A 56,145-nucleotide genomic window follows, 5' to 3' on the forward strand; every position below is an offset into this window, starting at 1 on the left:
CGGGGGCCACGTGCTCCACCGGGTCGGCGGCGATCGCCGCGCCCAGCGCGTCGAGGTGCAGCTGGGCACCGCCGACGAAGCGGGCGAGGTCCTTGACCGCGGAGGAGTACTTGAACATCGGGTACGTCACGTCCACGCCCACGCCCCCGTGGAGGTGGTGCATGAGCTGCACGGCGCGCGGGCCCTCGGTGGCCAGCCAGTAGGCACCGATCACCGGGTCGGTCTCGTAACGGTCGCCGGGGCCGGTCAGCCCCTCGGCGATGCGCCACGCCACCGACTGCGCGATCACGTGCAGGGTCTGGGAGACGATGTACACGTCCGCCAACTCCTGCTGGACCGCCTGGAACGAGCCGAGCGGCTTGCCGAACTGGACCCGCTCCTTGAGGTAGCCGGCCGTCATGTCCAGCGCGCCGGCCACGAGACCGTCCCCGTGGGCGATACAGGCGGCCAGGACGAGGCGTCGGAACACCTCGAGGACGGGCTCCGGTCCCGAGCCGCGGAGCACGTCGTCGTCGTCCACCTCCACGCCGTCCAACCGCATCGCGTACTCCGGCACCCCCAGGGAGCCGAGGGTGGGGGTCAGGGTGACGCCGGGGGCGTCGGGGGCGACGACGACGAGGGCCGCACCCTCGGGCGTGGCCGCCGGCACGAGCACGGAGCCGGCCTGGGCCGCGAACCGCACGGAGGTGGCGGTCCCCGAGAGCTTCCCGCCCTCCAGGCGCACGGTGGGCTCGAGCGGGAGCGGGTTACCGGGCTCGCCGACGGCGGCGGTGAGGATACGGCCGTCCTCGATGCCCTCCAGCAGGCGCTTCTGCTGGGCGGGGGTGCCGAGGGTGACGATCGGCAGCACGCCGAAGCCGAGCGTCTCCAGGGCGGGGATCACGACGCCGGCGCGGCCGACCTCCTCGAGCACCACGGCGATGTCGGCGGGCGTGAGGTCGTCGCCGCCGAGCTCGGCGGGCAGGCCCAGGGAGAGCAGTCCGGAGGAGGCGAACGCCGACCAGAGGCGCTCGTCGTAGCCGGCGTCGTCGACACTGCGGCTCGGCAGCGCGGTGAGCAGTTCCTCGGCCGGGGCGGCCGTCGACAGCGCGCCGGCCACCGCCTCGGCGACGGCGGCCTGGGTCTCGGTACGCGTGAAGTCCACGATCAGTCCTGTTCGGGTAACGGGGCGGGAAAGGGGTGGGGGGGTGCTGGCCGGCCCGCCCTCGTGGGGCGGGCCGGCCCGGGTGTCAGTCTCTGGGCAGTCCGAGGATGCGCTCGCCGACCACGTTGAGCAGCACCTGCTCGGTGCCGCCGGCGATCGACAGGCAGCGGACCATGAGGAACTTGCGGCCCTGCTCGGTGAACTCGACGCCGCCGGTGCCGGTGAGGGTGAGCCCGAACTCGGCGATGTCCTGCCGGTGGCGCACGCCGACGATCTTGCGGACGCTCGACTCGGCGCCCGGGCCGGAGCCGGCGAGGCTGCGCAGCGCGGTGCGCAGGTCCAGCAGGTTGCCCACGACGCCGTCGGCGACGTGCTTGCCGAACTCGTCGAGCACCAGCGCGTCGTCGGCCACCCCGGCGTCGTTGATGAGGCCGATGATCTCCTCGGCCGCGTCACCGAGCGAGGAGCCGCCGCCCATCGCCACGCGCTCGTTGGCCAGCGTGGTGCGCGCGATCTTCCAGCCGTCGTTCACCGTGCCGATCTGGAACTCGTCCGGGACGAACAGGTCCTCGAGGTAGACCTCGTTGAACAGCGCCTCGCCGGTGATCTCGCGCAGCGGACGGGTGCGGATGCCCTCCGAGCGCATGTCCACGAGGAAGTAGGTGATGCCCTTGTGCTTGGGGGCATCCTTGTCGGTGCGCGCCAGGCACATCGCCCAGTCCGCCTCGACCGCGAGGGAGGTCCACACCTTCTGGCCGTTGAGCTTCCAGCCGCCCTCGACCTTCTCGGCGGTCGTGCGCAGGGCCGCGAGGTCGGAGCCGGCACCGGGCTCGGAGAACAGCTGGCACCACTTGATCGCCCCGGCCATGGTGTCCCGCACCAGCTTCTCGGCGTGCTCGGGCGCGGCCTGGAGGATGGTCGGCACCGCCCAGCCGCCGATGGTGATGTCGTGGCGGGTGACGCCGGCGGCCTCGAGCTCCTCGTCGATGAGCAGCTGTTCGGCCGGGCCCGCGCCCAGGCCCCACGGCTCGGGCAGGTGCGGCATGAAGAGTCCGGTGTCGGCGAGGGCACGCTTGCGCTCGTCGCCCTCGGCCGCGGCGACCTTCGCGACCAGCGCGCGGATCTCCTCGCGGCGGGCGTCCAGGCCGTCGATCTCGGACAGGTCGATGTCCAGGTGGCGGCGCTTCCCGGCGAGGGTGAGCTCGGCCAGGCTGCGGCGCCAGCGGGCGGAGCCGCCGATGATCTGACGCAGGGCGCTCGCGCGGCGCATGTAGAAGTGCGCGTCGTGCTCGAAGGTGAAGCCGATGCCGCCGAGGATCTGGATGCAGTCCTGGGAGTTGCGCACGGCGTTGTCGAAGGCCAGCGCGCCCGCGACCGCGGCGGCGACGGCCAGCTCGGAGTCCGGTGCGCCGAGGTCCTCCGCCGCCACGGCGGCGTCCCACGCGAGCGCGCGGACCTGCTCGGTGCGGCAGAGCATGTCCGCCGCCAGGTGCTTGATGGACTGGAACGAGCCGATGGTGCGGCCGAACTGCTCGCGGATCTTGGCGTAGTCGACGGCCGTGGCGAGCGTGTAGTCCGCGACACCCGCGGCCTCGGCGGCGGCCAGCGCCACGAACAGCTGGTGGACGTGCTCGGTGGTGATGCCCTCGAGGATCCGGTCGGCGGGGATCGTCACGCCCTCGAGGCGGACGCGACCGATCGACGCCGAGATGTCGTACGGCGTCGACGGGGTGACCGTGACGCCCGCCGTGCCGGCCTCGAGCAGGGCCCACCGGGTGGTGCCGTCGACCTCGACGGGCAGCAGGAGCCCTCCGTCGGGGGTGCCGCCGTAGGCGATCCCGGGATCGCCGGTGACCGCGCCGGACCCGTCCAGGGCCGCGGTGCCGATGCCCAGGCAGACGCCCACCGGCAGCCCACCCTCGGCGAGGGTCTCCCCCAGCGCCTCGGCGACAGCCCCGCCCGCGCGGGAGACCAACACCCCGGCCAGAGCGGTGGAGAGTACCGGCCCGGGGGCCATGTGAGCCGCGGCGGTCTCGAGCATGCACGCCAGGTCGACGATCTCGGCGCCGGCGCCCCCGTGCTCCTCGGCGACGGCCACGCCGAACAGTCCGAGCTCGGCGAGCTGCGGCCACACCGTCTTCCAGGCTTCCGGATCCTCCTCCTGGACGCGTACCGTGGCCACGGGATCGGCGGACTTCGCCCAGGCCTTGATCGAGCTCTGGATCTCGGTCTGGTCCGGTGTGGTGGCGATGCTCACTGCAGGGCTCCTCGACTCGGGCGGGCGGTGCGTACCCCGCGCGGGGCTCCGGGACCCGCGCACTTCACGCCATAATAGAACGTGTTCTAGGTAACGTGTTCTAGAATGCACCAGTAGGGTCCGATCGGTACACCCGGGTCCCCGCCCGGTACACCAGCCCGAGACCGCCAGCCCGATCAGCAGTCCCGATCCGACCAGCGCAGAAGGTTCGTTGCCATGACCAAGAGCTCGACAGAGACCGGCTCCGCCGCCGCGTCCGACGCCGCCGCGAAGACTGACGAGCCCAGCACGTCGTCACAGCGCGAACGCCGTCGCCGCATCCTCGACGCCACCCTCGCCCTGGCCGCGAAGGGCGGGTACGAGGCCGTGCAGATGCGGGCCGTGGCCGAGAAGGCCGAGGTCGCGGTGGGCACCCTGTACCGCTACTTCCCGTCCAAGGTGCACCTGCTCGTCTCGGCGCTCGCCCGCGAGTTCCGGCGGATCGACCAGCGCACCGAGCGCTCGGCCCCGCCCGGCGACAGCGCGCAGGAGCGAATGATGGTCGTGGTGGACATGATCACGCGGGCCATGCAGCGCGACCCCAACCTCACCGAGGCCATGACGCGGGCGTTCATGTTCGCCGACGCCTCCGTGGCGAACGAGGTCGAGGAAGTCGGCTTCCTCATGGACCGCATCATCGCCCGGGCCCTGGCGCAGGGCGAACCGGACGAGGTCCAGCTGTCCATCGCGCGGGTGATCTCGGACGTGTGGATGTCGAACCTGGTCTCGTGGCTCACCCGGCGGTCCTCCGCGGCGGACGTGGCCACCCGGCTCGCGCTGACGATCGACCTGCTCCTGGGCACCGACGACTCCCCTCGGCGGATGCGTCTGCACACGGCGATCGGCAACGGGAACGGCACCGGCGAGGACGAGGCCGACGGGGGCGCCGACGCTGCCGCGGCCGATCGGACCGCCGACGCCTGACGCCCCGCGCCCGCGCACCCGCCACAGCCGCCCCCCGCGATGGCGCCTCGCCCCCGCTCATGGCGCCCCGCCCCTGCGCACCCGCCACAGCCGCTCCCGGCGATGGCGTCTCGCCCCGCACATGGCGCCNCCCCCGCGATGGCGCCTCGCCCCCGCTCATGGCGCCCCGCCCCTGCGCACCCGCCACAGCCGCTCCCGGCGATGGCGTCTCGCCCCGCACATGGCGCCCCGCCCCCGCGCACCCGCCACAGCCGCTCCCCGCGATGGCGCCTCGCCCCCGCGCATGGCGCCCCGCTCCCCGCGCCCCCGCCGCAGCCGCTCCCCCCGATGGCGGCTCGCCCCCCACAAGGCGCCCCGACCACGCGCACCCGCCACAGCCGCTCCCGGCGTTGGCGTCTCGCCCCGCCCCTGGCGCCCCGCCCCCGCGCTCCCGCCACAGCCGCTCCCCGCGATGGCGCCTCGCCCCCGCTCATGGCGCCCCGCTCCCCGCGCACCCGCCGCAGCCGCTCCCCACGATGGCGCCTCGCCCCCGCACATGGCGTCCCGCCCCTGCGCACCCGCCGCAGCCGCTCCCCGCGATGGCGCCTCGCCCCGCTCATGGCGCCCCGGTCCCCGCGCACGCGCCGCAGCCGCTCCCCGCGTTGGCGCCTCGCCCCCGCTCCTGGCGCCCCGCTCCCCGCCCCCCCGCCGCAGCCGCTCCCCGCGATGGCGCCTCGCCCCCGCTGATGCCCGCACACAACGCAGCCGCCCCTGGCGATGGCGTCTCGCGCGCACTTCGGGGCGGGCGGGACGCCATGCCGAGGGGCGGCTGTGTGGGCGTCGGACGGCAGACCGGGCTGGCGGGCCGGGGCCGCGGCGGGTTGCGGGCCGGGCCGGGCCGCGGCTGGCTGGCCTGCGGCGAGCTGCCGGGCCGCGGCGGGCGGCGGCGAGCTCGCCGGCTGCGTGAGCGGCGGGCCGCAGCCGGCCGCGGCGGGGTCAGGGCACGACCACCGGCGGCGCCGTCCGGATGGTCCCCGAGACGTCGGCCGCCCACCGCAGCGGCCCGTCGGACGGGTCCCAGTCGGTGAGCAGGTCCGCGACCTTGGTCGTCATCTCGCGTCCGAGCCGCAGGAACGACGTCTCGGCCCGCTCGTCGACCTCGCCCAGGATCAGCCACCACGCCCACGCGACGGCGCCGGCGTTGGCGACGAAGTCCGGCAGCACGGCGATGCCGCGGGCCGTGAGATCGAGTTCGGCGTCAGCGGTCGTCGCGGCGTTCGCGGCCTCCACGACGATCGGGGCGGTGACCTGCGCGCAGTTCTCGGCGGTGATCGCGTACGACACGGCCGCGGGCACCAGCACGTCGACGTCCATCCCGAGGATGCTGTCGCGGTCCAGCCGCTGCACTCGGGCGGGTACCGCCGCGCGGTCGATCTCGCCGAACCGGTCGCGGGTCGCCAGCAGCGCGGGGACGTCGAGACCGGCGGGGTCGTAGAGGGTGCCGGCGGCGTCGGCGAGCGCGACCACCCGCATCCCGGCCTCGTGCAGGTACCACGCGGCGCCGCCGCCCATCGTGCCGACGCCCTGGACGGCGACCGACGTGCGTTCGATGTCCCGACCTCGCACGTATGCGGCGGCGAGGCACGCCTGGGCGACGCCGTAACCGCCGATGACGTCGCCGAGCAGTCCGCCGGGCACGGCCGCGGTCAGGCCACGGAAGATCCGGTCCGCGGTGGCGGCGGGGTCGGCCGAGCGCTCGATCGCCGCGTGGTAGGACTGCCGCATCCCGAGGCGGTCGAAGACCTCGTCGATGAGGTGCTGGGGCACGCCCAGGTCCTCGGCGGTCACCCAGTGCCGGTCGAGGAACGGGCGCATGGCCTCGCAGAACCGGGCGAGCACGTCGACGGCGCGCGGGTCCTTGGGGTCGAAGTCGATACCGCCCTTGGCCCCGCCCACGGGCAGGTCGAACGCCGCGGTCTTGCGGGTCATGCCGCGGGCGAGGTCCTCGACCTCGCGCAGGGTGCAGCCGGCGCGCATGCGGGTGCCGCCGGTCGCCAGGCCGCCGACGAGGGTGTCCACCACGAGGTAACCGCGCGCGCCGGTCTGGTCATCCTCCCAGTGCAGGCGGAGGTAGGGCTCGCGACGGGCGCCCCCGGCGGTGCCGGGCGCGGCGGCGCCGGTCGCCGCGGGGGCGGGCGCCGCGGGAGCGGGGACGGTCCGTGCGGCGGGCACGGCGCGGGGGTCGACTCCGGCGTGGCCGGTCGTGCCCGGGATCTCGATGGATGTCATGGTGCTCGCCTCCTCGGCGACCTCGTCCACCGGCGGGTCCGGTGGCGTGTCCCCAGCATGGGATCGCGCACCCCGGGGGGTCCAGCGAGACTTCGTGGAGCGGACCGTTCACTTTTCCTGCACGGTGGACCCGGGGGCTCCTACGCTCGGGGCATGGAGCCGTCCCTGCACCGCCTGCGGTTGCTCCACGAGCTGGAGCGCCGGGGCACCGTCACCGCGGTCGCGGGCGCCCTGGGGTACACCGTCTCGGCCGTGTCGCAGCAGCTCTCGCTGCTCGAGCGGGAGGCGGGGACGCCGCTGTTCGAGCGGCGGGGGCGCGGGCTGGCGCTGACGGAGGCGGGGCTGGTGCTGGCGGAGCACGCGCGGACGATCCTGGCCGCGGTGGAGGACGCCGGCCACGCGATGGAGTCCGCGCGGGCTGGGGTCGGGACGACCCTCACCGTGGGGGTGTGGGCGTCGGTGGCCTCGACGCTGCTGCCGGCGGGCATCGCGATCCTGGGCCGCGAGCACCCGGGGATCGTGGTGCGCAGTCGCGAGCTGGCTCCGGAGGACACGACGGGCGCGGTCCGCGACGGCTCGCTGGACCTGTCGTTCGTGCTGGACTACTCGAGCTACGCGATGGCGGACGTGCCGGATCTGGTGCGCGTGCCCCTCGCGCGGGAGACGCTGCACGCGGTGGTGCCGCGCGGGACCGTGGCGACCGACCGGGTGTCGCTGTCCGACCTGGCGGGGGCGCCGTGGGTGATCGCGCACCCGCGGTCGCATTTCGGGCGGGCGGTGCGCATCGCCTGCCGGGAGGCGGGGTTCGAGCCGGACGTGCGGCACGAGGCCGGTGAGCAGTCCACCGCGCTGGCGCTGGTGGCGGCCGGGCTGGGCGTGACCCTCGCGTCGGACCTCGGCCTGAGCACGTACCCGGCCGACGTCGACGTGTTGCCGCTGACCGACGGCCTGACCAGGACGGTGTCGCTGACCCATCGCCGTCGCGATGCCCGCCGGCGCCCGCTGCGGGCGTTCCTCCGGTCCTTCACGGCCGCCGCCCGGGAGGTCGGACTCGACCCCCCGGGCGGCGGTGCGGACGGGCGGGACGCCCGGGATGACGCGGGCCTGCCCGACGTCAGCGCGTGAGCGGGCTCAGGGCCGCCGCGCGAGGAAATCCGGCCGCGGCGGGGTGCCCGCGAACGGCTCGGTCAACTCGTTCTCGACACTGTTGAACACGATGAACACGTTGGCCCGCGGCAGCGGGGTGATGTTGCCGCCCGAGGCGTGCAGGGCGTTGCAGTCGAACATCGTCATGGAGCCCGCGCCGCCGGTGAGGACGTCGAGTCCGTGCCTGCGGTACATCTCGGTGATGTGCTCCTCGGACGGCACGCCGACCTTCGGCGCGGTCGTGACGAGCGACTCCTTGTAGTAGTCCTCGGGGGTCTCACCGGCGCACTGGACGTAGTACTTGTGCGTGCCCGGCATGATCATCAGAGGACCGTTGTAGGTCTCGTTGGGCGTGAGTGCGATCGAGGCGCTGCACGCGCGCGGCTTGGGCATCCCGTCCTCGGCGTGCCACGTCTCGAAGTCCGAGTGCCAGTAGAACGCGCCGCCGGCGAAGCCGGGCTTGTAGTTGAGCCGGCTCTGGTGGACGTAGACGTCCGACCCGAGGATCTGGCGCGCCAGGTCGATCGCGCCGGACTGCTCGACGGCCTCCCACACGACCTCGCTGAGGGCGTGGACGTCGAAGATGGAGCGGACGGCCCGGCTGCCCTCCTCGCGGATGATGCGGGGGTCGTCCTCCATCGCGGGGTCGTCCCCGAACCGTCGGAGCTCCTCCCAGCAGGCGTCGATCCGGCCCTGGTCCAGGGCGCCCTCCCGCTGGATGTACCCGCGCTCGGCGAACTGGAGCACCTCGGGGTCCTGGCTACGCCCCCACACGACGGGGTCCGGGCGTTCGACGATCTCGGGCCGTCCGGTCACCCGGGTCCTGTAGTCATCAACGGCAACTGTCACGTGCGACTCCTTTCTCTCCTCAGCCTGAAAAACCCCGGCTGACTCGGGAAATCGAGGGTGCCGCCCTCGTGGGCCGACCGTATCCGCGCCGACGACCTCGGACAACTCTCAGCTGCTGACGTATCCTCGACTCTTGTCCACGGCGGGCCCGGGCTCGCCGCCGGCGAGCCAGGTCCGCACGTGGTCGCGGAACTGTAGCGAGAGCGTGTCGCGCCAGCCCACGACGTCGCCGGACATGTGGGGACTGAGGTGCGCGCCCTCCAGCGTCCAGAGCGGGTCGCCCTGCGGTAGGGGTTCGACGACGAGGACGTCCAGGTGCGCCGAGAGCCTGCCCGCCGCGATCTCCTGCGTGAGGGCGTCCTGATCGACGAGCTCACCGCGGCCCACGTTCACCACGTGGGCGCCGTCGGGAAGGGCCGCCAGCTCGGCCCGCCCGAGCATCCCCCGGGTCGCCTCCGTCAGCGGCGCCACCATGACGAGGTGGTCCACCTCGCCGAGATGCTCGGCCAGGCGGGCGGAGTCCAGGACGCGGCCGAAGTCCTCGTCGTCGTCGGCCGGGCGTCGTCCCGCCCCGGCGACGTCGAGCCCGACCGCCCGCAGGAGCCGCGCGGTGGCCCGCCCGATCCCGCCGGTGCCCACGACCAGGGCGCGCCGGCCGGCCACCCGGGTGGTCTCGCGGTGACGCCACACCCCCGCGCGCTGCAGGGCCTCGGTCTCGTGGAGGCGCTTGTCGTGGGCCATCACGCACGCCAGCACGTACTCGGCGATGGGTCCGTCGAAGACGCCGCGCGCGTTGGTGACCAGGACGTCGGAGTCGCGCAGTTCGTCGAAGAGGAGCGTGTCGACGCCGGCGGCGGCCACGTGGACCCAGCGCAGCGCGTCCGCGGCGTGCCAGGCCGAGGCGAGGGCGGCGGAGAAGATGTCCCACACCAGCAGGATCTCGGCCCCGGGCAGCGCGTCGGCGAGGGTGTCGGCCGTGCACTGCCGCACGTCGGCGAGGGCGTGGAGCTCGTCGAGCGTGGTGGGCGGGGCGAGGCCGTCGGCGGTGAGGACGACGACGGTCGGCCGGGTGGTGGCGTCGGGGCGCGGGTCGGTGCGGCGGTCCATGCGGCCACGGTAGCGCGGATGGGTGGGCCGCCCGGACGAATGATCGTCTGATTGTTGACAATCTACCGAGCCGGCCACACACTGGCCGCATGACCGCGCACCTGTCGCCCCTTCTCAAGCAGGCCACGCCCGTCGTCGTGGACCACGCCCTCGGTTCCTGGATCCACGGCACCGACGGCCGCGACTACCTGGACTTCACCACCGGCATCGGCGTGACCAGCACCGGCCACTGCCACCCCGACGTCGTGGCGGCCGCCCGCGAACAGTGCGGGAAGATCATCCACGCGCAGTACACGACCGTCATGCACCAGCCGCTGCTCGAGCTCACCACCGCGCTCGGCGCGCACCTGCCGGACGGGATCGACTCGGTCTTCTACGCCAACTCCGGCTCCGAGGCGGTCGAGGCCGCCGTGCGCCTGGCGCGCATGGCCACCGGCCGGCCGAACATCGTCACCGTCCAGGGCGGCTTCCACGGCCGCACCGTCGCCGCGGCCAGCCTCACCACCGCCGGCACCCGCTTCTCCGCCGGGTTCTCCCCGCTCATGGGCGGTGTGGTGATGACCCCGTTCCCCCACGCCCTGCGCCACGGCTGGACCACCGACGACGCGGTGGACTTCGCGCTGGCCGAGCTCGACTACCTCATGGCCACCCGCGTCGACGCCCGCGAGATCGCGGCCTTCCTCATCGAGCCCGTCCTGGGCGACGGCGGGTACCTGGCCACTCCCCCGCGCTACCTGCAGGGACTGCGCGAACGCGCCGATCGGATCGGGGCCCTGCTGGTGCTCGACGAGGTCCAGGCCGGCATCGGGCGCACGGGCCGGTTCTGGGGACACCAGCACACCGACGGTCTGGTCCCGGACGTCATCATCACCGCCAAGGGCATCGCTTCGGGCTTCCCCATCTCCGCCATCGCGGCACCCACCGAGCTCATGGCCAGGGCCTGGCCCGGGTCGCAGGGCGGGACGTACGGCGGCAACGCGGTCGCGGCGGCCGCCGGGGTCGCCACCCTCGGGGTGGTCGAGCGCGAGAACCTCGTGCAGTGCGCGGCCGAGCGCGGCGCCCAGCTGCTCGAGGGTCTGCGGCGTAGCCTGGCGGACGTGGGCGAGATCTGCGACATCCGCGGGACCGGACTCATGCTGGGCGTGGAGTTCGGCGATCCGACCGCGCCCGCCGGCAGCGCCGGGGCCGCCGAGGCGGCGCGCCTGGCCGCCGCCGTGCAGCAGGCGTGCGTGGACGAGGACCTGCTCACCCTGACCTGCGGGCCCACCGGGTCCGTGGTGCGCCTCATCCCGGCGCTGGTGGTGACGGCCGAGGAGGTCGACGCCGGCGTCGAGCGCTTCACCCGCGCCGTGCACCGGGTGTGCGACGGGGCGGCGTGACCGCGCGCGTCGACGCGGCCGCGCCCGGCCGGGCCCAGGGCACCGACGGGTCGGCCGAGTCGCTGGTCGACGCGCTCCGCGCGGCGGGACTGGCGCCCGAGGCGGATCGCCGCCGGATCGCCGAGTACTCCTACGACGCCTCCAACTACCGGGTCACCCCGGCCGCGGTGCTCTTCCCCCGCTCGGAGGCCGAGGTCGCCGCCGCGCTCGCCGTGTGCCACCGACTGGGCGTGCCCGCGACGGCCCGCGGCGGCGGCACCTCGATGGCCGGCAACTCCGTCGGCACCGGGCTGGTGCTGGACCTGTCGCGTCACATGCACCGCGTGCTGGGCGTCGACGAGGACGCGCGGACCGTCACCGCCGAGGCCGGCACCGTGCTCACCGACCTGCGCGCGGCCGTCCACGCGGCCACCGGCGAGCGCCTGACCTTCGCGCCCGACCCGTCGAGCCAGTCGCGGGCGTGCCTGGGCGGGGCGATCGGCAACGACGCGTGCGGGAACCACTCCGTGCGCCACGGCCGGACCGCCGACCACGTCCAAGCGCTGCGCCTGGTCACCGCCGACGGCCTTCGACTCACCGCCACCCGGCACGGCGTCGAGGCCACCGACCCCGGGGACGCGGCCGCCACCGCGCGCGCCGAGCACCTCACCGCCGAGCTGCGCGACCTCGCCGCCGGGCACCTCGCCGCGATCCGTACCGAGCTCGGCCGCCTCCCGCGCCAGGTCTCCGGCTACCACCTGCGGCACCTGCTGCCCGAGGAGGGCTTCGACGTGGCGCGCGCACTGGTCGGCTCGGAGGGCACGTGCGCGATCGTCACCGCCGCGACCATGCGCGTCGTCCCCCGCGCCGCGCGCACCGGCCTGCTGGTAGTGGGGTACGCCGACGTCGTCGACGCCGCGCGGGACGTCCCGGCGCTGCTGCGTCACCGCCCCACGGCCGTCGAGGGGATCGACGAGGTGATCGTGGAGACCATGCGCGAGCGCCGCGGCGCCGACGCCGTGGCCGACCTGCCCACCGGGCGCGCGTGGCTGTTCGTGGAGCTCGACGACGACGGCGACGGCGACGACGACGACGAGGTCGGCGGCGCGCGGGACGGGCTCGCCACCCGGATGGCGGAACTGGCCGACGAGCTGACCCGGGACGGCCACGCCCTCGACGCGATCGTCGTGACGGACCCGGTGGCCCGCGCCGACCTGTGGCGCGTGCGCGAGGACGGCGCCGGGCTGAGCTCCCGGCTCACCGACCCCGCCACCGGCGTGACCGTCGAGTCGTGGCCCGGGTGGGAGGACTCCGCGGTGCCGCCCGAGCGCCTGGCCGACTACCTCGCCGAGTTCCGCGACCTGCTCACCCGGCACGGGCTCACCGGCGTGATGTACGGCCACTTCGGCGCCGGCTGCATGCACATCCGGATCACCTTCGACCTGCGCTCCGACGCCGGCCGGGCGGTGTTCCGCGCGTTCTGCACCGACGCCGCCCGCCTGGCCGTGCGTCACGGCGGGTCCCTGTCCGGCGAGCACGGGGACGGCCGCGCCCGCTCGGAACTGCTGCCGCTGATGTACTCGCCGGAGATGCTGGGCGCGTTCGAGCGGTTCGCGCGCCTCTGGGACCCCGCGGGGCTGCTCGCCCCCGGCGGGCTCACCGCCACCCGACCGCTCGACGCCGACCTCGCCCTGGCCGGTGTCGGCCCCGGTGTGGGCGCGCGCGACCTGGGACTGCTCACCTCCTCCAACGGCGCCCACCCCGTGCAGGCGTGCATCGGTGTGGGCCGGTGCCGCACCTCCACCGGCGGCGTGATGTGCCCGTCGTTCCGCGCGACCGGCGACGAGAAGGACTCCACCCGCGGGCGGGCCCGGGTCCTGCAGGAGGTCGTGCGCGGCACGATCGCCGTGGACGACCCGGCCGTCGAGGAGTCGCTCGAACTGTGCCTGGCCTGCAAGGCGTGCTCCTCGGACTGCCCCACCGGGGTGGACATGGCCACCTTCAAGGCCGAGGCGCTGCACCGCCGCTACCGGCGCCGCGTGCGGCCGCGGGCCCACTACTCGCTGGGGCTGCTGCCGCTGTGGCTGCGCGCGACCGTGCACGTCGCGGGGCCGCTCAACGCCGTGCTCGCCACCCCGGCCGGCCGGGCCGCCGCCCGACTGGGCGGGATCACCGGCGAGCGCGCGTTGCCGCGGTTCGCCTCGGCCCGCCGACTGCGCGAGGAACTGGCCCACGTCCCGGACAGCGTGTGGCACGTCCGCGACCGCCGCCCCGGGCCGCGCACCGGCGCCGGGCCCGGGCCGACCGACGCGCCGCGCACCTCCGCCGAGATCGTGCTGTTCCTCGACTCGTTCACCCGGGGACTGCGTCCCCGCGTCGCCGGCGCGGCCGCCCGCGTCCTGGGCGGCTCGCACACCTCCGTCGCCTGCTCCGCCGGTCACTGCTGTGGACTGACGTACGTCACCACCGGCCGACTGGACGCCGCCCGGACCGTGATGGCCCGGACCGCGCGGCACCTCGACGGGATCCGCGGTCCGGACGGGGCGGAGGTCCCCGTCGTCGTCGTCGAACCCTCCTGCGCCGCCACCCTGCGCGGCGACCTCCCCCACCTCCTCGCCGACACCCCCGACGCCGACCTCGCGCGACGCGTCGCGGCGCGGATCCGCTCGGCCGCCGACCACCTCGGCCGCCTCGCCGCCGAGGGTCGCGCCCCCGCCTGGCCCGGCGGCACCGCCCCCGACCGCGTCACCGTGCAGACCCACTGCCACGAGTACGCGACGTTCGGCAACCGCGTGCAGAGGGCGACGCTCACCGCCCTGGGCGTGGGCTCGGTGCGGGAGGCCACCGGCTGCTGCGGCGTGGCCGGCGACTTCGGGTTCACCGCCGGCCACGAGGCGGTCACCGCCGCCGTCGCCGAACAGGCCCTCGCCCCCGCCCTGCGCGCCGACCCCGACGCACCCGTCCTCACCGACGGGTTCTCCTGCGCCACCCAGACCGACCACCTCGGCCGCGCCGGCCACCACCTGTTCGAACTGCTCGACCCCGACCCCGTCCCACCCACCAGGAGGCCCACATGACCCGCTCCGTCACCGACATCATCGCCGGGCTCGGCACCGGCGTGCACGTGGACGGCCGGTGGCGCGACGCCGCCTCCGGGGCCACGTTCGACGTGGTCAACCCCGCCACCGGCGAGACCATCGCGACCGTCGCCGACGGCGGCGCCGACGACGCCGCCGCTGCGATCGCCGCCGCCGGGCGCACCCAGGCCGACTGGGCCGCCGTCCCCGCCCGCGACCGCGCCGAGATCCTGCGCCGTGCCCACGACCTGCTCCTCGAGCGCGCCGACGAGCTCGCCCTGCTCATGACCACCGAGATGGGCAAGCCGCTGGCCGAGGCTCGCGGCGAGGTCGCCTACGGGGCGGAGTTCTTCCGCTGGTTCTCCGAGGAGGCCTGCCGGATCCGCGGCGACGCCCGCCGCTCACCCGACGGCAGGACCCGGCTCATGGTGACGCAGGAACCCGTCGGGCCGTGCATCCTCATCACCCCGTGGAACTTCCCCCTGGCCATGGCCACCCGCAAGATCGGCCCCGCCGTGGCCGCCGGCTGCACCATGGTGTTCAAGCCCGCCAACCTCACCCCGCTGACCTCGCTCTACGTGGTGGACGTCCTGCGTGAGGCCGGCCTGCCCGACGGCGTGCTCAACGTGGTGTGCACGACCGACGCCGGCGGCGTGGTGGAGCCGTGGATCGACTCCGGGATCGCCCGCAAGCTCTCCTTCACCGGCTCCACGCCCGTCGGCCGGAAGCTGCTCGAGCAGTGCTCGCGCGGGGTGCTGCGCACGTCCATGGAGCTCGGTGGCAACGCCCCGTTCGTCGTCTGCTCCGACGCGGACCTGGACACCGCCGTCTCCGCCGCCATGGCCGCCAAGATGCGCAACATGGGCGAGGCGTGCACCTCGGCCAACCGGATCCTCGTCCACCGCTCGGTCATCGGCGAGTTCGGCCGACGGCTCACCGAGAAGATGGCCGCGCTCACCGTGGGCGACGGCACCGCCGACGGCACCGACGTCGGGCCGCTCGTCGAGGAGAAGGCGGTGGCCAAGGTCGTCGACCTGGTCGACGACGCCGTCTCCCGCGGCGCCGAGGTCCTCACGGGCGGCGCGCGCCCCGACGGGCCCGGTTACTTCTACCCGCCCACCGTCCTCACCGGCGTCACCCCCGACGCGGAGCTCATGTCCACCGAGATCTTCGGCCCCGTCGCCGCCCTCGTGCCGTTCGACACCGACGACGAGGCGATCCGCATGGCCAACGACACCGAGTACGGCCTGGTCTCGTTCGTCATGACCGAGAACCTCGACCGCGCGCTGACCATGTCCGAGCGGCTCGAGGCCGGCATGGTCGGCATCAACGTGGGCGTGGTCTCCAACCCGGCCGCCCCGTTCGGCGGTATCAAGCAGTCCGGCCTCGGTCGCGAGGGCGGGCTCAGCGGGATCGACGAGTTCCTGGAGACCAAGCTCGTCGCGATCCCGGTCCGCTAACCCGTGCGCAGGCGCCCGGCCTGGCGGTGACGCTCCGCCTCGGTCATCCCACCCCACACCCCGTACAGCTCACGGTTGACCGTCGCGTGGCGCAGGCACTCGTCGATGACCGGGCACCTGCCGCAGAGCTTCTTGGCGGCGGCCTCCTTGCGACGCCGGGTCGCCTTGGCCTCGTCCTCCCCGTTGTAGAACAGGTCCGGGATATCTCGGCACCTGCCGAGATCGGCCCACGCCCAGTGCTGTTCGGCCTCGGTCAATACGCTGTGCTGCATCGTGCCTCCCACCGTCCGTTCCAGCTTCCGTCGGATCAGGGGTGATTCGGCACACCCTGAGGGGTGGGATGGGTGGGTGGTGCTAAATTTCCCTCATGTCCGTGTCCGTGGCGGTGGTGAACGACTTCCCGCTGGTCATCGCGGGCGTCGAGGCTCTGTTGGGGCCCTACGCCGACCGGGTGTCCCTCCTGCCCTCCCGCGACGGGACCTCCCCCGGCGACCCCGTCGACGTGGTGCTGTTCGACACGTTCGCCTCCGGCCCCACCTGGCGGGACCAGTGCCGGGACCTCTCGCGGGACCCGTCGGTCGGCGCGGTGGCCATCTACTCGTTCATCACCGACCCGCGGGCGGTGGAGGAGGCCCTCGCCGCCGGCGCGCGCGGGTTCCTCGCCAAGTCCCTCGTCGGCGCCGACCTGGTCGCCGGGATAGAGCGGATCGCGGCCGGGGAGCAGCTGACCGCCCTGGCCCCCGACGGCGACTCCGGCCCGTCCTCGGTGTGGCCGACCGGGGACGCCGGGCTCTCACCGCGGGAGGCGGAGATGCTCGCCCTCATCGCACGGGGCCTGTCCAACGAGGACATCGCCGCCGCCTGCTACCTGTCCATCAACACCGTCAAGTCCTACATCCGGGACGCCTACCGCAAGATCGGCGTGACGACCCGCCCGCAGGCCGTGGCCTGGACGATGCGCAACGGGCTCGAGCCGACCCACTGAGGGACGGGGGCGCCGCGGCCCGGCGGGCCCGGGCCCCGCGGCCGCCGCGGCCCTGCGGCCCTGCGGCGGGGTCAGGTCGCCGCGCCCGACCCCAGCACCCGGGCCAGCCCGTCCCTCATGTGTTCGACCAGCAGCGTGCGGGCGGGCGCCGGGTCCGCCGCGCGCACGGCGTCGGCGATCGCGCGGTGCTCGGTGAGACGCGCCTGCGCGTCCGTGTAGGTGCTGCGCATGGCGTGCAGGCACATGCTCGTCTCGACCAGCACCGTCTCGTGCACCCGCGACAACCGCGGGCTCCGGGCCGCCTCGACCAGCGCGTGGTGGAAGTCCAGGTCGGCGGCGACCATGGCCGCGGAGCGCGGCTCGTCGGCGAGGCCGGCCATGACGTCCACCGCGGCGTCGAGGGCGTCCGCGGTCTGCGCACCCAACCCCAGATCGAGGACCCGGTCGAGCGCGGCGGTCTCCACCGTCGTGCGCAGCAGGTACATGTCCTGCACCGCCTCCGGGCTCAGGTCGGCGACGAACAGCCCGCGGTTGCGGTGCGACACGAGCAGACCCTCCTGCGTCAGTCGCTGCATAGCCTCGCGCAGCGGGCCGCGGCTCACGCCCAGGGACCGCGCGAGCCCGGCCTCGCCGAGCTGTGTGCCCGGTGGGAACGTGCCGTCGGAGATGGCCCGGCGCAGGGTGCGCGCGATGAGCGAGGGCGTCGACTCCCGCACCACCGGTTCGAGCCCGGTCGACGCACCGGGATCACCGCCGGCATCGGCAACCGGGAGCGTCATCGGTCGTCGCCCCCCGCCTCGCCGGCGTGGACCCGCGGCGTCGGCACCACCCTGCCGAGCGCGGCCTCCAGCGCGGCGCCGACCCGCACGACGAGGCGGTCCTCGAACCGGGCCCCCACGACCTGCAGCCCCACCGGCAGGCCGGCGTCGGTCGTGCCGCACGGCAGGCTCAGCGCGGGCTGCTGGGTCATGTTGAACGGGTAGGTGTACGGCGTCCACGACGTCCAGTCGGGGCTGTGCCATCCCGGCGGCACGTCCGACCCGACGGGGAACGCCGGGATCGGCGTGGTGGGCGTGACGAGGATGTCGTAGCTCTGGTGGAAGTCGGCCATCCGCGCGCCCAGCGCCATGCGGACCGCCACCGCGTCGAGGTAGTCGGCCGCGGAGAAGTCGCGGTAGCGTCCCAACGCCTCCCGCATCGACGGGTCCACGCGCTCGATCGCGTCGGGCCCGTGGGGCGCGAGGACCGCCGCGAGCCCGGAGAACCACAGCACGTGGAACGCGTCCACGGGATCGGTCACCTCGGGGTCGACGGTGTCGACGTGCGCGCCCAGTGACTCGAGGACCCCGACCGCGCGGGTGACCTCACGCTCGACCTCGGCGTCGTTGCGACCGAACCCCAGCGTGGGACTGTAGGCGACCCGCAGTCCGTCGAGCGGGCGGTCGCCCCGCGCCCCCTCGGTCGCGGACGCGAGGTAGCCGCCGGGCCCGGGTGTCGTGGCGCGGGCGGGAACGGCCGACCAGTCGCGCGGGTCGGGGCGCAGCAGGGCGTCCATGAACGCGGCGGTGTCGGCCACGGTCCGGGTCATGGGGCCCGCGTGGGCGAGGGTGCCGAACGGGCTCGAGGGGAACATGGGGATGACACCGTAGGTGGGCTTGAGCGCCACGATGCCGCAGAACGCGGCGGGGATCCTGACCGAGCCGCCGCCGTCGGTCCCGAGGGCGAGCTGACCGAGGCCCGCGGCGACCGCGGCCGACGCCCCGCCGCTCGACCCGCCCGGGGTGAGGGCGGGATCGTGCGGGTTGCGGGTGATCCCCGTCAGGGTGTTGTCGGTGACGCCCTTCCACGCGAACTCCGGCGTGGTGGTCTTGCCGATCACCACGCAGCCGGCCTCGTGCGCGGCGGAGGTGACCGGGGCGTCGTCGGGCCAGGACGCGGGGGCGTCGGCCCCCGGCTTGTCGACGAGGATCCGCGAACCCCGTAGGGTCGGGACGCCACGGGTGTAGAAGATGTCCTTGATCGACGTGGGCACCCCGTCCAGCGGGCTCAGCGGCTCACCGCGGCGGTACCGCTCCTCCGAGCGCCGGGCGGCGGCGAGGGTCGCCTCGCGGTCGACGTGGCAGAAGGCGTTGATCGCGCCGTCGACCCGCTCGATCGCGTCGAGCGCCTCCGTCGCCGCGTCCACCGGCGAGTAGGCACCGTCCCGGAAGCACTCGGCCAGCTCCAACGCCGTCAAAGAGAATGTCATCCGGGCACCTTCCGCCGAACCGTCTGATTGTCGACAATCGTACAGCGCGGCCGCGCCCGGTCAAGGCCCCCGCGCGCGCCGGCTCAGCGGTCGAGGACGGCCTTGAGGAAGGTGCGGGTCCGCTCCTGTCGGGGCTTGGTGAAGATGTCCTCGGGCGTCCCCTCCTCGACGATCTTGCCCTTGTCGAACACCAGCACCCGGTCGGCGACGTCGCGGGCGAAGCCCATCTCGTGGGTGACGATGAGCATGGTGATGTCGGTGGACTCGGCGATCATCCGCAACACCCCGAGCACGTCCGCGACCAGCTCCGGATCGAGCGCCGACGTGACCTCGTCGAGCAGCAGGATGTCCGGGTCCATGGCCAGCGCGCGGGCGATCGCGACGCGCTGCTGCTGCCCGCCCGAGAGGGTCGTGGGGTGCGCGCGCTCCTTGTCGGCGAGCCCCACGGTCGTCAGGAGCTCGCGTGCCCGCGCCTCCGCCTCCTCCCTGGACCGGCCCAGGACGTGGATCTGCGCCTCGGTGATGTTCCTCAGCACCGTCATGTTGGGGAACAGGTTGAACTGCTGGAACACCATGCCGATCTTCGACCGGACGGCGCGCAGGTGCTTCTGCGAGGGCTTGACCAGCTTGTCGCCCTTGCGCTGGTGGGTCAGCGGCTCGCCGTCCACCCAGATCACGCCGTCGTCCACCGACTCGATCGTCATGAGCAACCGCAGGATCGTCGTCTTGCCCGAACCGCTCGGGCCGATGAGCGCGACCCGCTCGCCACGCCGGACGGTGAAGTCCAGGCTGTCCAGGACGGTGTGGTCGCCGAACTTCTTGACCACCCCGTCGAAGCACACCATCGGCGTGTCGTCGGGTCCCGGCGTCCCCGGCCGGGCCGGGGCGGTGGCGTCAGTAGGCAAGGGACTTCTCCAGTCTCCGGATGAGGATCGAGGTCGGATAGCTCGCGAGGAGGAAGATCACGCCGGCCAGCGTGATGGGCTCGAGGTACTGGAAGTTGCGGGCCCCGTACTGCTGCGCCGCCGTCACCATCTCCACGACGGTGATGGCGAACAGGAACGGCGTGTCCTTGAACAGCGAGATCGCGTAGTTCCCCAGGGCGGGGACGGTGTTGCGGATCGCCTGCGGGAGCACGACCGCGCGCCAGGTCCGCCCCGCGGGCAGGGACAGGGCCCGGGCCGCCTCCCACTGACCCCTCGGCACCGCCTCGATCCCCGCCCGGTACACCTCCGCCATGTAGGTCGCGTAGTGGATGCCGATCACCGCGATACCGATCTGCAGCGCGGTGAACTGCGGCAACAGGAAGTAGGCGAACAGCAGCTGCACCACGAGCGGGGTGAGGCGGATGAACTCGCTCACCATGCGCAGGGGCACCGTGATCACGGCCGGGGCCGCCCGCCGCAGGATGGCCACCACCAACCCCAGGGCGGCGGCGATGAGGAACCCGACCACCGTAGCCAGCAGGGTGATGCGGAACCCCTCGAGCAGGACGGGGACGGCCTCGGCGGCGCGTTCCCAGCTCCAGTCCACTCTCATCGACCCACCCCCACTGCCTCGTCGACCCGTTCGGGGCGAAGACTCAGGACCTCACGCATCGACGGCCCCGCCCCGAGCCGGGCCTTCGCGCCGACCTCGAGCAGATTCATGAACAGGGTGAGGGCGTAGGCGATGAGGAAGTACAGGACCAGGCCGACGCCGAACGCGAAGACGGTGTCGCCGGTGACCCGGCGCAGCTCTCCGATGTGATAGGTCAGGTCCTGGAGCAGGATGAAGCTCGCCAACGCGCTGCCCTTGAGCAACTGGATGAGCAGGTTGTTCAGCGGCGGGATCATCTGCACCCAGGCCTGCGGGAACACGATCCGGTACAGCCGCTGCCAGGGCGTGAAGTTCAGCGCGAGCGCCGCCTCCCACTGCGGGTCCGGGACTGCGGCGAGCGAGCCGCGGACCACCTCGGCCGCGTACGCCCCGTAGTTGAGCCCCAGCGCGAGGATCCCGCAGAACATGGGATCGAGTTCGTACCCGAGCAGGGGCAGCACGAAGAACAGCCAGAACAACTGCACCAGCAGGGACGTCCCGCGGAAGAACTCGACGATCGTCCTCGACACCCCGCGGATCAGCAGGTGACGGGACCCGGCGGCGACACCCAGCACCAGGGCGAGGATGAACGCCAGAGCCGCCCCGCCGAGGGTGAGGTAGATGGTGGTGAGGATGCCCTCCTGGAAGCGCGGCCACGCCTCCAGGAAGGCATCGATGTTGCCGCCCACCGCCTGCTACTCGACCCCGGCGCACAGGTCGGCGGTCGTGAGGTCGGGGTCGGGCAGCTCCTCCTCGGTGAACCCGAACTCGCCCACGATCGACAGGTACTTCTCGGGATCAGAGGTGATCTTGGCCAGCTCCTCGTTGTAGGCCTCCAGCAGCTCCCGGTCGTCGGTGCGGAACACGGTGCCGCCGGCGCCGACCTGCGGTACGCCGTTGATCTCGGCGACGAAGGACTGGGTGACCTCGACCGGGGCGTCGGGGTTGTTGTTCTTCATCCAGTTGAGCGAGATCCCGGTCAGCGCGAACACGTCGGCGCGGCCGGAGGTCACGGCGTCCATCCCGTCCTGCGGGGTGGCCACCTGGGTGGAGTCGATCCCGAGCTGGGCCGCGTAGTCGGTCTCGATGGCGCCGGTCATGGTGGCGAGCCGCGCCCCGCTGTCGGCCACCGACTGCATGTCGGTCAGGTTCAGCGGGTTGCCCTCCGCCACCATCAGGGCCGTGGTGTAGTTGAACTCCGGCTCGCTGAACGCGGCCTGTTCGCAGCGCTCGGGCAGGATCGACATGCCGGCGCTGACGACGTCGAACCGGTTGGCCTGCAGTCCGGGGATGAGCGCGCCGAAGTCGGCGTTGACCCCCTCGACCGTCTCGATACCGAGGTTGCCGAAGATCTCGCGGTGCAGTGCCACGGTGGCGCCGGTGAGCTCCCCGTTCTCCATGAAGGAGTACGGGGCCTCGCCCGCGAACCCGACCGTCACGCTGCCCCGCTCCTGCAGCGTCTCCAAGAGGCTCGACTCGTCATCGGTGTTCGTCGACGTGCAGCCCGTCAGCCCCAACCCGACCGCCAGGGCGGCGGCGATCACGGTCCTGGTACGACGGCGTACGGATGTCCTCGGCCCTGCTGGTGCCATGGTCTTCAACCTTCCGGTCGCGGTCGGGTGCCGGGCGCGGTGCTGCGTTCCCGATTCCCCTCGCGTTCTCCGGTCTGTGTCGCCACGCCCGACTCATCCGACATTTGGGTTTCACCGAAAGTAGCACGCGTCACATCCAGTGTGAGCGGCATTCATTTATCTGCCGGGCCTATCCTGAGCGTCATGACGGCATCCGAGACGCTCGCCGAGGCACTGCGCCGCGCCGCCGCGGCCCCCACGCTGGTGGTCGCGTGCGACTACGACGGCACGCTGGCCCCGTTCGTCGACGACCCCACGCAGGCCGTGCCCGCCCCCGGCGCCGCCGAGGCCCTCGCGCGGCTGGCGGGACTGCCGCGCACGACCGTCGCGCTGCTGTCGGGACGCAACCGGGCCGCGCTGTCCGAGGTGAGCGGGGCGGGCGCCCCGGTGGTGCTGGTGGGCAGCCACGGGTCCGAGTGGGAGGGTGGGTTCGACTCCCCCCTCGACGACGACGAGGTGGCGCTGCTCGAGCGGGTCCGGTCCGATCTCGAGGAGATCGTCTCCCGCACCCCCGGCGCGCACGTCGAGACCAAGCCCACCGCCGCGGTGCTGCACGTCCGGCCGGTGGCGGACGCCGCGGCCCGGGAACGCGCGCAGTCCGAGGCGATGGCCGGTCCCGCGGCGCTCGACGGGGTGTTCGTCACCGAGGGCAAGAACGTCGTGGAGATCGCGGTGCGCGAGGCGAGCAAGGGTGCCGCCATCGAGAAGATGGTCGAGCAGACCGGCGCGGAGGTCGCACTGTTCATCGGCGACGACGTCACCGACGAACGCGGCTTCGCCCGGTTGCGCCCGCAGGACATCGGCGTGAAGGTCGGCAGCGGCGAGACCGCCGCCACCCACCGGGTGGACGACATCACCGCGGTCGTGGGCCTGCTCGGCACGCTCGCCGACCTGCGCGGCTGATCCGCGGCCACGGCGTCGCGGACCCCCCGGTTCCACACGCCGGGGCGCCCACCGTTCTACACTTAACGACAACGGTTCCCATTACTACGAGAGTGGTGCTCGTGTCGTCGACCTCCCGCCAGAAGCGCACCCGTCCGAACCGAGCGCTGGCCGCGCTCGCGGTGACCCTCCTCGGCGCGAGCACGCTCGCCGCCTGCGGCGCCGACGGGCAGGCCGCCACCGGTGACGGCGACGGCCCGGAGGTGGTCGCCTCGACAACCGTCTACGCCGACATCGCCCGACAGGTGGCCGGCGACAACGCGACGGTCGAGTCCGTCATCTCCGACCCCACCGCCGACCCGCACTCCTTCGAGGCCAGCCCGGCGGACGCCGCCGCCGTCGCCGCCGCCGACCTGGTGGTCTACAACGGCGCCGGTTACGACGGCTTCGTGGACCAGGCCCTCGGGAACGCGGGCGACGTCCCGGTCGTGCGGGCCGTCGACGAGTACTCACGGGTCACCGGCGGCGCCGTCGGGGCACACGAGCACGGCGAGGACGGCGAGGACGGCGATCACGCTGCGCACGACGGGCACGACCACGGTGCCGTCGACGGGCCCGACGGGCACGACGGGCACGACCACGGTGCCGGCGAGAACGAGCACGTCTGGTTCAGCTTTCCCACCGTCGCCGCGGTCGCCGAGCGCGTCGCCGAGGAACTGGCCGCCCTCGACGCCGACAACGCCGACGAGTACCGCGCCAACGCCCGCGAGTTCGCCGACGCCCTCGCCCCGCTCGACGACGAGCTCGACGCCATCCACGACCGCGGCCACTTCCCCTACGCCCAGACCGAGCAGGTCGGCGCCCACCTGTTCGAGGCCGCGCACCTGACCGACCTGACGCCGCGCGGATTCCTCTCCTCCGTCGAGGACGACACCGACCCGTCCGCCGCCGACCTCGCCGCACTGCTGGACCTGCTCGCCGAGCGACGGGTCGCCTTCCTCGCCTTCAACTCCCAGACCGAGACCTCCGTCACCGCCCGCGTCCGCGACGCGGCCGAGGAGGCGGACGTCGTCGTCGTCGACCTCACCGAGACCCTCCCCGAGGGCGCCGACTACCTGGGATGGATGACCGGCATCGTCGAGCAGCTGTCCGGCGCACTGGCCGACGCCACGCCCGCCGACGACGGTGGGCACTGATCGGATGGGCGCCGACCGGGCCGGGACCGACCCCGCCGACGCCCACGAACGCGGCACCCCCGGACCCGGGCCCGTCGTCTCGCTGCGCAACGTGACCGTCTCCCGCGGCGGCCGCACCCTCATCCGCGACCTCGACCTCGAGGTGCAGCCCGGCGAGTTCGTCGCCGTCCTCGGCCCCAACGGCGCCGGCAAGACCACCCTGCTCAAGGTCCTGCTCGGCGAACACCGGCCCGACTCCGGCACGGTCCTCGTCGACGGCCGCCCGCCCGGCGACCGGGCCACCCATCTCGGCTACGTCCCCCAGCAGCGCGCGTTCGACCCCGGCATCACCCTGCGCGGTCGCGACCTCGTCGCCCTCGGGATCGACGGCACCCGCTGGGGTCCCGGATGGCCCTCGCGCCGCGCCGGTAAACGCCGCATCGTCGCCGACTCCCTCGCCCGACTCCGGGCCGGGTCCCTCGCGAACACGCCGCTCGGCCGGATGTCCGGCGGCGAACAACAACGCGTCCGCGTCGCCCAGGCCATCGCCTGCGACCCGTGCGTCATGCTCTGCGACGAGCCGCTGCTCAGCCTCGACCTCACCGGCCAACGCACCGTCGCCTCCGTGCTGGACCACCGACGCCGCGAGCACGACACCGCCGTCGTGTTCGTCACCCACGAGATCAACCCCGTCCTGCCGATGGTCGACCGGATCGTCTACCTCGTCGACGGGCGCCACCGCATCGGCACCCCCGACGAGGTCTTCACCAGCGAGGTCATGTCCGAGTTGTACTCCTCCCCCGTCGAGGTCCTGCGCGTTCGCGGCCAGATCATCGTGGTGGGCGACACCCAGCACCTGTGCACCGAACCCTGGAGCACCGGGCACCACCATCACGACGACGACCACGGAGCGCACTGATGGACCGTCTGCTCGAGATCGCCGGGTCCCTCGCCGACACCGAGACCACCGCCTACCTGCTCCGACAGGACTTCGTGGTGCTCGGCCTCGCAGCGATCGCCCTGCTCGGCCTGCTCTCCGGCGCCATCGGACCGTTCATCGTCATGCGGCAGATGTCGTTCTCCGTGCACGGCGCCAGCGAACTGGCCCTCACCGGCGCCGCCGCCGCGCTGCTGTTCGGACTCAACCTGGGGTTCGGCGCGATCGTGGGGTCGGTGATCGCCGCGCTGATGTTCGGGATCATGGGGTCCCGGGCCTCCCAACGCGACTCCTCGATCGGCGTCGTGCTGGCCTTCGGCCTCGGGCTGGCCGTGCTGTTCATCCACCTCTACCCCGGCCGCTCCGGAACCAGCTTCTCCCTGCTCACCGGGCAGATCGTCGGCGTCTCCGAACACGGGCTCGTGCAGATGGCGGTGGTCGCGGCGATCATCTGCGGCGCCCTGGTCCTGCTGTACCGGCCGCTCGTGTTCTCCTCCGCCGACCCCGAGGTCGCCGCCGCGCGGGGCGTGCCCGTCCGCGCGATCAACATGATCTTCGCCGTCCTCGTGGGGCTGGCCGCCGCGCAGGCCGTCCAGGTCGTCGGCGCGCTGCTCGTGCTCTCGCTGCTCATCACGCCCGCCGCCGCGGCCGCGGCCGTCACGTCCAGCCCGGGGCGCGCGATCGGCCTGACGATCCTGTTCGCCGAGATCGCCGCCGTGGGCGGGATGCTGCTCTCGCTGGCCCCCGGCGTGCCCGTCTCGGTGTTCGTCACCACCATCTCGTTCGTCATCTACCTCGCCTGCCGCGCCGTGGCGGCCGTGCGGCGATGACCGCGCGGGGACTAGCGTCACGGACGTGAACAGCGATCCCAGCGCCCCCGCGGCGGGTCCCGGGCCGGGCGCACAACCGGACACCGACGAGCTCGCGGCGATCCGGGCCGCCTACCCCACGCTGGGCTGGGACAGCGCCGAGCGGATCGTCGAGGGCTGGGACCACACGGTGGTCATCTGTCGGGGCTGCAGCGGCGACGACGCCCTCGGCCACCGCGACCTGGTCTTCCGGTTCCCCTCCGACGAGCAGGCGCACGCGCAGCTGCCGACCGAGATCGCGGTGCTCGAGCACCTGGCCGGGCACGTCGAGGCGGCGCTGCCCCACTACTCCCACGTCCCGCCGCACGGGGGCTTCGCCGGCTACCCCCTCGTCCGCGGGCAACGCCTCACCCCGGAACTCCTCGACTCCCTGCCCTACCGCGAGCGGACACTCATCGCGGGACAGCTGGGCGCCCTGTTGGCGGCGCTCCACGTGCAGGACGTGTCGGCCCCGCCGCTCGACCGGGTCCCCCACTCGTATCAGCCGGAGAACCTGGACTTCGTCCGCGGGATCCTCGCCCACGACATGCCCGCGGTGCTCACCGACGACGAACTGCGCACGGCACACGAGATCTGCGACGAGGTCGGCGTCCTGCAGTCGACGCTGCTGCCGCGCGTGCTCCTGCACAACGACGTCTACTCACGGCACCTGTACTGGGACCGCGACGCCACCCCCGGTCGGCTGGGCCTGATCGACTTCACCGACATGTGCCTGGGCGACCCGGCCGTCGACTTCGCCGAGCTCTATGAATACGGGCCGCGCTTCGTCGAGGACGTCCTCGCCCGCTACGTGGGCCCGGTCGACGACGCGTTCCTCGACCGGGCGTGGACGTACCAGCGGCTCGCGGCGCTCTACATGATCGCCGGCCACCTCTACTACGGGGTGGAGACCTGGGAGCACGCGCGGGCGGCGTTCGACCGCTGCCGGTCCCCGCATCGTCCGCGGGCCTGAGCGCAGAGCGGGGCCGCTGTCACCCGCGGCCGCACGCACAGCAGCCGCGCAGCAGCCGCTCCCCGACATGGCGTCTCGCTCTCGCTCCTGCCCAGCCCTGCCGGCAGCCGCTCCCCGGGATGGCGTCTCGCTCTTGCTCCTGCCCAGCCCTGCCGACAGCCGCTCCCCGGCATGGCGTCTCGCGCTTGCTCCTGCCCAGCCGCATCGGCAGCCGCGCCCCGGGATGGCGTCTCGCTCTCGCTCCTGCCCAGCCCTGCCGACAGCCGCTCCCCGGCATGGCGTCTCGCTCTCGCCCCTGCCCAGCCCTGCCGACAGCCGCTCCCCGGCATGGCGTCTCGCGCGTGCTCCTGCCCCGCCTCATCGGCAGCCGCTCCCCGGGATGGCGTCTCGCTCGCGCTCCTGCCCAGCCCTGCCGGCAGCCGCTCCCCGGCATGGCGTCTCGCTCTCGCCCCTGCCCAGCCCTGCCGACAGCCGCTCCCCGGCATGGCGTCTCGCTCTTGCTCCTGCCCAGCCTCATCGGCAGCCGCTCCCCGGGATGGCGTCTCGCTCCCGAAGTTGCCCGGCCTGAACACAGCCGCGCGCCAACATGGCGTCCCGCCGGTCCCCCTGCGCGCGCGAGACGCCATGCCCGCTGGCCGGGTGACATCTGCAAACGCGAGACGCCATGCCGACGGGCGGCGTGACATGAACGGGCGCGGCAGGACCAGCGCGGTGATGGCAGTGCGGCCGCGGGACTGGGACCGGGCCCGGGATCGGGACCCGCTCGCCGCGGGCCCGCTCACCAGCTCAGCCCTTGACGCGACGCTGCCGCGCGAACTCCGACAGCACCACGCCCGCGGCGACGGAGGCGTTGAGGCTCTCGACCTCCGAGGCGATGGGGATCGACAGGATCGAGTCGCAGTTCTCGCGGACCAGGCGGGACAGGCCCTTGCCCTCGGAGCCCACGACGATCACGGTGGGACCGGTGCCGTCGTAGTCGTCGAGAGAGACGTCGCCCCCGGCGTCGAGGCCGACGAGCTGCACTCCGGCCTTGGCCCAGTCCAGAAGGGTGCGGTTGAGGTTGGTCGCCTTGGCCACGGGGAGCCGGGCGGCCGCGCCGGCGGAGGCCCGCCACGCGACGGCCGTGATGGACGCACTGCGTCGCTCGGGGATGAGGACACCGTGACCGCCGAACGCGGCGACCGACCGGATGACGGCGCCGAGGTTGCGGGTGTCGGTGATGTTGTCGAGAGCCACCAGCAGCGCGGGCTCGGAGGACCCCATCGCCATGGCGAGCAGGTCGTCGGGGTCGGCGTACTGGTACGGCGGGACCTGGAGGCCGACGCCCTGGTGCATGCCGTTGGAGACCATGCGGTCGAGGTCGGTGCGGGGCACCTCGAGGATGGAGATGCCCTTGGCGGCGGCGAGGTGCACGGCCTCGGTCAGCCGCTCGTCGGCGTCCGAACCGATCGCGACGTACAGGGCCGTGGCGGGGACGCCCGCGCGGAGGCATTCCACCACGGGGTTGCGGCCCACCACGTACTCGGGTCCGTCGGCCTGCTTCTGCGCCTGCCGGCGGCGCTGCTGCGCGCCCTCGGCCTTGCGGCTGGCGGCCTTGGCCCGGCGGTGTGCCGGGTGGTAGGTCCGGTCCTCGGCCTTGGGGGTGGCGCCGCGGGCCTCGAGCCCCCGCCGTCGCTGGCCGCCCGACCCGACGACCTGGCCCTTCTTGGTGCCGGACTTGCGGATGGCTCCGCGCCGACTCGAGTTACCTGCCATGTCAGTCCTTCCGGTGGGCGAGCGACCACTTCTGGCCGTCCGCGGTGTCGGCCACCTCGATGCCGGCCGCGACCAGGCGGTCACGGATGGCGTCGGCGGTGGCGAAATCCTTGTCCGCCCGCGCCTGGGCACGGGCCTCGAGCTCCGCGCGGACGAGGAGGTCGAGCGCGGTGAGGGCGGCGTCGTCACCACCCGCGGCGGAGGTCCACTGCGGGTCGAGCGGATCGACCCCCAGGACCGCGGTCATCGCCCGGACGGACGAGGCCGCGGTGAGCGCCGCCTCGAGGTTCCCCTCCGACAGCGCGGTGTTGCCGGCCCGGACCCGTCCGTGGATCTCCGCCAGTGCGGCGGGCACCCCCAGGTCGTCGTCCATGGCGGCGGCGAACGCCTCGGTCCAGTCGCCGACCGGGACCTCGGCCTCGGACGCCGCATCCGCCCGCGCGGCCTCCTCCACCCGCTGCACGAACGCCTCGATCCGCCGGTACGCGGCGGCGGCCTCCTGCAGTGCTTCGGGAGAGTATTCCAGCATCGACCGGTAATGCGCACTTCCGAGGTAGTAGCGCAGTTCGACGGGCCGCACGGCGGTGAGGATGTTGGGCACGCTCAGGACGTTGCCGAGGGACTTGCTCATCTTCTCGCCGGCCATGGTCACCCAGCCGTTGTGCAGCCAGTAGCGGGCGAACCCGTCGCCGGCGGCGTGGGACTGGGCGGCCTCGTTCTCGTGGTGCGGGAACTGCAGGTCGAGCCCGCCGCCGTGGATGTCGAAGGTGGGGCCCAGGTACCAGGTGGCCATGGCCGAGCACTCGAGGTGCCAGCCGGGTCGGCCGTCGCCCCAGGGGGTGGGCCAGCTGGGTTCGACGGGCTTGGCGGCCTTCCACAGCGCGAAGTCGCGGGGGTCGCGCTTGCCGCGCAGGTCGGCGCCCTCGCCCTGGTCGACCTCGTCGAGGCGGTGACCGGACAGGTGGCCGTAGTCGCCCTCGGGGGCGGCGGACCAGGCGGCGACGTCGAAGTAGACGCTGCCCTCGGCCGGGTACGCGTAGCCGCGCTCGATGAGCCGCTCCATGTACTCGATCATCTGGGTGATGTGCCCGGTGGCGCGGGGTTCGGTGGACGGCGGCAGCACGCCGAGCGCATCGTAGGCGCGGGTGAACTCGCGCTCGTGGGTGGCGGCCCATTCCCACCAGGGGCGGTCGTTCTCGGCGGCCTTGGTGAGGATCTTGTCGTCGATGTCGGTGACGTTGCGGACGAACGCGACGTCGTAGCCGGTCGCCAGGAGCCAGCGGCGGAGGATGTCGAACGCGACGCCGGAGCGGACGTGCCCGATGTGCGGGACGGCCTGGGGGGTGGCTCCACAGAGGTAGACCGACGCGTGCCCTTCCCGGACGGGGGTGAACTCCCGGAGGGAGCGGGTGGCGGTGTCGTACAGATGGAGCGTCACGGGCGCCGAGTCTACCGGTGCGCCCGCGTCAGGCCCGGTAGACCAGCGCCGTGGCGACGGCGGAGACCCCCTCGCCGCGTCCGGTGAAGCCCATCCCGTCGGTGGTGGTGGCGGAGACGGAGACGGGCGCGCCGATGATCTCGCCTAGCCGCTGTTCGGCCTCGGCGCGTCGGGGGCCCATCTTGGGGCGGTTTCCGACCATCTGGACGGCGGCGTTGCCGATACTCCAGCCGTGGCGGGCCAGTTCGTCGCACGCCTCGCGCAGCAGCCGCTCGCCGGAGACGTCGTCGTACTCGGGCCGGCCGGTGCCGACGAGGCCGCCCAGGTCGCCCAGCCCGGCGGCGGACAACAGGGCGTCGACGAGGGAGTGCGCCACGACGTCACCGTCGGAGTGGCCCTCGCAGCCGTGGTCGTCGGGGAAGTGCAGGCAGGCCATCATGCACGGCTTGCCGGGTTCGACACGGTGGGCGTCGGTGCCGATCCCGACCCGGGGGATGACGGGTCCGGGGGCGTCTGCTGCGGTCACTGGGTCTCCTGGGGGCGGCCGGCGGCGGCGGGGTCGAGTTCGGCCAGCGCGCGGGCGTGGTCGTCGGGGGTGGTGATCTTGAACGCGAGCGGGTCTCCGGCGACGGTGGCGACGCGCCCGCCGACGCGTTCGACGAGGCCGGCGTCGTCGGTGGCGACGTCCCCGGCGGCGTCGTAGGCCGCGAGCAGGACGTCGGGCGCGAAGCCCTGCGGGGTCTGGACGGCCCGGAGGGTCGCGCGGTCGGGGGTGCCCACGACGTAGCCGGCGGCGTCGACCTGTTTGACGGTGTCGACGACCGGGAGGACGGGCACCACGGCGACCTCGCCGCCGCGGACGGCCTCGACGACGCGCCGGACGGGCGCGGCGGGGGTGAGGCACCGGGCGGCGTCGTGGACCAGGAGGACGTCGTAGGCGACCGGGTGGGCGGCGGTGAGCGCCGCGAGTCCGTTGCGCACCGAGTCGGTGCGCTCCGCGCCCCCGGTGGCGACGACGACGAGGTGGTCGTCGTCCCGCAGGTGGGCGAGCTCGGACTCGGCCGGACCGACGCGGTCGGCGGGCACCACCACCACGACGTCGTCGACGACACCCGAGGCCAGCAGGCCGGCGACGGCCCGCTCGAGCATGGTGCGGCCGTGGAGGTCGACGAACGCCTTCGGCAGGCCCGCGCCGAGCCGGACGCCGGATCCGGCCGCGGGGACGACGGCGGCCACCCTGCCCGTGTGGGCGGGGTGGCCGTCGATGCCGGAGCCGGTCACGGCCCCGGGGGCGTCATGCGGCGCCATACCGTCGCGTGGTCGACAGTCCGATGCCGGACGTCACGCCGGGGCGGCGGAGCCCAGCACCTCGTCGAGGAGGGCGCCCGCGCGGTCCTCGTCGGCACGCTCGGCGAGCGCGAGCTCACCGACGAGCACCTGACGGGCCTTGGCGAGCATCCGCTTCTCGCCGGCGGACAGGCCGCGGTCGAGGTCGCGGCGCCAGAGGTCGCGGACGACCTCGGCCACCTTGTTGACGTCGCCGGAGGCGAGCTTCTCGGCGTTGGCCTTGTAGCGGCGGGACCAGTTGGTGGGCTCCTCCGCGTGCTCCGTGCGCAGGACCTCGAAGACCTTGTCGAGACCCTCCTGGTCCACGACGTCGCGCACTCCCACGTACTCGGCGTTCTCGGCCGGTACCTTCACCGTGAGGTCGCCCTGTGAGACCTTGAGGACGAGGTATTCCTTCTCGGTGCCCTTGACCGTCCGCATCTCGATCGCCTGGATGGTGGCGGCGCCGTGATGCGGGTAGACGACGGTGTCGCCGACCTTGAACTCCATGAGTGGCTTTCCCCTTTCGACTGACCTATCTTAGCACGCCCTCAGTGCAGGCGTTTTCCGTTTGCGCAGGTCAGCAACCTAAGCGGGCTTTCGGGGCGATCCCAGGGGTGTGGCGCGGCCACTCTGGCGCAGGTCCGGAGCGGCCGTGGACTACGATGAGACCGGCCTGAGAGACGACCATCCCCGAGGAGCCTGACGTGACTTCACCGAACACCGGCCTGCGCCGCACCGCGCTCGTAGTCCTGGCCGTGGGCGCCGCCCTCGGGGCGTCGGCCTGCAGCGCCGGTCAGGTCTCCCAGACCGCGAACCAGGTCGCCGCGGTCGACGGTGGACGCGGTGCCGTCGGCGATCTCGCGGTCAACGACCTGCAGGTGGTCGTCCCCGAGAACGGCGGCCAGGCCCGCGTTGGGTTCGTCGCCTCGTTCAGCGGGTACGGCCTCGGGGAGCCCGTCTCCCTCGACTCGGTCGAGATCGACGGCACGCCCGTCCAGCTCGGCCAGACGCAGCCGCTGGAGCGTGGCTGCTCGATCGTCGTCGACGCGCGGGAGAACGCGGAGCCGGCGCCGGTCGAGGGCGTGTGCGTCGAGCAGACCACCGCCACCCTGCCCTCCTCGGACAACCTCGACCTCGGCACCTCCGTGCCCGCCACCGTGACGTTCTCCACGGGCGACCGGATCGAGACCCAGGCCGCCGTCGTCGGCGAGCTCGTCGAGGCCGGCGAGTACGTCCGCCCGACGGAGTTCGTCGGCGAGTCCGAGGGGCACTGACACGTCCGCCCTCTCCGCCCGCTCGGCCGACGGGTCGCCGCTGGACCCCGAGATGCGCGCCGTCCTGCGCCGTCTCGCCCCGGGCACCGAGCTCCGTGACGCACTGGACCGGATCCGCCGTAGCGGGACCGGTGGCCTCGTCGTGCTGGGCGACGATCCCGGCGTCCAGGCCGTCTGCGACGGCGGCGTGGACCTCGACGTGGAGTTCACCCCCGCCCGCCTGCGGGAACTGAGCAAGATGGACGGCGCGGTGGTGCTGTCGACCGACGGGTCGCGGATCACCCGCGCCAACGTCCACCTCGTCCCGGACCCCTCCCTGCCCGCCGTCGAGACCGGCACCCGTCACCGCGCGGCCGAACGCACCGCCGCGCACACCGGCGTGCCCACCGTGGCCGTCTCCGCGTCCATGACCACCGTCACCGTCTACGCCGGCGGCCTGGCCCGCGTGCTCGCCGACCCGGTGGTCCTGCTCGCACGCGCCGACCAGACCGTCGCGACCATGGAGCGCCACGGCGCCCGCGCCGCCCGTGCCCGCACCCGGCTCGACCGGGCCGAACTGGGCGACTACGCGTCGGTCCGTGACGTGGTGACCATGGCCCAGCGGCTCCTGCGCCTCGAGCGGCTGGGCGCCGAGCTCGCCGAACTCACCGTGGAGATGGGCGAGTACGGGCGACAGACCGCCCTCCAGCTGGAGGAGCTGCTGTCCGACACCCCGGACGAGCTCCGGGGCCTGGTCGCGGACCACCTGCGGGTGGAGACCGTCGACGGGGACCCCCGCACGGCCCCCACGCCTGAACAGATCGACGCCGGGCTGGAGCGCCTCGCCGCGCTGTCCGACGCCGATCTGCTGCTGCCGGCGCCCGTGGCCCGATGTCTGGGGCTGCCGGCCGAGCCCGAGGACCTCGACGAACACGTCACGGCGCGCGGGTACCGCATGCTCACGCATATCCCGCGGCTGCGGCCGGTGCAGATCACGGCGCTGGTGGAGCGGTTCGGTTCGGTCCCGGCGCTGCTCGCGGCCGAGCAGTCGGACTTCGCGGACGTCGAGGGCGTGGGCGCACTGTGGGCGCGGCACGTCCGCCAGCGCCTCACCGGCCTCGACATCATCTGACCCGGGGGCGTCGGCCGACCCGGCCCGGCGGGAGCCCCGGCCCACGCGCTGATCGCGCTACTTGCGCCGGTCGCTCGGGGATCAGGACTCGGGCGCCTCGACCACGTTGAACGTGGAGGCCGGGCTGAAGACGTTCCCGACCAGCGCGTACACCTGGTACGCACCCACCTCGACCGGCGTGCGGTCCGCCTCGGAGCAGGCGCCCTCCGCCGAGCGGCGACCGGTCCAGTCGATCTGGCGCGGCTCCGGCTCGTCGGGGCGCAGCTCGACCTCGTCCTCGTCCCGCGGGGTCGTGCAGTCGATGCTGGACCACACCTTGGAGTTGTCGTCCAGGCGGTACACCTCGAACGACAGCGGCGCCTCCGACAGGTCCCGGTCACACGTGGTGTCCGAGACGTTGACGATGTTGACGAAGAAGCGGACGTCCTCCCCCACCGGCACGTTCGGCTCCGCGGGCCACACGTCCAGCCGCAGGTCCTCGTCCGCACACCGGCCCCGCGAGGCGCCGCCGTCGTCCTCACGCGAGGACGTCTCGGTGGACGAGGTCTCCGAGGTGGTCAGCGCCGCCGTCGAGCCCGCATCGCCACCGTCGGCGGTCTCCTGGGTGTCCGTCCCCGAGTCCCTCGACGCCAGGACGAGCGCCAGCACCACGACGAGGGCGGCGACGACCGCGACGACCACCGCGGCGACGCGGCGACGCACATAGACTTCACGCGGAAGGGGGCCCTGGGGTTCGTGCACGGGCCCAACTCTAGAGCCGAGCCCGCGCCCGCCGGACCTGCGGCGCGGCGTGTCCCCCAGACCGCGCCGCGGGTGCGCGAGACGCTAGACCGCGACCATCTCCTCGCCCGGGCCGTGCGGGGTGTCCTGGACGTCCCCGATGGCGCTGCGGAGGTACGCGTGACCGTCGGAGAGCTTGTAGGTGACCCCCACGATCGCCAGCCGGCCCTCGTCGACCCTGTCGCTGATGATCTTCGACCGCTGCTTGAGCAGTTCACCCGTCTCCAGCACGTGGCGCGCCTCGAAGTCGTCGGTCGTGCTCAGACCCTCGCGACGGCCGTTGAGGATGGACGGCGAGACCTTCTCGACCACGTCACGCAGGAAGCCGGGCGGGATCTCCCCTGTCTCCAGCGCATCGGTGGTGGCCTTGACCGCACCGCAGCTGTCGTGGCCCAGGACGACGATCAGCGGCGTGTCGAGCACGTGCACCGCGTACTCGATCGAGCCCAGGACCGCGGTGTCGATGATGTGACCCGCGGTGCGGATGACGAACAGGTCGCCCAGGCCCTGGTCGAAGATGATCTCGGCCGCCACCCGCGAATCGGAACACCCGAACAGCACCGCCTTGGGATGCTGCGCGGCGACGAGCTTCTCCCGCCGCTCGGTATTCTGGCTCGGATGACGCATCTGGCCCTCGACGAACCGGTGGTTGCCGTCGCGCAGCGAGGCCCAGGCACTGATCGGGTTGGTATGAGGCATGGCTCATATTGTGCACCGCGACCCGCGGGGGCCGGACGTTGACCTCCGTCGACACCCCGTCCCTGCTCGCCTGGTTCGCACGCGCCGGCCGCCCCCTGCCCTGGCGCTCCCCCGACACCGGCGCGTGGGAGATCCTGCTGTGCGAGGTCATGAGCCAGCAGACCCCCGTCGCCCGGGTCGAACCCGTGTGGCGCGCCTGGCTCGACCGCTGGCCCGGCCCCGCGGAACTCGCCGCCGCGGCCCCCGCCGACGTCATCCGCATGTGGGGCAAGCTCGGCTATCCCCGCCGCGCGCTCCGGCTCCGGGAATGCGCACTCGTCGTCGTCGACACCCATGGCGGCCGGGTACCCCACGACGTCGACGAGCTCCTCGCCCTGCCCGGCGTCGGTGACTACACCGCGCGCGCCGTCGCCTGCTTCGCCCACGGACAGCGCGTGCCCGTCGTCGACACCAACGTGCGACGCGTCGTCGCCCGGGCCGTGCGCGGCGACGCCGAGGCCGGCCCCCCGTCCACCCGACGCGACCTCGCCGCCGTGGAGGCCCTCCTGCCCGCCGACCGCGAGCAGGCGGTGGCGTTCTCCATCGCGGTCATGGAGCTCGGCGCGCTCGTCTGCACCGCCCGCTCGCCGCGCTGCGACGACTGCCCGCTGGCCACGTCCTGCGCCTGGCTCGCCGCCGGCCGGCCCGAGTGGGACGGACCCCGCCGCAGGGTTCAGACCTTCGCCGGCACCGACCGGCAGGTGCGCGGTCTCCTCCTCGACGTCCTGCGCGACGGCGACGGCACCGCACCCCGCGCGGCCCTGGACGCCGTCTGGCCCGACCCCGTCCAACGCGACCGCGCACTGGACTCCCTGCTCATCGACGGGTTGGTCGTCCGCGCCGGCGGGCACTACTCCCTCCCCTGACGCCCGGGTGAGGGTAGGCTCACCTGCATGGCAGTCGTGAAGATCAACGCCCTCAACGTCCCGCCGCAGGCCGGCGCCGAGCTCGAGCGCCGCTTCTCCGAGCGCGCGCACACCGTGGAGAACTCCCCCGGTTTCCTCGGCTTCCAGCTGCTGCGCCCCACCGGCGGGGAGACCCGCTACTTCGTGGTGACCACCTGGGAGGACGAGGAGTCGTTCGCCGCCTGGCGCGACGGTGACGCCCGGGCCGCCCACGCCGGCCAGCACGGCAAGCCCGTCGCCGCGGGCGCCGACCTGCTGGAGTTCGACGTCGTCATGGACGTCAAGCCCGCCTCCTGAGCCGACCCGACCCCGCCGCGCAGCCCCGCGAATGGACCGGATCGCCGAGCAACCGTTCGCCATCGCGTTCAGCACCCTGTTCGTGATCGTCATGCTCCGGGCCAACGCCACCTACTGGCTCGGCCGGGGCGCGCTCCGCGGCGGGCGGCTCAGCGAACGCTTCGCGCACCGGCTCGAGGGCCCGACCATGCAGCGCGCCCAGCGCCTGTCCGCCCGCTACGGGGTCGTCGCGGTGCCGCTGTCCTTCCTCACGGTCGGCGTCCAGACCGCCATCAACTTCAGCGCCGGGTTCACGACGATGCCGCTGCGCCGGTACCTGCCCGCCGTCACCGTGGGGTGCGTGCTCTGGGCCCTGTTGTACTCCACCGTCGGCATGGTCGGGTGGGCGGCGATCGCCGCCCTGTGGGACCGCGTCACCGGGTGAGACCGGCGCCGGTAGCGGGTGAGACCGGCGCCGCCCGCGGGTCAGGGCAGCGGCCCGACCACCGGCGCCAGGTCCTCCGCGAACCGGTCGTCGGCGAGCTCCGCGACATCGACCGACTCGATCTGACCGTCCTCGGTGAACACGTCGGCGAGTTCCTGCTCCCGCGCGATCGTGTCGGCCAGCGCCACCGGCTGGCGGGTGCTGCGGCTCTGCGACAGCTGCGCCGCCTCCGGCGTCAGATCCACGGCCTCGCCGTAGAACCGCGCCCACTCCTCCGGGTTCTCCGCGGTCCACGTCCCCGCCTCCGCGAGGCGCACGAGGAAGTCCGCGATCGCCGTCTGCCGACGCGGATCGGCGAGCGCGTCATGCGAGGCGAGGCCGAACCAGAACCCGTTCGAGGCCTCGGCCGCGGTGGTGAGGGTCCGCGTCTCGGAGGTCGTCTGCGCGATCGCCGTGTACGGGTCCCAGATCGCCCACGCGTCGGCGTCGCCGCGCGCGAAGGCCGACCCCGCCTCGGCGGGCTGGAGGAAGACCAGCTCCACCGACTCCGGGTCCACCCCCGCCTTCCGCAGCTGCAGCAGCAGGTGACCGTGGGCGGAGGTGCCCTTGGCGACCAGCACCTTGCGGCCCGCGAGATCGGCGACCGACCCGACGTCGGAGTCCGGGCGGACCAAAATCTGGTCCCCCTCCCCGCCGTTGGCGTACGCGGAGACGATCGACACCCGGGCACCGGCGGCCGCCCCGAACACCGGCGGGGTGTTACCGGTCACCGCCAGGTCGATCTGGCCCGCGTTGAGGGCCTCGACCTGCGGCGGCCCCGAGGTGAACGTGGAGAACTCGATCTCGTACGGCAGGTCCTCGAGCTGCCCGGCGGCGGTGAGGATCGCCTCGGTGCCGCCCTTCTGGTCCCCCACCTTGAGCACGAGGTCCGACAGGCCGGCGAGGTCCACGCGCTCCGGCTCGGGCGCCGCGGCCTCGGAGTCCCGGGTCGCGCACCCCGACACCAGCAGCAGGGCGGCCATGATCAGGGCGAACACCCCGACGAGGAGGCCGGAACGGCCCCGGGTCCCGGAGATGACGGTCATATCGAGTAGTCCTCTTCTGTGTGCTCGACGCCCAGTGCGTCGAGGAGTGAACGGCGGTGGTGAGCAGTGGCTCCCCGTCCGCGCGGGTCGTCGATCGTCTCGGTGTGCGCGACCGACCCGCCGTCCAGGACGTGGACCCTGTCGGCCAGGGCGACGGCCTCGTCGACGTCGTGCGTCACCAGCAGCACGCCGAACCCGTGGTGCTCCCACAGCCGCAGCAACAACGTGTGCATGGTGCGGCGGGTCAACGCGTCGAGCGCGCCGAAGGGCTCGTCGAGGAGCAGGAGTTCCGGTTCGGCGACGAGGGCGCGGGCCAGCGACGTCCGCTGCGCCTGCCCGCCGGACAGCTGCCCGGGGTAGGCGTCCCCGCGGCCGCCGAGCCCGACCTCGTCGAGGATGCGCGACACCCTGGAGGCCTTCTCGCCCCGGTCCACCGTCACGCGGTTGAGTCCGTGCAGGACGTTCGCCGCGACGGTCCGCCAGGGCAGCAGCCGTGCGTCCTGGAAGACCACCGACGGGGCGCCGTCGATGAGCACCTGCCCGTCGTAGTCGCGGTCCAGGCCGGCGAGGATGCGCAGCGCGGTGGACTTGCCGCTCCCGCTGCGCCCGAGCAGGGCGACGATGTCCCCGCGGGGGATCTCCAGGTCAAGCCCGTCGAGGACGGTGGTGTCCCCGAAGCTCTTGGTGAGGCCCCGCAGGGCCCCCGCGGGCGCGAGTGTCGTGGTCATGTTCGTGCTCCTGGGACTGGCGGGTCAGCGGTAGTGGCGCAGCGCGCGGGCCTCGGCCACGCGGACGAGTGCGTCCGTGAGGATCCCGAGCAGTGCGTAGACGACGAGGCCGACGATGATCACGTCGATCCGGAAGTAGTCGCGGGCGTTCATGATGAGGTAGCCCAGGCCCGTGGTGGCGTTGAGCTGCTCGGCCACGATGAGGGTGAGCCAGGCGATGGCCAGCGACTGCCGGACCCCCACCAGGACCTGCGGGGCGATCGACGGCAGGATCACCTCGGTGAGCCGCTGCCGCCGCGAGAACCCGAACACCGTGGCCATGTCCCGCAGCTTCGGGTCGATCTGACGCAGGCCCGAGGCGGTGTTGAGGTAGATCGGGAAGACCACGCCGAGGGCGATGAGCAGGACCTTGGGCGCCTCCCCGATGCCGAACCAGAGGATGAACAGCGGGATCAGCCCGAGGTGGGGCAGGGCGCGCAGCATCTGCAGCGGCGGGTCGAGGATCGCGTCCGCGTAGCGGGACGTCCCCACGATCACGCCCAGGACGAGGCCCGCGACCGCACCCAGGGCGAGCCCCTGCGCGACCCGGACGCTCGAGACCGCCAGCGCGTCCACCAGCTCGCCCGACCGCAGGAGTTCGATCGCCGATTCCGCGATGAGCTGCGGCGCCGGCAGGATCCGCTCGGGCAGGATCCCGGTGGCGCCGGCGATCTGCCAGACCACGATCAGCAGGATCGGGCTCAGCCACCGCAGCCACCAGAGCCCGCCCCGGGCTCGTCGTCGCCGTCCCCTTCCCCTCCCCGGCGCCGCAGGCGCGTCGGCGACAGCTGCCGGGACGCCCGGCGCGCCGGGGTCATGGCGGGTCGGCGCCCCCGCGGTCGGGGTGGGTGGGGTCACGATCGTGCTCATCGCGCTGTTCTCCTGGTGTGGGTCACCCGCCGATGGAGGCGGGTACCCGGGTCGGGGTGGTGGACGGTGACGACGACGAGGTGGGGCCCGCGAACGGCACGGAGGCCGTGGACTCAGTGGGCGTATCAGGCGTCCACAGGCCACGTCGGGCGAGCTCGGGCAGGACCCCCTCGCCGAACGAGTACGTCTCCTCGAGGTGCGGGTACCCGGACAGGACGAAGTGGCTCAGCCCCAGCTGCGCGTACTCGGCGATCCGGTCGGCCACCTCCTCGTGGGAGCCGACGAGCGCCGTACCGGCGCCGCCTCGTACCAGCCCGACCCCGGCCCAGAGGTTGGGGTAGATCTCCAGCGAATCCGTCCGGCCGCCGTGGAGGTCGAGCATGCGCCGCTGCCCCTCGGACTCGGACGAGGCAAGCGAGGCCTGGACCCGGGCGACGTCGGCGGGATCGATCCCCGCGAGCAGGCGCTCGGCCTCCGCCCAGGCCTGCTCGGAGGTGTCGCGCGAGATGACGTGCAGCCGGATGCCGTAGTCGAGCTCCCGCCCCTGCCCGGCCGCGGCCGCTCGCACGCGGTCGAGCTTCTCCGCCACCGCCGCAGGGGGCTCCCCCCACGTCAGGTAGGTGTCGGCGTGGCGGGCGGCGACACGGATCCCCGCCGCGGAGGAGCCGCCGAAGAAGATGGGCGGGGACACCTCGGGGCGGCGTCCGAGCACGGCGTTCTCCACGGCGAGATGCTCGCCCGAGAACGTGACCGGGTCCGGTGACCCCCAGAGCCGGCGGGTCACCTCGAGGAACTCGTCGGCCCGGGCGTAGCGGGCCTCCTTGTCGAGGAAGTCCCCGTAGGCGCGCTGTTCGGCGGACTCGCCACCCGTGACCACGTTGAGAAGCAGGCGACCGTGGGTCTGCCACTGGAAGGTCGTCGCCATCTGCGCGGCGAGGGTCGGGCTCATCAGCCCCGGCCGCAGGGCCACGAGGAACTTGATGCGCTCACTCGACTCCGCCAACAGGGCGGAGGTCAACAGGGCGTCCTCGCACCAGGCGCCGGTCGGGGTGAGCAGCGACTCGAAGCCGTTGTGCTCCGCGGCCGCGACGATCTGCCGCAGGTACGGCAGCGTCGCCGGGCGGTCCCCCGACATGAACGTGCCGTGGCCGCCCGCGACGAGGTTGCGCGAGTCCCCGTAGGTGGGAAGGAACCAGTGGAAGTGGAGATCCCCGCTCGCGGTGGTCGGCTGGGACTGCTGGGTGGTCACGGGTGACTCCTCGGCATCGGGTGGGTCGGACCGGCCCATCCTCAGGGCGCGGATCGCCGGCTCGCCAGAATTCCGTCCACCGTGATCGAAACCCATAAACCAAGTAGACAGATCGGTCTATGGTTTGTGCTACCGTGTGCGCATGAGACCCGAGGCAACTGCACCTGACCTGCGCATCTCCGACGTGAGCTCCGCCCGGGTCATGCGTGCGATCCGGTTCCGCGGGCCCGTGTCGAGGCCCGAGATCGCATCCACGACAGGCCTGTCGGTCGCCACCGTCGGGCGGGCGACCTCGGCCCTGCTCTCCGCGGGGGTCATCCGCGAGCGTCCCGAACTGATGCACGACGGCTCGGTGGGACGCCCCAGCGTCCCCCTCGAGATCGATCCGTCCGGGCCGGTGACCGTGGCCGTCCACATCGGCCTGCTCCGCAGCGTCGTCGCCGTCTGCGACCTCGGGTGCCGGATCCTGTCCGAGCACTCCGTCCCCACCCCCGGCCGGGACCCCGAGGAGATCGTCGACGTCCTCACGGCCGCCGCCTTCCGCCTCCTGGACGGCCATCGCGACCGCACGCTGGTGTGGGGCGGGGTGGCCACCGCGGCCCGGCTCACCGGCCCCGGCCGCATCGACCACGATCTGCTGGGCTGGACGGACGTGCCCGTCACGGACCTGTTCGCCGACCGCCTGGGCGTGCCGTTCTCGGTGGCGCCGCACGTCGAGGCCATGGCGGCCGCCGAGCTGCTCGTCGGCCACGAGACCCACCGCGGCACGACGCTCGTCGTCTACGGCCGTGAGCACCTGGGGTCCGCGCTGGTGATCGACGGGGCCGTCCACCAGCCCCGCGCGGGCTCGCCGGATCTCGCACACCTGCCCGTCGGCCCCACCACGTACCTCGACGACCGGGGTGCCGGCCTGCTCGACGTGGTGAGCGACTCCGCCCTGGTGCGGGCGGCCGCGCTCCACGGGATCTCCGTGTCGACCGTCGCGGAGCTCGCCGCGAGGGCACGACACGACGCCGCGGCGGAGGCCATCCTGGTCGAACGCGCCACCGTCCTCGGCGGGCTCGTCGGCATCGTCTCGGCGATCACCCGCCCCGACTCGGTCGTCCTGTGCGGCCAGGCGTTCACCGATCACCCGAGGTACCTGGCCCCTCTCATGAGGGCGACCCGCGAGACGCGGCTCTCCGGCGGACTGCCGGATCTGCGGGTGTCGACCGCCGGCAACCGCATCCAGCAGTTCGCCGCGATGGCCGTGGCCCTGGACGCCATCTGCGCGGACCCGACCTCCTTGTTGACGGAGCGCCTCTGCACGGCCTCCTGACCGGCCCCACCCGTCGACGCGCCGCCGCCGCGTACGGCATTCCCCTCACCACGAGCGGAACAGTCGACACCCGGACCACCCGAAAGCAGACTGCTCGCATGTCAGAACACCACTCGCTGTCCGTGTCCCAGGCCTCCGCCTCCAGGGAGGTCCACCGCCGTGCGATGCGGATGCATCCCGCCGGCGTCACCGTCATCACCCTCGACGGTCCGGAGGGCCCGGTCGGCTTCACCGCGTCCTCGCCGTCGAGCCTGTCGGCCGAGCCGGCGCTGCTGAGCTTCAACGTGGGGATCTCCTCGTCGAGCCTGGGCGCCGTGCTCGAGGCCCGGACCGCCGTCATCCACCTCCTCGGCGAGGACGACCAGCCGCTCGCGCTGAGGTTCGCGGGCCCGTCGCACCGGCGCTTCGCCGACTCGGCCCTGTGGACCCGCGCGGAGACGGGCGAGCCGCTTCTCCACGGTGGTCGGGCGCGACTGCGCGTGGCGCTGGACCGCCTCATCCCGGCCGGGGACCACGTCCTCGTGATCGCCCGGCTGCTCGACGCCTGGTTCGACGACGCCCCCTCGGACCCGCTCGTCATCGTCGACGGAGCCCTGCGACCGATCCCCGGGCACGACGACTGACCCGCGGCTCGCGGGGACCGGTTCCCACCCCGCACACCGGAACGACGAGAGGGCCCCCGCCGTGTGGCGGGGGCCCTCTCGTCGGTCAGCCGCGGGGGTCGGCTCAGGAGGTGGCCGGAGCGGCGCCGCCGCCGCTGCCGGCGGGGCCGCCGGTGGACCCGCCGCCGAAGCCGCCCGTCGCGGGCGGGAGCGAGTCGCCCGGACCGGCCTCACCGGTGGGCGCGACGCTCGCGGTGATCTCCTCGCCCTCGCGGTCCTGCGGGGCGTCCGGGCGCGGCGCACCGGAGAAGGTGAACTTGGCGTCCTCGGTGCGCTCGGACTCGCCGTCCCAGCCCTCGACGTCGACCGTCACCAGCTCGCCGGCCGCGACCTCGCCGAAGAGGATCTTCTCCGACAGCGTGTCCTCGATCTCGCGCTGGATCGTGCGACGCAGCGGCCGCGCACCCAGGACCGGGTCGAAGCCACGCTTGGCCAGGAGCTCCTTGGCACGTTCCGTGACCTCGATGTCCATGTCCTTGGCCTTGAGGGCGGAGCGGACGCGACCCACCATGAGGTCGACCATCTGGACGATCTGCTCCTTGGTGAGCTGGTGGAACACCACGATCTCGTCGATGCGGTTGAGGAACTCCGGGCGGAAGTGCTTCTTCAGCTCGTCGTTGACCTTCTGCTTCATCCGCTCGTAGGCGTCCTCGGTGTTGTCGGAGGACTGGAAGCCCATACCCACGGCCTTGGAGATGTCCCTGGTCCCGAGGTTCGAGGTGAAGATCAGCACGGTGTTCTTGAAGTCCACCATGCGGCCCTGACCGTCGGTGAGACGGCCGTCCTCGAGCACCTGGAGCAGGGTGTTGTAGATCTCGGAGTGGGCCTTCTCGATCTCGTCGAACAGGACCACCGAGAACGGCTTACGCCGCACCTTCTCCGTGAGCTGGCCACCCTCCTCGTAGCCGACGTACCCGGGGGGCGCGCCGAAGAGCCGCGAGGCGGTGAAGCGGTCGTGGAACTCGCCCATGTCGATCTGGATGAGCGCGTCGTCCTCGCCGAAGAGGAAGTTCGCGAGCGCCTTGGACAGCTCCGTCTTACCGACACCCGAGGGGCCGGCGAAGATGAACGAGCCCGAGGGACGCTTGGGGTCCTTGAGGCCCGCGCGCGTCCGGCGGATGGCCCGCGAGACCGCCTTGATGGCGTCCTCCTGGCCGATGATCCGCTTGTGCAGCTCGTCCTCCATGCGGAGCAGACGGGTGGTCTCCTCCTCGGTGAGCTTGAAGACGGGGATGCCGGTCCAGTTGCCCAGGACCTCGGCGATCTGCTCCTCGTCGACCACGGCGGCGACGTCCATGTCGCCCGCACGCCACTGCTTCTCGCGCTCCGCGCGCTCGGCGATGAGCTTCTTCTCCGTGTCCCGCAGGCCGGCGGCCTTCTCGAAGTCCTGCGCGTCGATCGCGGACTCCTTCTCGCGGCGGGTCTCCGCGATCTTCTCGTCGAACTCGCGCAGGTCCGGCGGAGCGGTCATCCGCTTGATGCGCATGCGGGCGCCCGCCTCGTCGATGAGGTCGATCGCCTTGTCCGGCAGGAACCGGTCGTTGATGTACCGGTCCGCGAGCTGGGCGGCGGCGGCCAGGGCCGCGTCGGTGATCGTGACGCGGTGGTGGGCCTCGTAGCGGTCGCGCAGACCCTTGAGGATCTCGATGGACAGCTCGACGCCCGGCTCGGGCACCTGCACGGGCTGGAAACGACGCTCGAGGGCGGCGTCCTTCTCGATGTGCTTGCGGTACTCCTCCAGCGTGGTGGCGCCGATGGTCTGCAGCTCGCCGCGGGCCAGCTTGGGCTTGAGGATCGACGCGGCGTCGATCGCGCCCTCGGCGGCACCCGCGCCGACGAGAGTGTGGATCTCGTCGATGAACAGGATGATGTCGCCGCGCTGGTTGATCTCCTTGAGCACCTTCTTCAGGCGCTCCTCGAAGTCACCGCGGTAGCGGGAGCCGGCCACGAGCGAACCCAGGTCCAGCGAGTAGAGCTGCTTGTCCTTGAGCGTCTCGGGGACCTCGTTGTTGACGATGGCCTGGGCGAGACCCTCGACGACCGCGGTCTTGCCCACGCCGGGCTCACCGATGAGGACCGGGTTGTTCTTGGTGCGCCGGGAGAGCACCTGCATGATGCGCTCCACCTCCTTGGCGCGACCGACGACCGGGTCGAGCTTGCCCTCCATGGCGGCCTGGGTGAGGTTGCGGCCGAACTGGTCCAGGACCGTCGACGACGACGGCGTGCCGGCCTCGCGTCCACCGGTGCCCGCGGGCGTGCCCGAGGCCTCGGCCTCCTTGCCCTGGTAGCCGGAGAGCAGCTGGATGACCTGCTGGCGGACGCGCGTCAGGTCGGCGCCGAGCTTGACCAGCACCTGGGCCGCGACGCCCTCGCCCTCACGGATGAGGCCGAGCAGGATGTGCTCGGTCCCGATGTAGTTGTGGCCGAGCTGCAGCGCCTCGCGGAGGCTGAGTTCGAGCACCTTCTTCGCACGCGGCGTGAACGGGATGTGCCCGCTGGGCGCCTGCTGGCCCTGGCCGATGATCTCCTCGACCTGGCTCCGCACCGCCTCGAGCGAGATCCCGAGGGACTCGAGGGCCTTTGCTGCTACTCCCTCACCCTCGTGGATGAGGCCGAGCAGGATGTGCTCGGTGCCGATGTAATTGTGGTTGAGCATCCTGGCCTCTTCCTGGGCCAGGACGACGACGCGACGCGCGCGGTCGGTAAACCGTTCGAACATCGTGCTACCTCACATTCCTCGGGTTTTCACCACTGTAGTGGCCCGGTCTGACGACCGGAGCCACAGGAGTGGCAGTCGGCCCGTCATGACTGTGCAACGCGGCAGGTCGGGGAATCATTGCCGATCCGTGTACGCCGTCAGCGAACGCCCCCGCGGAGGCCGGTTCCACGGGCATCTAGGGTCGTCGCCATGGTGCACACGAGCGGCGACGGGGGCGCGGCGGCCGCCTTCGACCTCGCCCGGATCGGCCGCGGACTGCCGTTCGCGCAGGCCCTGCCCGCGCTGCGCGAGGCCCTCGCCGCGGCCGGGGCCGCGGTGGTGCAGGCCCCGCCCGGCACCGGCAAGACGACGCTGGTGCCGCCCGCCGTCGCCGTGGCCGACGGCGTGTCGGGACGCGTGGTCGTCACCCAGCCGCGTCGCGTCGCCGCCCGCTCCGCCGCGCGGCGACTGGCCACCCTGACGGGCACGCCCGTCGGGGAGGTGGTCGGATACTCGGTGCGGGGCGATTCCCGGGTCGGTCGGGACACACGCGTCGAGTTCGTGACGCCGGGTGTGCTCGTGCGGCGGCTGATCGCCGACCCGGACCTGCCGGGGGTCGGGGCGGTGGTGCTCGACGAGGTCCACGAACGTGACGTGGAGTCCGATCTGGCGTTCGCGCTGCTGTGCGAGCTCCGCGAGCTGCGCGACGACCTTCCGGTGGTGGCGATGTCGGCGACCGTCGAGGCCGGGCGGTTCGCGCGGCTGCTGGGCGGGGCCGGAGCGGGCGCGGGCACGGGCGGCGACCCGGCCGCCCCGGTCGTCGACGTCCCGGCGGTGCTGCATCCTCTGGAGATCCGGTACGCGCCGCCGCCCGTGGCCCGCCTGGACGCACGGGGGGTCACCGACGGCCTCCTCGAGCACGTGGCCGACGTGACGGCGGAGGAGGTGCGGGCCTCGGGGGTCGACGCGCTGGTGTTCCTGCCGGGCGTGCGCGAGATCGAGAAGGTCGTGCGCGCGCTGTCCGCCCGACTCGGCGGGGCCGCCGAGGTGCTGCCGCTGCACGGCGGCCTGGAGCCGGCCGCTCAGGACCGCGCGGTCTCGGGCCGTGCGGGCGGCTCGGGCGGGGCGCCGGGATCGGGCGGCGGGACGCGGCCGAGGATCGTCGTGTCGACGGACCTGGCGGAGTCCTCGCTCACCGTGCCGGGGGTCCGGCTGGTCGTGGACGCGTGCCTGAGCAGGGAGCCCCGGCGGGACACCGCGCGGGACATGACGGGCCTGGTGACGGTGTCGGCGTCGCGGGACTCGTGCGTCCAGCGCGCGGGCCGCGCCGCCCGCCTGGGGCCGGGGCGCGCGGTGCGCTGCCTGACCGAGCAGGAGTACGCCGATCTGCCCGCGCACCGCACGGCCGCGATCGCGACGTCGGACCTGACGACGTTCACCCTCGACGTGGCGTGTTGGGGCGCGCCGCGCGGTGAGGGCCTGGCACTGCCGGACCCGCCGCCGGCCGGGGAGCTCGCCCGCGCGGAGGCGGCGTTGCGCGGACTCGGGGCGCTCGACGCCGACGGTCGCGCCACGCGGCGGGGGCGCGACCTCGCGCGCGTGCCCGCCGACCCGCGGCACGCGCGGGCGTTGCTCGACGGCGCCGACCTGCTGAGAGACGCCGGCCCGCCGGGCGAGGCCGGCGCGCCGGGCGCCACCGGGGCGCGGGTGGCGGCCGAGGTGGTCGCGCTGCTCGCGTCGGGCCGGCGCTCCCCCGGCGGCGATCTGGTGGCGGACCTGCGTGCGCTGCGGGCGGGCCGGGCGCCGGAGGCCGCGGCGTGGGCGCGGGAGGCGGCGCGCCTGGAGCGGCTCGCCCGGGGCGGGTCCCGGCGCCAGGGCCCCGGCTCGGGTGGTCCCGGTGACGGGGCTCCCGGCCGCCGGGTGGCGGGGTCGGCCGGGGTGCCGTGGGACGAGGCGGTGGGGATGATCGTCGCCCTCGCGCACCCGGATCGCGTCGCACGCCGCCGCGGCGAGCAGTACACGTTGGCCTCCGGCACGGGCGCGGTGCTCCCGCCCGGCTCCGCGCTCGCCGGGCACGAGTGGCTCGCGGTGGCGGAGGTCGGGCGCGTGTCCGGGCGGGCGGCCGGGCAGGCCGGCGCGGTCATCCGCGCCGCCGCCGCGCTGGACCGACCGGGCGCGGAACGGGCGGCGTCCCACCTGGTCGACGACGACGAGACCGCCGTCTTCGACGGGGGTGCGGTGAGCGGGCGGCGCGTCCGACGGCTCGGGGCGATCCCGCTGTCCTCGACGGCGGTGCGCCCCTCCCCCGCGGCCGCCCGGGAGGCGGTGGCGGCCGCGCTCCGGGCCGGCGGGTTCGCCGCGCTGGGCCCCGGTGACGACGCCGTCCGCCTGTGGTGCCGCCTCGGCCTGGTCCACCGGGAACTCGGTGAGCCGTGGCCGGAGGTGACCGCCGACGGGCTCGTCGCGCGGCTGGACGACTGGCTCGCCCCCGAGATCGACGCCCTCGCCCACGGCTCCCGCCTGGCGGGACGGGACCTCGGCCCGGCCCTACGGCGTCTGCTCCCGTGGCCCGAGGCCGGTCGGTTCGACGAGCTCGCGCCCGACCGCCTGGAGGTGCCCTCGTCGTCGTCGTACCGCGTCGACTACCCCGCGGTGGGGTCCGACGACCCGCCGGTGCTGGCGGTCAAGCTGCAGGAGTGCTTCGGCTGGACCACCTCGCCCCGGATCTGCGACGGTCGCGTGCCCGTGACGGTGCACCTGCTCTCCCCCGCCGGGCGGCCGCTCGCGGTGACGCGGGACCTCGGGTTCTTCTGGCGCGAGGCCTATCCCGGCGTGCGGGCCGAGATGCGTGGCCGCTATCCCCGGCACCCGTGGCCCGAGGACCCCATGACGGCCGAGCCGACCCGGCGCACCAACCGGCGCCGCTGACCCGGGCCGCGGCCCCCGGACCGGGGACGCCGCGGCGCGACGGTGGCCATACTGCGGCTTCTCGCCTACGCTGTGATGGGCATCACATGCGCGTTCCTCGCCGAAAGGGTGATCCCAGTGACCGCGTACACGCCCCCCTCCCCGCACCGCTCCCCCCTGCCGACCCGGACCCCGTCGCGGACGAAGGTCATCCCGCACGTCCGGAACCGGATCGGGGCCCTCATCGCCGTCGCCGGTCTCGGCCTCGCCCTGATCAGCCTCTATCTGCCCTGGTTGAGCACGGCCGGCGGTGACCAGATCACGGCGCTGGGCATCACGGAGATCATCGACGTGCGCAGCGTCGCCCCCGTGCTCTTCCTGGGCCTGGTCGTCCTGCTGTTCCTCGTGGGGGTCTCGGCCGTGACCCGCCTCGGCGCGTTCGCCGCCGCGGGCGCCATCGTCGCGCTGGTCGTGCTGGCCGGCCACCTCGCCTTCGTGTGGACGCTCCTGTCCTCCACCGGTAGCGACGAACCGACCCTGTCCGGCCTGCCCACCGGCGCGTCCGTGACGTTCGGCCCGTGGGTCGCGGCGCTCGGGTTCATCCTCGTCACGGCCGGATCGGCCTGGGCCGCGCGGGCGGCGGACTACGTCTTCCCCGACGTCCACTCCCCGCTCGCCCACGGGGACGGATGAGCCACCGCCGCCCCGGCCGGGCACCGCTGGCGGTTCTCGCCGCCGCGGGCCTCCTCGGCGCGGGGGCGGCGGGGGTCGTCACCGGTGCGACGTCCGACCCGGCACCGTCGGCCGGGGTCCGCCCGGCCGGCGTCACCGTGTCGGAGGCCCCGCCCCGACCCGTGACGGTCGACGAGCAACTGGTGCGCTCCGTGGCCCGGCAGGTCCTGCTGGAACAGGACCGGGACCCCGCCCTGACCGACGTCGACCTCATCGCCCGCGACGTCCTCGCGGCCGCGCCCCCCGATCCCGCCGCGGCGGACCTCCTCACGCGACAGAGCCTCCTGGGCGTCGGCCCCGGACCCCCGGCGGCGCCCGACACCCCCGCGCCGCCGCAGTGCCCGCCCACAGCGCGGGCGTGCGTCGACGTGGACGGCAAGCGCGCCTGGATGCTCGACGGCGGCCGCGTCACCTACGGGCCCGTCCCCGTCACCACAGGCAAGCCCGGGTACGAGACCACCCGTGGCGCGCACCGCATCCTGCGGCACGTCCGGCACGACCACAGCCGCCTCTTCGACTCCCCCATGCCGTATTCGACGTACTTCACCGTCGGGGGCATGGCCTTCCACCAGGGCCGCCTCGACGAACCCTCGCACGGCTGCGTCCACCTCGGCCGTGAGGCGGCCGCGCACTTCTTCGCACACCTCGAGGTGGGCGACGAGATCGTCGCGTTCTGACCCCGGCGCCGGCCGGCCCGGCGGGCGTGACGAACCCGTGTCTGGTCCCGGCGGCCCGGCCGGTCTAGCGTCGTGGACATGACCGGCCCGGCGGCCACCGGCCGCAACGACAACACGGCGCTCCGCCCCGGCGACGCCTCCCCCCGCGAGTGGCTCACGGGGCTCCCCACCGCGCGCCGCACCGAGGACGGCCTGCGACTACTGGAGATGTTCGACGAGGTCACCGGCGCGCAGGCCGTGATGTGGGCCGGGTCGATCGTCGGCTACGGCCACCACCACTACGTCTACGCCAGCGGTCGCGAGGGCGACACGTTCGTGGTGGGCTTCAGTCCCCGCGCCTCGAGCGTGTCGCTGTACGGACTCCTCGGGCCATCCGGCGAGGACGACCTCCTCGCCCGCCTCGGTCCACACAAGACGGGCAAGGGGTGCCTCTACATCACGAGAGTGGACCGCGTCGACGACCGAGTCCTGCGCGAGATGATCGGGGCCGCCTGGGCCCGCCACCGCGACGGGCCCGTCACCTCCTAGTCACGCGGGAGCGGCTTGACCATCGGGAACAGGATCGTCTCGCGGATCCCGAGCCCGGTCAGCGCCATGAGCAGACGGTCGATCCCCATGCCCAGGCCCGTGGTCGGGGGCATGCCCTGCTCCATCGCGGCGAGGAAGTCCTCGTCCAGGACCATCGCCTCGTCGTCACCGGCCGCAGCCAGGCGCGCCTGGTCCTCGAACCGCTGACGCTGGACGACCGGGTCCACCAGCTCCGAGTAGCCCGTGGCCAGCTCGAACCCGCGCACGTACAGGTCCCACTTCTCCGTGACCCCGCGCTCGGTCCGGTGATCGCGGGTCAGCGGGGAGGTCTCCACGGGGAAGTCACGGACGAACACGGGCCCGTCGAGCTGGTCGGCGCACAGGTGCTCCCACAGTTCCTCGACGAGCTTGCCGTGCAGCCACCCCTTGCCACCGGGGACCTCCAGCCCGACCCTGCCCGCCAGTTCGGTGAGCTCGTCCACGGTCGAGTCGACGGTGACGAGGTCCTCGTCGTCGTCACCCACCAGCTCCGGATGCGTCGCCCGCAGCGCCTCGTTCAGCGAGGGGTACATCCGCATCTCGCGCCACGTTCCGCCGAGCTCGTACTCCGTACCGTCGGCGAGCGTCACCGTGGTCGAGCCGAACACGGCGGTGGCGACCTCCTGGATGACCTCGCGGATCATCGTGGCGGACGTGTCGTAGTCGCCGTACGCCTGGTAGGTCTCGAGCATCGCGAACTCCGGGCTGTGCGAGGAGTCCACGCCCTCGTTGCGGAAGTTGCGGTTGATCTCGAAGACCCGCTCGATGCCACCCACCACGCACCGCTTGAGGTACAGCTCCGGCGCGATGCGCAGGTACAGGTCCAGGTCCAACGCGTTGGAGTGCGTGATGAACGGCCGGGCCGCCGCGCCGCCGTGCAGCGTCTGCAGCATCGGCGTCTCCACCTCGAGGAAGCCGCGCCGCTCCAGCGCGTCACGCAGCGCCCGCACCACCTTGATGCGGGTCAGCGCGTTGCGGCGGGCGGTGTCCCGCATGATGAGGTCGGTGTACCGCTGGCGGACCCGCGTGTCCTCGCTGAGCTCCTTGTGCGCCACCGGCAGCGGGCGCAGCGCCTTGGACGCCAGCACCCACTCGTCGGCCATCACCGACAGCTCGCCGCGCTTGGAGCGCACCACGCGGCCCGTCACCGAGACGTGGTCGCCGAGGTCGACGTCCTGCTTCCACGCGTCGAGCCGCTCCTGGCCCACGTTGGCCAGCGACAACATGACCTGCAGCTGCGGGTTCAGCGGCCCCGGCTCCCCCTCCGGCACCGGGACCGACAGGTCCGTCGACGGGTCGATCCCGTCCTGGAGGCGGACGAAGCACAGCTTGCCGGTGTTGCGGACGAACAGCACCCTGCCGGCCACCGACACCACGACGTCGGTCTCCTCCCCCGGCTCCAACGCGGCGAATCGCGGGTCCGAGGTGATCTCCGCGAGCCCGTGGGTGCGGGGGACCTCGACGGGGTACGCCTGCTCCCCGGCGTCGAGGAGGCGCTGCCGCTTGTCGCGGCGGATACGCAGCTGCTCGGGGGTGTCGTCGGAGGGCTCGCCGGTGGCGGCCCCGGGCGCGGCGGGAGTCGAGTCGGTCACGACTGTCGAGGATAGTCGTCCCTAGGCGGCGGGATCGAACCCGTAGCCACCCACCTCGTCCAGTACGTGGAGGTGGAGTCGGTCCGACAGCGCCTCGATCGCGGCGGCCGCCCGCACGCTGTTGCCGTGCTCGTCCAGCCGGGGCGAGTACGCCGCCACGCCGAGCCGCCCGGGGACCACGGCGAACAGGCAGCCCGACACCCCGCTCTTGGCGGGCAGGCCCACCTGGTAGACCCAGTCCCCGGCGGCGTCGTACATGCCGCACGTGAACATCACGCTGTTGGCGTAGCGCACCGCCCGGTGGCCCAGGATCTGGTCGTCGCCGCCTGGTTCCCGCCCCCGGTTCGCGAGCACCGCGGCCATCCGGGCCAGCTCGCGCGTGTCCACGCGGATGCCGCACTGGCGGCCGTACCCGGCCACGACCTCGTGCGGGTCGCGCGCCAGGCTGCCCTCCTCGGCGAGCAGATGGGCCAGGGCCTGGTTGCGGTTCTGGCGGCGGGACTCGATCTCGATGATCTCCTCGTCCACGTCGACGTCCCGGCCCACCAGCCGCGAGAACAGTGCCCGGATCTGTTCGAACCGGGAGTCCTCGTCGTCATCGTCGTCACCGACCAGCGCGTGCGCGGCCAGCGCACCGGCGTTGACGAGGGCGTTGGGCGCGCGGCCCGTGCCGGCTTCGAGGGAGATCTCGTTGAACGCCTCGCCCGACGGTTCCACACCGATGCGGGCGGCGACCTCGTCCACGCCCTTCTGGTCCAACGCGAGCGCGTAGACGAACGGCTTGGAGGCGGACTGCAGGTCGAAGAGCACGTCGGCGTCCCCGGCGGAGACGACCTGACCGTCCATGTCGCAGACCGCCAGCGCGAGGGCGTCGGGATCGGGGTGGTCGTAGTCGCCCAGGTGGGGCACCAGGTCACCGGAGGTGTCCTCGCGGACCTCGTCCAGGATCTCGGCGAGCAGGTCGGCGGAGATGTCCGTCATGGTGCGACCGTACCGGCGCCCGCCCCGCCGCGCTCCCGGTGTGACCGGCGCCCGGTGGGCGACGCGACGGCGCGCGGCGCGTCGGGGTCGGCGCGAGGAGTCAGTGGGCGGAGATGGCGGAGCGCTCGCGCAGGAGGTGCTCGGCCTCGGAGAGCAGGGCGAGGGCCCGGGCCGCGCGGAGCGCCTCGTGGCCACCGTCCACCGCGCGGACCCCGCGCACCCCGCGCGAGTGGAGCTCGAGGGCGAACAGTTCGGCGTCCAGGCCGTCGTCGCTGACCAGGACCACCGGGCGCCGCTCGCGCACCGCGGCGAGGGGCGCGTCCGAGCGGGGGTCGAGCAGGTCCACCACGGGCCGTGCCTCGACGGCGATCGCGCCGGCGAGGACGCCCTGGCGCTCGCGCTGCGCGCGCGAGCGGATGTCCACGACGAGGGCGCCCGCGCGCACGGCTGCGGGATAGTCGGCCGCGGACAGGACGGTGTCGACGCCCGCGGCGGCGCGGTCGGTGGTGTGGAGTGCGGTGCGGATGCTGGAGGTCATGGTGTGCTCCCGGGAGGGGTATCGGTGTGGGACGGGCCGAGGGGCTGCCGAGCCGGGACACCGGTGCTGCACTCGCGCGGATGTCGCCGGGCCGGCCGGGGGCATTCGTCGCGAGGTCATGGCGGCAATAATAGACAGACCGGTCTATCTACCGCAAGGGGGCGGCGCGGAGGACTGGCGCCGGCCGGATAGTTGATGCATCATGTAGAGAGATCGAAGGAGAGACGATGACCCCCTCACCCGCCCGCCAGCCCGCCGCCTTCATCGGCCACGGCGTCCCCCTCAACGCCCTCGAGGTCAACGAGTGGACCCGCCACTGGGCCGCGTTCGGCGACTCGCTGCCCGAACGTCCGCGGGCGGTCCTGGCGGTCTCGGCGCACTGGTACATCAACGCCACGGCCGTCACCGCGATGCGCTCGCCGCGCACCATCCACGACTTCTTCGGCTTCCCGCGCGAGCTCAACGAGTTCGAGTACCCCGCCGCCGGCGCGCCCGAGCTCGCCGCCGAGGTGGCCGAGGTCGTCAAACCGACCTGGGTGGGCGCCGACCATGACTCGTGGGGCCTCGACCACGGCACGTGGTCCGTGCTCGCGCACGTGTTCCCCCACGCGGACGTGCCCGTCGCGCAGTTGTCGGTCGACGCCACCAAGCCCGCGAGCTACCACTTCGAGCTGGGCACCAAGCTGGCCGCGCTCCGCGAGTCCGGCGTGCTGGTCCTGTCCAGTGGCAACGTCGTCCACAACCTCGGCGCGGTGGACCCGTCCCGCGGCAACACCGGCGCCGACTGGGCCCACCGGTTCGACGATCACGCCGAGGACCTGCTCACCTCCCGGCCCGAGGACGCCCTCGCGCTGCTCGAGCACCCCGACGCGCGCGCGTCCGTGCCCACCGCCGACCACTTCCTGCCGCTGCTCTACACCGCCGGGATGGCGGCCGCGTCCGGCGAGCGGCTCGAGGCGTTCAGCAAGGGTTACGCGTGGGGCTCGGTGTCCATGACCAGCTACCGTTCCGCGGCCTGACCCTGCCGGTCCGCGCGGGGTCGCGGGACCGGGCGGTCAGCAGTTGCGGTCGAACACCAGCCGCAGGCCCTCGAGCGCGAGCTCGGGCTCGACGTCGGTGATGGTGCGGGACTCGTCCGCGACGACGTCCGCGCGCAGCCCGGTGAGTACGACCGAGGCGTCGGCGAGCTCGTCGACGTCGGTGCGCATCCGGTCGACGAGGGCGTCGATCTGGCCGGCGAACCCGATCACGATGCCCGCCTGCAGCGCGGCGACGGTGTTCTTGCCCAGGGCGCCGCGGGGCCGCACGACCTCGATCTTGCGGAGGAGCGCCGTGCGGTCGGCGAGGGCGTCCACGGAGATGTCGATGCCGGGCGCGATCGCCCCGCCGAGCAGCTCGCCGCGCGCGGAGACCGCGTCGACGGTGGTCGCGGTGTCGACGTCGACGACGACGACGGGTCCGTCGAACAGGTGGTGGGCGGCCAGCGCGTTGACCACCCGGTCCGAGCCCACCTCCCGCGGGTTGTCGACCTTGAGCGGCACCCCGGTCTTCACCCCGGGCGCGACGACGACGGCCGGCAGCTGCGGCCAGTAGTCGGCGGCCATCCGTCGGAGTTCACCGGTGACCGACGGGACGACGGACATCGCGGAGATCCCGGTGAGCTGCTGCGCACAGTCGCCCAGCAGACCCCGGATCGTCAGGGCGAGCTCGTCGGACGTCACCGCGGGCGAGGTACGCATGCTCCAGGTGCGCTCCAGCGGGCCGCCGCCGGGGTGGAAGACGCCGAGTCGGATGTGGGTGTTACCGACGTCGACGGTGAGAAGCATGTCGGGTCCGCGCCGGTCTAGACGGTGGCCGGCTCGGGGACGCGCGGGTTCTTAAGGCCCGAACCCTCCGGGACGTCCGCGGGGTCCGTCCCCTCGGTCAGCATGCGGTTCTCGCCGTCGACGAACACCACCCGCGGCTTGTACGCGCGGGCCTCGGCGTCGTCCATCTGGGCGTAGGCGATGATGATCACCAGGTCACCGGGGTGCACCAGGTGGGCGGCGGCCCCGTTGATGCTGATGACGCCCGAGCCGCGCTCACCCGTGATGGCGTAGGTGGTCAGGCGCGCGCCGTTGTCGATGTCGACGATGTCGATCTGCTGCCCCTCGAGCAGATCCGCGGCGTCCATGAGGTCGGCGTCGATCGTGCAGGAGCCGACATAGTGCAGGTCCGCCTGGGTCACGGTGGCGCGGTGGATCTTGGAGTGGAGCATGGTGCGCTGCATCTACAGGCCTTCCTTCAGGTCTTCGGCCATCTCGGCCTGCTGGGCGGCGACGGTGGCCTCGGCGGCGGCGAGGAAGCCGGTACCGATGGCCACCCCGACGTTGTCGATGAGTCTGGTGGTCCCGACGCGGGCCGCGACGAGGAGCCGGCCGGGGCCCTCCTCCGGCGGCTCGCCGAGGTCGGCGGCCCGCAGTTCGAGGTAGTCCACGGAGATCTGCGGGCGCTCGGCCAGCACGGCGCGGGCGGCGTCGACGACGGCCTGCCGCCCGCCCTTCGCCGCGAACGTCCCGGCGACGA

The 56,145-nt window shown here is 73.4% G+C and carries 53 protein-coding genes and 1 pseudogene (2 of these 54 cut by a window edge); 23 read left to right on the forward strand and 31 right to left on the reverse strand.

Annotation, left to right across the window (positions count from 1 at the left end):
- The 3 genes and pseudogenes from RWK90_RS13580 to RWK90_RS13590 form a co-directional block, all read right to left on the reverse strand.
- Positions 1-10 carry the 5' end (the start) of an acyl-CoA dehydrogenase family protein gene (locus tag RWK90_RS13580; RefSeq protein WP_314038223.1) on the reverse strand. Its footprint begins 1,211 nt before the window's first position, so the window shows 10 of its 1,221 coding nt (coding positions 1-10); it begins with the start codon at positions 8-10; its stop codon lies beyond the left edge, outside the window.
- Between the two features lie 63 nt (positions 11-73).
- Positions 74-1,144 (reverse strand): annotated as a pseudogene (locus RWK90_RS13585) (acyl-CoA dehydrogenase family protein); the annotation flags it as partial.
- Between the two features lie 85 nt (positions 1,145-1,229).
- Complete coding sequence (locus RWK90_RS13590) at positions 1,230-3,401, reverse strand: acyl-CoA dehydrogenase (protein ID WP_314038143.1); 2,172 nt, start codon at positions 3,399-3,401, stop codon at positions 1,230-1,232.
- Positions 3,402-3,617: 216 nt separating this feature from the next.
- Here RWK90_RS13590 and kstR point away from each other — a divergent pair, with 216 nt between their 5' ends.
- Entirely contained in the window at positions 3,618-4,364 is a 747-nt protein-coding gene (gene kstR / locus RWK90_RS13595) for a cholesterol catabolism transcriptional regulator KstR (RefSeq protein WP_314038144.1), read from the forward strand.
- Positions 4,365-5,339: 975 nt separating this feature from the next.
- Here the strand turns inward: kstR and RWK90_RS13600 are convergent.
- Entirely contained in the window at positions 5,340-6,632 is a 1,293-nt protein-coding gene (locus RWK90_RS13600; RefSeq protein ID WP_314038145.1) for a Glu/Leu/Phe/Val dehydrogenase dimerization domain-containing protein, read from the reverse strand.
- A 153-nt stretch (positions 6,633-6,785) separates the two neighbouring features.
- Between RWK90_RS13600 and RWK90_RS13605 the strand changes: the two genes are divergently transcribed.
- Positions 6,786-7,757 carry a LysR substrate-binding domain-containing protein gene (locus RWK90_RS13605; RefSeq protein WP_314038146.1) on the forward strand — a complete coding sequence of 324 codons (972 nt, stop codon included), beginning with the start codon at positions 6,786-6,788 and terminating at the stop codon, positions 7,755-7,757.
- 6 nt (positions 7,758-7,763) lie between these two features.
- Here the strand turns inward: RWK90_RS13605 and thpD are convergent, their stop codons facing one another.
- Entirely contained in the window at positions 7,764-8,627 is an 864-nt protein-coding gene (gene thpD, locus RWK90_RS13610; RefSeq protein ID WP_314038147.1) for an ectoine hydroxylase, read from the reverse strand.
- A gap of 108 nt (positions 8,628-8,735) precedes the next feature.
- Positions 8,736-9,734, reverse strand: a complete 999-nt coding sequence (locus RWK90_RS13615) for a D-2-hydroxyacid dehydrogenase (RefSeq protein ID WP_314038148.1) — start codon at positions 9,732-9,734, stop codon at positions 8,736-8,738.
- A gap of 89 nt (positions 9,735-9,823) precedes the next feature.
- On the opposite strand from RWK90_RS13615, the gene RWK90_RS13620 reads away from it, so the two are divergent.
- From RWK90_RS13620 to RWK90_RS13630, 3 genes are read left to right on the forward strand one after another with little or no spacing between them, the layout of a single operon-like run.
- A complete protein-coding gene (locus tag RWK90_RS13620) occupies positions 9,824-11,113 on the forward strand; it encodes an aspartate aminotransferase family protein (protein ID WP_314038149.1) in 1,290 nt (429 codons plus the stop codon).
- Positions 11,110-14,169, forward strand: coding sequence for an FAD-binding and (Fe-S)-binding domain-containing protein (locus tag RWK90_RS13625; protein ID WP_396230342.1), 3,060 nt, complete (start codon positions 11,110-11,112; stop codon positions 14,167-14,169). Before RWK90_RS13620 ends, RWK90_RS13625 begins: the two co-directional genes overlap by 4 nt.
- On the forward strand, positions 14,166-15,629 hold the full coding sequence (locus RWK90_RS13630) for an NAD-dependent succinate-semialdehyde dehydrogenase (RefSeq protein WP_314038150.1): 1,464 nt from the start codon (positions 14,166-14,168) through the stop codon (positions 15,627-15,629). Before RWK90_RS13625 ends, RWK90_RS13630 begins: the two co-directional genes overlap by 4 nt.
- Here the strand turns inward: RWK90_RS13630 and RWK90_RS13635 are convergent.
- Complete coding sequence (locus tag RWK90_RS13635; protein WP_314038151.1) at positions 15,626-15,901, reverse strand: WhiB family transcriptional regulator; 276 nt, start codon at positions 15,899-15,901, stop codon at positions 15,626-15,628. The genes RWK90_RS13630 and RWK90_RS13635 overlap by 4 nt on opposite strands.
- Before the next feature lie 95 nt (positions 15,902-15,996).
- Here RWK90_RS13635 and RWK90_RS13640 point away from each other — a divergent pair, with 95 nt between their 5' ends.
- On the forward strand, positions 15,997-16,614 hold the full coding sequence (locus tag RWK90_RS13640; protein ID WP_314038152.1) for a response regulator transcription factor: 618 nt from the start codon (positions 15,997-15,999) through the stop codon (positions 16,612-16,614).
- Between the two features lie 71 nt (positions 16,615-16,685).
- On the opposite strand, the gene RWK90_RS13645 is transcribed toward RWK90_RS13640, so the two are convergent.
- From RWK90_RS13645 to ehuB, 6 genes are all read right to left on the reverse strand, one after another.
- The gene (locus tag RWK90_RS13645; RefSeq protein ID WP_314038153.1) at positions 16,686-17,393 is read right to left on the reverse strand and encodes a GntR family transcriptional regulator; all 708 of its coding nucleotides are present in this window, start codon (positions 17,391-17,393) and stop codon (positions 16,686-16,688) included.
- Positions 17,390-18,862, reverse strand: a complete 1,473-nt coding sequence (locus RWK90_RS13650; RefSeq protein WP_314038154.1) for an amidase — start codon at positions 18,860-18,862, stop codon at positions 17,390-17,392. Before RWK90_RS13650 ends, RWK90_RS13645 begins: the two co-directional genes overlap by 4 nt.
- Positions 18,863-18,945: 83 nt before the next feature.
- A complete protein-coding gene (ehuA, locus tag RWK90_RS13655; RefSeq protein ID WP_314038225.1) occupies positions 18,946-19,707 on the reverse strand; it encodes an ectoine/hydroxyectoine ABC transporter ATP-binding protein EhuA in 762 nt (253 codons plus the stop codon).
- 49 nt (positions 19,708-19,756) lie between these two features.
- Positions 19,757-20,401: an ectoine/hydroxyectoine ABC transporter permease subunit EhuD gene (gene ehuD / locus RWK90_RS13660; protein ID WP_314038155.1), complete on the reverse strand. Its 645-nt coding sequence runs from the start codon at positions 20,399-20,401 to the stop codon at positions 19,757-19,759.
- Complete coding sequence (ehuC, locus tag RWK90_RS13665) at positions 20,398-21,129, reverse strand: ectoine/hydroxyectoine ABC transporter permease subunit EhuC (protein ID WP_314038156.1); 732 nt, start codon at positions 21,127-21,129, stop codon at positions 20,398-20,400. Before ehuC ends, ehuD begins: the two co-directional genes overlap by 4 nt.
- 6 nt (positions 21,130-21,135) lie before the next feature.
- Positions 21,136-22,032, reverse strand: coding sequence for an ectoine/hydroxyectoine ABC transporter substrate-binding protein EhuB (gene ehuB / locus RWK90_RS13670; RefSeq protein WP_314038157.1), 897 nt, complete (start codon positions 22,030-22,032; stop codon positions 21,136-21,138).
- Between the two features lie 183 nt (positions 22,033-22,215).
- On the opposite strand from ehuB, the gene otsB reads away from it, so the two are divergent.
- From otsB to RWK90_RS13695, 5 genes are all read left to right on the forward strand, one after another.
- Positions 22,216-22,974, forward strand: coding sequence for a trehalose-phosphatase (gene otsB, locus RWK90_RS13675; protein WP_314038158.1), 759 nt, complete (start codon positions 22,216-22,218; stop codon positions 22,972-22,974).
- Positions 22,975-23,075: 101 nt separating this feature from the next.
- A complete protein-coding gene (locus RWK90_RS13680) occupies positions 23,076-24,149 on the forward strand; it encodes a metal ABC transporter solute-binding protein, Zn/Mn family (protein WP_314038159.1) in 1,074 nt (357 codons plus the stop codon).
- A gap of 4 nt (positions 24,150-24,153) precedes the next feature.
- Positions 24,154-25,047 (forward strand): metal ABC transporter ATP-binding protein, encoded by an 894-nt coding sequence (locus RWK90_RS13685; protein ID WP_314038160.1) that lies wholly within the window; start codon positions 24,154-24,156, stop codon positions 25,045-25,047.
- Complete coding sequence (locus RWK90_RS13690) at positions 25,047-25,895, forward strand: metal ABC transporter permease (protein ID WP_314038161.1); 849 nt, start codon at positions 25,047-25,049, stop codon at positions 25,893-25,895. Before RWK90_RS13685 ends, RWK90_RS13690 begins: the two co-directional genes overlap by 1 nt.
- Before the next feature lie 25 nt (positions 25,896-25,920).
- The gene (locus tag RWK90_RS13695; RefSeq protein WP_314038162.1) at positions 25,921-26,886 is read left to right on the forward strand and encodes an aminoglycoside phosphotransferase family protein; all 966 of its coding nucleotides are present in this window, start codon (positions 25,921-25,923) and stop codon (positions 26,884-26,886) included.
- A gap of 786 nt (positions 26,887-27,672) precedes the next feature.
- Here the strand turns inward: RWK90_RS13695 and rlmB are convergent.
- Genes rlmB through RWK90_RS13720 form a run of 5 tightly spaced genes read right to left on the reverse strand, consistent with a single transcriptional unit; the run spans position 27,673 to position 31,915 of the window.
- Positions 27,673-28,641, reverse strand: coding sequence for a 23S rRNA (guanosine(2251)-2'-O)-methyltransferase RlmB (gene rlmB, locus RWK90_RS13700; protein ID WP_314038163.1), 969 nt, complete (start codon positions 28,639-28,641; stop codon positions 27,673-27,675).
- A 1-nt stretch (position 28,642) separates the two neighbouring features.
- Positions 28,643-30,079, reverse strand: coding sequence for a cysteine--tRNA ligase (cysS, locus tag RWK90_RS13705; RefSeq protein WP_314038164.1), 1,437 nt, complete (start codon positions 30,077-30,079; stop codon positions 28,643-28,645).
- Between the two features lie 28 nt (positions 30,080-30,107).
- Positions 30,108-30,605, reverse strand: a complete 498-nt coding sequence (gene ispF, locus RWK90_RS13710; protein ID WP_314038165.1) for a 2-C-methyl-D-erythritol 2,4-cyclodiphosphate synthase — start codon at positions 30,603-30,605, stop codon at positions 30,108-30,110.
- On the reverse strand, positions 30,602-31,387 hold the full coding sequence (gene ispD / locus RWK90_RS13715) for a 2-C-methyl-D-erythritol 4-phosphate cytidylyltransferase (RefSeq protein WP_314038166.1): 786 nt from the start codon (positions 31,385-31,387) through the stop codon (positions 30,602-30,604). Before ispD ends, ispF begins: the two co-directional genes overlap by 4 nt.
- Positions 31,388-31,420: 33 nt before the next feature.
- Entirely contained in the window at positions 31,421-31,915 is a 495-nt protein-coding gene (locus RWK90_RS13720; RefSeq protein ID WP_314038167.1) for a CarD family transcriptional regulator, read from the reverse strand.
- A 197-nt stretch (positions 31,916-32,112) separates the two neighbouring features.
- On the opposite strand from RWK90_RS13720, the gene RWK90_RS13725 reads away from it, so the two are divergent.
- Both RWK90_RS13725 and disA read left to right on the forward strand, forming a co-directional pair.
- Positions 32,113-32,682: a hypothetical protein gene (locus RWK90_RS13725; RefSeq protein WP_314038168.1), complete on the forward strand. Its 570-nt coding sequence runs from the start codon at positions 32,113-32,115 to the stop codon at positions 32,680-32,682.
- A gap of 52 nt (positions 32,683-32,734) precedes the next feature.
- Positions 32,735-33,793, forward strand: coding sequence for a DNA integrity scanning diadenylate cyclase DisA (gene disA / locus RWK90_RS13730; protein ID WP_314038169.1), 1,059 nt, complete (start codon positions 32,735-32,737; stop codon positions 33,791-33,793).
- Between the two features lie 81 nt (positions 33,794-33,874).
- Here the strand turns inward: disA and RWK90_RS13735 are convergent, their stop codons facing one another.
- Entirely contained in the window at positions 33,875-34,534 is a 660-nt protein-coding gene (locus tag RWK90_RS13735) for a hypothetical protein (RefSeq protein WP_314038170.1), read from the reverse strand.
- An 84-nt stretch (positions 34,535-34,618) separates the two neighbouring features.
- Positions 34,619-35,272 carry a carbonic anhydrase gene (locus tag RWK90_RS13740; protein WP_314038171.1) on the reverse strand — a complete coding sequence of 218 codons (654 nt, stop codon included), beginning with the start codon at positions 35,270-35,272 and terminating at the stop codon, positions 34,619-34,621.
- Between the two features lie 38 nt (positions 35,273-35,310).
- Here RWK90_RS13740 and RWK90_RS13745 point away from each other — a divergent pair, with 38 nt between their 5' ends.
- The 3 genes from RWK90_RS13745 to RWK90_RS13755 are packed head-to-tail and all read left to right on the forward strand — an operon-like array spanning position 35,311 to position 36,937.
- Entirely contained in the window at positions 35,311-36,177 is an 867-nt protein-coding gene (locus tag RWK90_RS13745; protein ID WP_314038172.1) for an A/G-specific adenine glycosylase, read from the forward strand.
- Between the two features lie 27 nt (positions 36,178-36,204).
- Positions 36,205-36,513 carry an antibiotic biosynthesis monooxygenase gene (locus RWK90_RS13750; protein ID WP_314038173.1) on the forward strand — a complete coding sequence of 103 codons (309 nt, stop codon included), beginning with the start codon at positions 36,205-36,207 and terminating at the stop codon, positions 36,511-36,513.
- 31 nt (positions 36,514-36,544) lie between these two features.
- Positions 36,545-36,937 (forward strand): VTT domain-containing protein, encoded by a 393-nt coding sequence (locus RWK90_RS13755; protein ID WP_314038174.1) that lies wholly within the window; start codon positions 36,545-36,547, stop codon positions 36,935-36,937.
- 41 nt (positions 36,938-36,978) lie between these two features.
- Here RWK90_RS13755 and RWK90_RS13760 read toward each other — a convergent pair whose 3' ends face one another.
- The 4 genes from RWK90_RS13760 to RWK90_RS13775 are packed head-to-tail and all read right to left on the reverse strand — an operon-like array spanning position 36,979 to position 40,908.
- Positions 36,979-38,022 carry an ABC transporter substrate-binding protein gene (locus tag RWK90_RS13760; RefSeq protein ID WP_314038175.1) on the reverse strand — a complete coding sequence of 348 codons (1,044 nt, stop codon included), beginning with the start codon at positions 38,020-38,022 and terminating at the stop codon, positions 36,979-36,981.
- A complete protein-coding gene (locus tag RWK90_RS13765) occupies positions 38,019-38,750 on the reverse strand; it encodes an ABC transporter ATP-binding protein (protein WP_314038176.1) in 732 nt (243 codons plus the stop codon). The genes RWK90_RS13760 and RWK90_RS13765 overlap by 4 nt, the downstream gene beginning before the upstream one ends.
- A gap of 24 nt (positions 38,751-38,774) precedes the next feature.
- Positions 38,775-39,659, reverse strand: a complete 885-nt coding sequence (locus RWK90_RS13770) for an ABC transporter permease (protein ID WP_314038177.1) — start codon at positions 39,657-39,659, stop codon at positions 38,775-38,777.
- Between the two features lie 22 nt (positions 39,660-39,681).
- Positions 39,682-40,908 (reverse strand): LLM class flavin-dependent oxidoreductase, encoded by a 1,227-nt coding sequence (locus RWK90_RS13775; RefSeq protein WP_314038178.1) that lies wholly within the window; start codon positions 40,906-40,908, stop codon positions 39,682-39,684.
- Positions 40,909-41,050: 142 nt separating this feature from the next.
- On the opposite strand from RWK90_RS13775, the gene RWK90_RS13780 reads away from it, so the two are divergent.
- Both RWK90_RS13780 and RWK90_RS13785 read left to right on the forward strand, forming a co-directional pair.
- Positions 41,051-42,226, forward strand: coding sequence for an ROK family transcriptional regulator (locus RWK90_RS13780; protein ID WP_314038179.1), 1,176 nt, complete (start codon positions 41,051-41,053; stop codon positions 42,224-42,226).
- 98 nt (positions 42,227-42,324) lie between these two features.
- A complete protein-coding gene (locus RWK90_RS13785) occupies positions 42,325-42,849 on the forward strand; it encodes a flavin reductase family protein (protein ID WP_314038180.1) in 525 nt (174 codons plus the stop codon).
- A gap of 103 nt (positions 42,850-42,952) precedes the next feature.
- Here RWK90_RS13785 and RWK90_RS13790 read toward each other — a convergent pair whose 3' ends face one another.
- Entirely contained in the window at positions 42,953-45,607 is a 2,655-nt protein-coding gene (locus tag RWK90_RS13790; RefSeq protein ID WP_314038181.1) for an ATP-dependent Clp protease ATP-binding subunit, read from the reverse strand.
- A gap of 189 nt (positions 45,608-45,796) precedes the next feature.
- On the opposite strand from RWK90_RS13790, the gene hrpB reads away from it, so the two are divergent.
- The 4 genes from hrpB to RWK90_RS13810 all read left to right on the forward strand — a co-directional run bounded on the left by hrpB (position 45,797) and on the right by RWK90_RS13810 (position 50,430).
- Complete coding sequence (gene hrpB / locus RWK90_RS13795) at positions 45,797-48,514, forward strand: ATP-dependent helicase HrpB (RefSeq protein ID WP_314038182.1); 2,718 nt, start codon at positions 45,797-45,799, stop codon at positions 48,512-48,514.
- Positions 48,515-48,631: 117 nt separating this feature from the next.
- A complete protein-coding gene (locus RWK90_RS13800) occupies positions 48,632-49,186 on the forward strand; it encodes a hypothetical protein (protein ID WP_314038183.1) in 555 nt (184 codons plus the stop codon).
- Positions 49,183-49,902 (forward strand): L,D-transpeptidase, encoded by a 720-nt coding sequence (locus tag RWK90_RS13805; RefSeq protein WP_314038184.1) that lies wholly within the window; start codon positions 49,183-49,185, stop codon positions 49,900-49,902. The genes RWK90_RS13800 and RWK90_RS13805 overlap by 4 nt, the downstream gene beginning before the upstream one ends.
- Positions 49,903-49,980: 78 nt before the next feature.
- Entirely contained in the window at positions 49,981-50,430 is a 450-nt protein-coding gene (locus RWK90_RS13810) for a DUF1801 domain-containing protein (protein ID WP_314038185.1), read from the forward strand.
- Here the strand turns inward: RWK90_RS13810 and lysS are convergent.
- The 3 genes from lysS to RWK90_RS13825 all read right to left on the reverse strand — a co-directional run bounded on the left by lysS (position 50,427) and on the right by RWK90_RS13825 (position 53,580).
- The gene (gene lysS / locus RWK90_RS13815; protein ID WP_314038186.1) at positions 50,427-52,061 is read right to left on the reverse strand and encodes a lysine--tRNA ligase; all 1,635 of its coding nucleotides are present in this window, start codon (positions 52,059-52,061) and stop codon (positions 50,427-50,429) included. The genes RWK90_RS13810 and lysS overlap by 4 nt on opposite strands.
- A gap of 21 nt (positions 52,062-52,082) precedes the next feature.
- Entirely contained in the window at positions 52,083-53,042 is a 960-nt protein-coding gene (glsA, locus tag RWK90_RS13820; protein ID WP_314038187.1) for a glutaminase A, read from the reverse strand.
- A gap of 100 nt (positions 53,043-53,142) precedes the next feature.
- On the reverse strand, positions 53,143-53,580 hold the full coding sequence (locus RWK90_RS13825; RefSeq protein WP_314038188.1) for a rhodanese-like domain-containing protein: 438 nt from the start codon (positions 53,578-53,580) through the stop codon (positions 53,143-53,145).
- A 227-nt stretch (positions 53,581-53,807) separates the two neighbouring features.
- Between RWK90_RS13825 and ygiD the strand changes: the two genes are divergently transcribed.
- A complete protein-coding gene (ygiD, locus tag RWK90_RS13830) occupies positions 53,808-54,599 on the forward strand; it encodes a 4,5-DOPA dioxygenase extradiol (protein ID WP_314038189.1) in 792 nt (263 codons plus the stop codon).
- A gap of 36 nt (positions 54,600-54,635) precedes the next feature.
- Here the strand turns inward: ygiD and RWK90_RS13835 are convergent, their stop codons facing one another.
- The 3 genes in view from RWK90_RS13835 to panC are tightly spaced (at most 17 nt apart) and all read right to left on the reverse strand, a layout consistent with a single transcriptional unit that may run on beyond the window.
- Positions 54,636-55,406: a type III pantothenate kinase gene (locus RWK90_RS13835; RefSeq protein ID WP_314038190.1), complete on the reverse strand. Its 771-nt coding sequence runs from the start codon at positions 55,404-55,406 to the stop codon at positions 54,636-54,638.
- A gap of 17 nt (positions 55,407-55,423) precedes the next feature.
- Positions 55,424-55,849: an aspartate 1-decarboxylase gene (panD, locus tag RWK90_RS13840; RefSeq protein ID WP_314038191.1), complete on the reverse strand. Its 426-nt coding sequence runs from the start codon at positions 55,847-55,849 to the stop codon at positions 55,424-55,426.
- Positions 55,850-56,145, reverse strand: partial view of a pantoate--beta-alanine ligase gene (gene panC / locus RWK90_RS13845; protein ID WP_314038192.1) — the 3' portion only. 691 nt of this gene lie beyond the right edge of the window; 296 of the gene's 987 nt are visible here — the last part of the coding sequence; its start codon lies off the right edge, out of view; the stop codon is at positions 55,850-55,852.

It is taken from the genome of Dietzia sp. CH92 (assembly GCF_032248695.1).
GTDB lineage: Bacteria > Actinomycetota > Actinomycetes > Mycobacteriales > Mycobacteriaceae > Dietzia.

Bases quoted from the DNA above. Each gene is read 5' to 3' on its own strand.
- kstR (WP_314038144.1), top strand. From the start codon at position 3,618: ATGACCAAGAGCTCGACAGAGACCGGCTCCGCCGCCGCGTCCGACGCC.
- RWK90_RS13600 (WP_314038145.1), bottom strand. From the start codon at position 6,632: ATGACATCCATCGAGATCCCGGGCACGACCGGCCACGCCGGAGTCGAC.
- RWK90_RS13605 (WP_314038146.1), top strand. From the start codon at position 6,786: ATGGAGCCGTCCCTGCACCGCCTGCGGTTGCTCCACGAGCTGGAGCGC.
- RWK90_RS13615 (WP_314038148.1), bottom strand. From the start codon at position 9,734: ATGGACCGCCGCACCGACCCGCGCCCCGACGCCACCACCCGGCCGACC.
- RWK90_RS13620 (WP_314038149.1), top strand. From the start codon at position 9,824: ATGACCGCGCACCTGTCGCCCCTTCTCAAGCAGGCCACGCCCGTCGTC.
- RWK90_RS13630 (WP_314038150.1), top strand. From the start codon at position 14,166: ATGACCCGCTCCGTCACCGACATCATCGCCGGGCTCGGCACCGGCGTG.
- RWK90_RS13635 (WP_314038151.1), bottom strand. From the start codon at position 15,901: ATGCAGCACAGCGTATTGACCGAGGCCGAACAGCACTGGGCGTGGGCC.
- RWK90_RS13640 (WP_314038152.1), top strand. From the start codon at position 15,997: ATGTCCGTGTCCGTGGCGGTGGTGAACGACTTCCCGCTGGTCATCGCG.
- RWK90_RS13645 (WP_314038153.1), bottom strand. From the start codon at position 17,393: ATGACGCTCCCGGTTGCCGATGCCGGCGGTGATCCCGGTGCGTCGACC.
- RWK90_RS13650 (WP_314038154.1), bottom strand. From the start codon at position 18,862: ATGACATTCTCTTTGACGGCGTTGGAGCTGGCCGAGTGCTTCCGGGAC.
- ehuA (WP_314038225.1), bottom strand. From the start codon at position 19,707: ATGGTGTGCTTCGACGGGGTGGTCAAGAAGTTCGGCGACCACACCGTC.
- ehuD (WP_314038155.1), bottom strand. From the start codon at position 20,401: ATGAGAGTGGACTGGAGCTGGGAACGCGCCGCCGAGGCCGTCCCCGTC.
- ehuB (WP_314038157.1), bottom strand. From the start codon at position 22,032: ATGGCACCAGCAGGGCCGAGGACATCCGTACGCCGTCGTACCAGGACC.
- otsB (WP_314038158.1), top strand. From the start codon at position 22,216: ATGACGGCATCCGAGACGCTCGCCGAGGCACTGCGCCGCGCCGCCGCG.
- RWK90_RS13685 (WP_314038160.1), top strand. From the start codon at position 24,154: ATGGGCGCCGACCGGGCCGGGACCGACCCCGCCGACGCCCACGAACGC.
- RWK90_RS13690 (WP_314038161.1), top strand. From the start codon at position 25,047: ATGGACCGTCTGCTCGAGATCGCCGGGTCCCTCGCCGACACCGAGACC.
- rlmB (WP_314038163.1), bottom strand. From the start codon at position 28,641: ATGGCAGGTAACTCGAGTCGGCGCGGAGCCATCCGCAAGTCCGGCACC.
- ispD (WP_314038166.1), bottom strand. From the start codon at position 31,387: ATGGCGCCGCATGACGCCCCCGGGGCCGTGACCGGCTCCGGCATCGAC.
- RWK90_RS13720 (WP_314038167.1), bottom strand. From the start codon at position 31,915: ATGGAGTTCAAGGTCGGCGACACCGTCGTCTACCCGCATCACGGCGCC.
- disA (WP_314038169.1), top strand. From the start codon at position 32,735: ATGCGCGCCGTCCTGCGCCGTCTCGCCCCGGGCACCGAGCTCCGTGAC.
- RWK90_RS13740 (WP_314038171.1), bottom strand. From the start codon at position 35,272: ATGCCTCATACCAACCCGATCAGTGCCTGGGCCTCGCTGCGCGACGGC.
- RWK90_RS13750 (WP_314038173.1), top strand. From the start codon at position 36,205: ATGGCAGTCGTGAAGATCAACGCCCTCAACGTCCCGCCGCAGGCCGGC.
- RWK90_RS13755 (WP_314038174.1), top strand. From the start codon at position 36,545: ATGGACCGGATCGCCGAGCAACCGTTCGCCATCGCGTTCAGCACCCTG.
- RWK90_RS13760 (WP_314038175.1), bottom strand. From the start codon at position 38,022: ATGACCGTCATCTCCGGGACCCGGGGCCGTTCCGGCCTCCTCGTCGGG.
- RWK90_RS13765 (WP_314038176.1), bottom strand. From the start codon at position 38,750: ATGACCACGACACTCGCGCCCGCGGGGGCCCTGCGGGGCCTCACCAAG.
- RWK90_RS13770 (WP_314038177.1), bottom strand. From the start codon at position 39,659: ATGAGCACGATCGTGACCCCACCCACCCCGACCGCGGGGGCGCCGACC.
- RWK90_RS13780 (WP_314038179.1), top strand. From the start codon at position 41,051: ATGAGACCCGAGGCAACTGCACCTGACCTGCGCATCTCCGACGTGAGC.
- RWK90_RS13785 (WP_314038180.1), top strand. From the start codon at position 42,325: ATGTCAGAACACCACTCGCTGTCCGTGTCCCAGGCCTCCGCCTCCAGG.
- RWK90_RS13790 (WP_314038181.1), bottom strand. From the start codon at position 45,607: ATGTTCGAACGGTTTACCGACCGCGCGCGTCGCGTCGTCGTCCTGGCC.
- hrpB (WP_314038182.1), top strand. From the start codon at position 45,797: ATGGTGCACACGAGCGGCGACGGGGGCGCGGCGGCCGCCTTCGACCTC.
- RWK90_RS13805 (WP_314038184.1), top strand. From the start codon at position 49,183: ATGAGCCACCGCCGCCCCGGCCGGGCACCGCTGGCGGTTCTCGCCGCC.
- RWK90_RS13810 (WP_314038185.1), top strand. From the start codon at position 49,981: ATGACCGGCCCGGCGGCCACCGGCCGCAACGACAACACGGCGCTCCGC.
- glsA (WP_314038187.1), bottom strand. From the start codon at position 53,042: ATGACGGACATCTCCGCCGACCTGCTCGCCGAGATCCTGGACGAGGTC.
- RWK90_RS13825 (WP_314038188.1), bottom strand. From the start codon at position 53,580: ATGACCTCCAGCATCCGCACCGCACTCCACACCACCGACCGCGCCGCC.
- ygiD (WP_314038189.1), top strand. From the start codon at position 53,808: ATGACCCCCTCACCCGCCCGCCAGCCCGCCGCCTTCATCGGCCACGGC.
- RWK90_RS13835 (WP_314038190.1), bottom strand. From the start codon at position 55,406: ATGCTTCTCACCGTCGACGTCGGTAACACCCACATCCGACTCGGCGTC.
- panD (WP_314038191.1), bottom strand. From the start codon at position 55,849: ATGCAGCGCACCATGCTCCACTCCAAGATCCACCGCGCCACCGTGACC.